52 protein-coding genes (2 of these 52 only partly in view) are annotated in these 57,671 nt (G+C 70.0%); 21 read left to right on the forward strand and 31 right to left on the reverse strand.

The features are described 5' to 3' along the window. Together ACIBQZ_RS26155 and ACIBQZ_RS26160 are read left to right on the forward strand one after the other, a co-directional pair. Window positions 1-364, forward strand: the 3' end of a protein-coding gene (locus ACIBQZ_RS26155; protein ID WP_396091501.1) for a helix-turn-helix domain-containing protein. 434 nt of this gene lie to the left of the window's left edge; the window shows 364 of its 798 coding nt (coding positions 435-798); the start codon falls outside the window, past its left edge; the stop codon is at window positions 362-364. A 16-nt stretch (window positions 365-380) separates the two neighbouring features. Beyond that, window positions 381-1,205 (forward strand): SAM-dependent methyltransferase, encoded by an 825-nt coding sequence (locus ACIBQZ_RS26160; protein WP_396091418.1) that lies wholly within the window; start codon window positions 381-383, stop codon window positions 1,203-1,205. Between the two features lie 22 nt (window positions 1,206-1,227). Here the strand turns inward: ACIBQZ_RS26160 and ACIBQZ_RS26165 are convergent, their stop codons facing one another. Then, window positions 1,228-1,434 (reverse strand): DUF397 domain-containing protein, encoded by a 207-nt coding sequence (locus tag ACIBQZ_RS26165; protein WP_396091419.1) that lies wholly within the window; start codon window positions 1,432-1,434, stop codon window positions 1,228-1,230. A 356-nt stretch (window positions 1,435-1,790) separates the two neighbouring features. On the opposite strand from ACIBQZ_RS26165, the gene ACIBQZ_RS26170 reads away from it, so the two are divergent. Together ACIBQZ_RS26170 and ACIBQZ_RS26175 are read left to right on the forward strand one after the other, a co-directional pair. Continuing rightward, on the forward strand, window positions 1,791-2,711 hold the full coding sequence (locus ACIBQZ_RS26170) for a diguanylate cyclase domain-containing protein (RefSeq protein ID WP_396091420.1): 921 nt from the start codon (window positions 1,791-1,793) through the stop codon (window positions 2,709-2,711). A gap of 63 nt (window positions 2,712-2,774) precedes the next feature. Further along, entirely contained in the window at window positions 2,775-5,798 is a 3,024-nt protein-coding gene (locus tag ACIBQZ_RS26175) for a M14 family zinc carboxypeptidase (protein ID WP_396091421.1), read from the forward strand. A 2-nt stretch (window positions 5,799-5,800) separates the two neighbouring features. Here the strand turns inward: ACIBQZ_RS26175 and ACIBQZ_RS26180 are convergent, their stop codons facing one another. From ACIBQZ_RS26180 to ACIBQZ_RS26195, 4 genes are all read right to left on the reverse strand, one after another. Beyond that, complete coding sequence (locus ACIBQZ_RS26180) at window positions 5,801-6,661, reverse strand: carbohydrate ABC transporter permease (protein ID WP_396091422.1); 861 nt, start codon at window positions 6,659-6,661, stop codon at window positions 5,801-5,803. Further along, window positions 6,658-7,626 (reverse strand): carbohydrate ABC transporter permease, encoded by a 969-nt coding sequence (locus ACIBQZ_RS26185; RefSeq protein WP_396091423.1) that lies wholly within the window; start codon window positions 7,624-7,626, stop codon window positions 6,658-6,660. Before ACIBQZ_RS26185 ends, ACIBQZ_RS26180 begins: the two co-directional genes overlap by 4 nt. Before the next feature lie 6 nt (window positions 7,627-7,632). Continuing rightward, window positions 7,633-8,931 (reverse strand): extracellular solute-binding protein, encoded by a 1,299-nt coding sequence (locus tag ACIBQZ_RS26190; RefSeq protein WP_396091424.1) that lies wholly within the window; start codon window positions 8,929-8,931, stop codon window positions 7,633-7,635. A 489-nt stretch (window positions 8,932-9,420) separates the two neighbouring features. Further along, on the reverse strand, window positions 9,421-10,608 hold the full coding sequence (locus ACIBQZ_RS26195) for a cellulose binding domain-containing protein (protein WP_396091425.1): 1,188 nt from the start codon (window positions 10,606-10,608) through the stop codon (window positions 9,421-9,423). 431 nt (window positions 10,609-11,039) lie between these two features. Between ACIBQZ_RS26195 and ACIBQZ_RS26200 the strand changes: the two genes are divergently transcribed. Then, complete coding sequence (locus ACIBQZ_RS26200; RefSeq protein WP_396091426.1) at window positions 11,040-12,149, forward strand: glycoside hydrolase family 11 protein; 1,110 nt, start codon at window positions 11,040-11,042, stop codon at window positions 12,147-12,149. A gap of 183 nt (window positions 12,150-12,332) precedes the next feature. Here the strand turns inward: ACIBQZ_RS26200 and ACIBQZ_RS26205 are convergent, their stop codons facing one another. The 6 genes from ACIBQZ_RS26205 to ACIBQZ_RS26230 form a co-directional block, all read right to left on the reverse strand. Next, complete coding sequence (locus ACIBQZ_RS26205) at window positions 12,333-12,821, reverse strand: MarR family winged helix-turn-helix transcriptional regulator (RefSeq protein WP_396091427.1); 489 nt, start codon at window positions 12,819-12,821, stop codon at window positions 12,333-12,335. A 7-nt stretch (window positions 12,822-12,828) separates the two neighbouring features. Beyond that, the gene (locus ACIBQZ_RS26210) at window positions 12,829-14,076 is read right to left on the reverse strand and encodes an FAD-dependent oxidoreductase (protein WP_396091428.1); all 1,248 of its coding nucleotides are present in this window, start codon (window positions 14,074-14,076) and stop codon (window positions 12,829-12,831) included. A 99-nt stretch (window positions 14,077-14,175) separates the two neighbouring features. After that, window positions 14,176-14,532: a hypothetical protein gene (locus ACIBQZ_RS26215; protein WP_396091429.1), complete on the reverse strand. Its 357-nt coding sequence runs from the start codon at window positions 14,530-14,532 to the stop codon at window positions 14,176-14,178. 387 nt (window positions 14,533-14,919) lie between these two features. Then, window positions 14,920-15,084: a hypothetical protein gene (locus ACIBQZ_RS26220; protein WP_396091430.1), complete on the reverse strand. Its 165-nt coding sequence runs from the start codon at window positions 15,082-15,084 to the stop codon at window positions 14,920-14,922. Window positions 15,085-15,145: 61 nt separating this feature from the next. Next, entirely contained in the window at window positions 15,146-16,168 is a 1,023-nt protein-coding gene (locus ACIBQZ_RS26225; RefSeq protein ID WP_396091431.1) for a zinc-dependent alcohol dehydrogenase family protein, read from the reverse strand. A 376-nt stretch (window positions 16,169-16,544) separates the two neighbouring features. Then, entirely contained in the window at window positions 16,545-17,780 is a 1,236-nt protein-coding gene (locus tag ACIBQZ_RS26230) for a multidrug effflux MFS transporter (protein WP_396091432.1), read from the reverse strand. A gap of 113 nt (window positions 17,781-17,893) precedes the next feature. On the opposite strand from ACIBQZ_RS26230, the gene ACIBQZ_RS26235 reads away from it, so the two are divergent. The 3 genes from ACIBQZ_RS26235 (at window position 17,894) to ACIBQZ_RS26245 (ending at window position 20,197) form a co-directional block, all read left to right on the forward strand. After that, a complete protein-coding gene (locus ACIBQZ_RS26235; RefSeq protein ID WP_396091433.1) occupies window positions 17,894-18,781 on the forward strand; it encodes a helix-turn-helix transcriptional regulator in 888 nt (295 codons plus the stop codon). A 21-nt stretch (window positions 18,782-18,802) separates the two neighbouring features. Further along, window positions 18,803-19,474, forward strand: coding sequence for an SDR family NAD(P)-dependent oxidoreductase (locus ACIBQZ_RS26240; protein WP_396091434.1), 672 nt, complete (start codon window positions 18,803-18,805; stop codon window positions 19,472-19,474). Window positions 19,475-19,837: 363 nt separating this feature from the next. Then, a complete protein-coding gene (locus ACIBQZ_RS26245) occupies window positions 19,838-20,197 on the forward strand; it encodes a cyclophilin-like fold protein (protein WP_396091435.1) in 360 nt (119 codons plus the stop codon). Window positions 20,198-20,642: 445 nt separating this feature from the next. Here ACIBQZ_RS26245 and ACIBQZ_RS26250 read toward each other — a convergent pair whose 3' ends face one another. Then, the gene (locus ACIBQZ_RS26250; RefSeq protein WP_396091436.1) at window positions 20,643-21,119 is read right to left on the reverse strand and encodes an RICIN domain-containing protein; all 477 of its coding nucleotides are present in this window, start codon (window positions 21,117-21,119) and stop codon (window positions 20,643-20,645) included. 29 nt (window positions 21,120-21,148) lie between these two features. Further along, window positions 21,149-21,499, reverse strand: coding sequence for a hypothetical protein (locus tag ACIBQZ_RS26255; protein ID WP_396091437.1), 351 nt, complete (start codon window positions 21,497-21,499; stop codon window positions 21,149-21,151). 125 nt (window positions 21,500-21,624) lie between these two features. Between ACIBQZ_RS26255 and ACIBQZ_RS26260 the strand changes: the two genes are divergently transcribed. Next, window positions 21,625-22,275, forward strand: coding sequence for a response regulator transcription factor (locus ACIBQZ_RS26260; protein WP_396091438.1), 651 nt, complete (start codon window positions 21,625-21,627; stop codon window positions 22,273-22,275). Here the strand turns inward: ACIBQZ_RS26260 and ACIBQZ_RS26265 are convergent. From ACIBQZ_RS26265 to ACIBQZ_RS26275, 3 genes are all read right to left on the reverse strand, one after another. After that, entirely contained in the window at window positions 22,220-23,008 is a 789-nt protein-coding gene (locus ACIBQZ_RS26265) for a LuxR C-terminal-related transcriptional regulator (protein WP_396091439.1), read from the reverse strand. The genes ACIBQZ_RS26260 and ACIBQZ_RS26265 overlap by 56 nt on opposite strands. Further along, complete coding sequence (locus tag ACIBQZ_RS26270) at window positions 23,009-23,551, reverse strand: transposase (RefSeq protein ID WP_396091502.1); 543 nt, start codon at window positions 23,549-23,551, stop codon at window positions 23,009-23,011. A gap of 615 nt (window positions 23,552-24,166) precedes the next feature. Continuing rightward, complete coding sequence (locus ACIBQZ_RS26275; protein WP_396091440.1) at window positions 24,167-25,777, reverse strand: cellulase family glycosylhydrolase; 1,611 nt, start codon at window positions 25,775-25,777, stop codon at window positions 24,167-24,169. A gap of 404 nt (window positions 25,778-26,181) precedes the next feature. Here ACIBQZ_RS26275 and serA point away from each other — a divergent pair, with 404 nt between their 5' ends. Continuing rightward, window positions 26,182-27,252, forward strand: coding sequence for a phosphoglycerate dehydrogenase (gene serA / locus ACIBQZ_RS26280; protein ID WP_396091441.1), 1,071 nt, complete (start codon window positions 26,182-26,184; stop codon window positions 27,250-27,252). A gap of 205 nt (window positions 27,253-27,457) precedes the next feature. Next, window positions 27,458-28,615 (forward strand): PQQ-dependent sugar dehydrogenase, encoded by a 1,158-nt coding sequence (locus ACIBQZ_RS26285; RefSeq protein ID WP_396091442.1) that lies wholly within the window; start codon window positions 27,458-27,460, stop codon window positions 28,613-28,615. Between the two features lie 75 nt (window positions 28,616-28,690). Here ACIBQZ_RS26285 and ACIBQZ_RS26290 read toward each other — a convergent pair whose 3' ends face one another. Then, window positions 28,691-30,475 (reverse strand): TIGR03767 family metallophosphoesterase, encoded by a 1,785-nt coding sequence (locus ACIBQZ_RS26290; protein WP_396091443.1) that lies wholly within the window; start codon window positions 30,473-30,475, stop codon window positions 28,691-28,693. 195 nt (window positions 30,476-30,670) lie between these two features. Here ACIBQZ_RS26290 and ACIBQZ_RS26295 point away from each other — a divergent pair, with 195 nt between their 5' ends. Beyond that, a complete protein-coding gene (locus ACIBQZ_RS26295) occupies window positions 30,671-31,756 on the forward strand; it encodes a WD40 repeat domain-containing protein (protein ID WP_396091444.1) in 1,086 nt (361 codons plus the stop codon). A gap of 219 nt (window positions 31,757-31,975) precedes the next feature. Here the strand turns inward: ACIBQZ_RS26295 and ACIBQZ_RS26300 are convergent, their stop codons facing one another. The 4 genes from ACIBQZ_RS26300 to ACIBQZ_RS26315 form a co-directional block, all read right to left on the reverse strand. Next, a complete protein-coding gene (locus ACIBQZ_RS26300; RefSeq protein ID WP_396091445.1) occupies window positions 31,976-32,569 on the reverse strand; it encodes a DUF6461 domain-containing protein in 594 nt (197 codons plus the stop codon). 60 nt (window positions 32,570-32,629) lie between these two features. Then, window positions 32,630-34,201, reverse strand: a complete 1,572-nt coding sequence (locus ACIBQZ_RS26305; RefSeq protein ID WP_396091446.1) for a hypothetical protein — start codon at window positions 34,199-34,201, stop codon at window positions 32,630-32,632. Between the two features lie 192 nt (window positions 34,202-34,393). Further along, the gene (locus ACIBQZ_RS26310) at window positions 34,394-34,858 is read right to left on the reverse strand and encodes a hypothetical protein (RefSeq protein WP_396091447.1); all 465 of its coding nucleotides are present in this window, start codon (window positions 34,856-34,858) and stop codon (window positions 34,394-34,396) included. A gap of 73 nt (window positions 34,859-34,931) precedes the next feature. Further along, entirely contained in the window at window positions 34,932-37,592 is a 2,661-nt protein-coding gene (locus ACIBQZ_RS26315; protein ID WP_396091448.1) for a glycosyl hydrolase, read from the reverse strand. 178 nt (window positions 37,593-37,770) lie between these two features. Between ACIBQZ_RS26315 and ACIBQZ_RS26320 the strand changes: the two genes are divergently transcribed. Then, complete coding sequence (locus ACIBQZ_RS26320; RefSeq protein WP_396091449.1) at window positions 37,771-38,412, forward strand: SigE family RNA polymerase sigma factor; 642 nt, start codon at window positions 37,771-37,773, stop codon at window positions 38,410-38,412. Between the two features lie 8 nt (window positions 38,413-38,420). Then, complete coding sequence (locus ACIBQZ_RS26325; RefSeq protein WP_396091450.1) at window positions 38,421-39,551, forward strand: hypothetical protein; 1,131 nt, start codon at window positions 38,421-38,423, stop codon at window positions 39,549-39,551. Between the two features lie 218 nt (window positions 39,552-39,769). Here the strand turns inward: ACIBQZ_RS26325 and ACIBQZ_RS26330 are convergent, their stop codons facing one another. Genes ACIBQZ_RS26330 through ACIBQZ_RS26370 form a run of 9 tightly spaced genes read right to left on the reverse strand, consistent with a single transcriptional unit; the run spans window position 39,770 to window position 48,100 of the window. Continuing rightward, on the reverse strand, window positions 39,770-41,299 hold the full coding sequence (locus tag ACIBQZ_RS26330) for a long-chain fatty acid--CoA ligase (RefSeq protein ID WP_396091451.1): 1,530 nt from the start codon (window positions 41,297-41,299) through the stop codon (window positions 39,770-39,772). A gap of 20 nt (window positions 41,300-41,319) precedes the next feature. Continuing rightward, on the reverse strand, window positions 41,320-41,775 hold the full coding sequence (locus tag ACIBQZ_RS26335) for a MaoC family dehydratase (RefSeq protein ID WP_396091452.1): 456 nt from the start codon (window positions 41,773-41,775) through the stop codon (window positions 41,320-41,322). After that, on the reverse strand, window positions 41,772-42,659 hold the full coding sequence (locus ACIBQZ_RS26340) for an amidohydrolase family protein (protein WP_396091453.1): 888 nt from the start codon (window positions 42,657-42,659) through the stop codon (window positions 41,772-41,774). Before ACIBQZ_RS26340 ends, ACIBQZ_RS26335 begins: the two co-directional genes overlap by 4 nt. Before the next feature lies 1 nt (window position 42,660). Further along, entirely contained in the window at window positions 42,661-43,572 is a 912-nt protein-coding gene (locus ACIBQZ_RS26345; RefSeq protein WP_396091454.1) for an SDR family oxidoreductase, read from the reverse strand. Window positions 43,573-43,605: 33 nt separating this feature from the next. Then, on the reverse strand, window positions 43,606-44,571 hold the full coding sequence (locus ACIBQZ_RS26350; RefSeq protein WP_396091455.1) for a branched-chain amino acid ABC transporter permease: 966 nt from the start codon (window positions 44,569-44,571) through the stop codon (window positions 43,606-43,608). Next, window positions 44,568-45,428 (reverse strand): branched-chain amino acid ABC transporter permease, encoded by an 861-nt coding sequence (locus tag ACIBQZ_RS26355; protein ID WP_396091456.1) that lies wholly within the window; start codon window positions 45,426-45,428, stop codon window positions 44,568-44,570. Before ACIBQZ_RS26355 ends, ACIBQZ_RS26350 begins: the two co-directional genes overlap by 4 nt. After that, window positions 45,425-46,114, reverse strand: a complete 690-nt coding sequence (locus ACIBQZ_RS26360; RefSeq protein WP_396091457.1) for an ABC transporter ATP-binding protein — start codon at window positions 46,112-46,114, stop codon at window positions 45,425-45,427. The genes ACIBQZ_RS26355 and ACIBQZ_RS26360 overlap by 4 nt, the downstream gene beginning before the upstream one ends. 16 nt (window positions 46,115-46,130) lie before the next feature. Continuing rightward, window positions 46,131-46,919 (reverse strand): ABC transporter ATP-binding protein, encoded by a 789-nt coding sequence (locus ACIBQZ_RS26365; protein ID WP_396091458.1) that lies wholly within the window; start codon window positions 46,917-46,919, stop codon window positions 46,131-46,133. Beyond that, window positions 46,916-48,100, reverse strand: coding sequence for an ABC transporter substrate-binding protein (locus ACIBQZ_RS26370; protein WP_396091459.1), 1,185 nt, complete (start codon window positions 48,098-48,100; stop codon window positions 46,916-46,918). Before ACIBQZ_RS26370 ends, ACIBQZ_RS26365 begins: the two co-directional genes overlap by 4 nt. A gap of 143 nt (window positions 48,101-48,243) precedes the next feature. On the opposite strand from ACIBQZ_RS26370, the gene ACIBQZ_RS26375 reads away from it, so the two are divergent. Next, window positions 48,244-49,071, forward strand: coding sequence for a PaaX family transcriptional regulator C-terminal domain-containing protein (locus ACIBQZ_RS26375; RefSeq protein WP_396091460.1), 828 nt, complete (start codon window positions 48,244-48,246; stop codon window positions 49,069-49,071). 99 nt (window positions 49,072-49,170) lie between these two features. On the opposite strand, the gene ACIBQZ_RS26380 is transcribed toward ACIBQZ_RS26375, so the two are convergent. Further along, window positions 49,171-51,057 (reverse strand): hypothetical protein, encoded by a 1,887-nt coding sequence (locus ACIBQZ_RS26380; RefSeq protein ID WP_396091503.1) that lies wholly within the window; start codon window positions 51,055-51,057, stop codon window positions 49,171-49,173. Between the two features lie 469 nt (window positions 51,058-51,526). Here ACIBQZ_RS26380 and ACIBQZ_RS26385 point away from each other — a divergent pair, with 469 nt between their 5' ends. The 6 genes from ACIBQZ_RS26385 to ACIBQZ_RS26410 form a co-directional block, all read left to right on the forward strand. Then, on the forward strand, window positions 51,527-52,525 hold the full coding sequence (locus ACIBQZ_RS26385) for a GGDEF domain-containing protein (protein WP_396091461.1): 999 nt from the start codon (window positions 51,527-51,529) through the stop codon (window positions 52,523-52,525). 220 nt (window positions 52,526-52,745) lie between these two features. Next, on the forward strand, window positions 52,746-53,738 hold the full coding sequence (locus ACIBQZ_RS26390; RefSeq protein WP_396091462.1) for a LacI family DNA-binding transcriptional regulator: 993 nt from the start codon (window positions 52,746-52,748) through the stop codon (window positions 53,736-53,738). A gap of 142 nt (window positions 53,739-53,880) precedes the next feature. After that, window positions 53,881-54,825 carry an alpha/beta hydrolase gene (locus ACIBQZ_RS26395; protein ID WP_396091463.1) on the forward strand — a complete coding sequence of 315 codons (945 nt, stop codon included), beginning with the start codon at window positions 53,881-53,883 and terminating at the stop codon, window positions 54,823-54,825. Between the two features lie 62 nt (window positions 54,826-54,887). Beyond that, window positions 54,888-56,240 (forward strand): ABC transporter substrate-binding protein, encoded by a 1,353-nt coding sequence (locus tag ACIBQZ_RS26400; RefSeq protein WP_396091464.1) that lies wholly within the window; start codon window positions 54,888-54,890, stop codon window positions 56,238-56,240. Between the two features lie 6 nt (window positions 56,241-56,246). Continuing rightward, entirely contained in the window at window positions 56,247-57,170 is a 924-nt protein-coding gene (locus tag ACIBQZ_RS26405) for a carbohydrate ABC transporter permease (RefSeq protein ID WP_396091465.1), read from the forward strand. Continuing rightward, window positions 57,167-57,671, forward strand: the 5' portion of a protein-coding gene (locus ACIBQZ_RS26410; protein ID WP_396091466.1) for a carbohydrate ABC transporter permease. It continues 320 nt past the right edge of the window; 505 of the gene's 825 nt are visible here — the first part of the coding sequence; its start codon is at window positions 57,167-57,169; its stop codon lies off the right edge, out of view. Before ACIBQZ_RS26405 ends, ACIBQZ_RS26410 begins: the two co-directional genes overlap by 4 nt.

Genomic DNA, 57,671 nt, shown 5'->3' on the forward strand with positions numbered 1-57,671 from the left:
GCGGCAGCGGATGCTGTTCGCCCGCAACCCGCCGATCCACCTCGTGACGGTGCTCGGCGAGGGAGCACTGACTCGGCCGGTCGGCGGCGAGCAGGTGCTCAAGGGACAGATCGAGCACCTGCGGCGACTGTCGCGAGACGACGTGATCGATATCCGGGTGCTGCCGTTCTCGGTCGGGGCGCACGCGGCGATGGCCGGCGCCTTCCGGATTCTGGAGTTCGACGACCCGGACGATCCCGACGTGGTCTACCTGGAATCCCACGTCGGTGCGCTCTACCTGGAGGAGCCGGCCGAGGTTGATGAATACCGGCGGATCTTCGACCTCATCAGCAAGCATTCCGTACCGGTAGGGGATTTCCGGTGACGATCTGGAGAAGGACGTGAGCAGCGTGGGCGACGGCGCGCAGGACGCACACCGCAAGCCGGCCACGGCGGCCCGGATGTACGACTACTACCTGGGTGGGATCCACAACTTCCCGGCAGACCGCGAGGTGGCGAACGCCGTCCTGGAGCGCACGCCGCGGCTACGCACGATCGCCCGGGACAACCGGGCGTTCCTCACCCGTGCCGTCCGCTACCTGACCTCGGTCGGCGTGCGGCAGTTCCTCGACATCGGCTCCGGTATCCCCACCGAGGGCAACGTGCACGAGATCGCGCAGGCCGCGGTCCCGGACGCCCGGGTGGTCTATGTGGACATCGATCCCGACGCGGTCTCGGAGAGCCTGGACCTGCTCGACGGCAATGAGCACGCCACGGCCATCAGGGCGAACGTGCGCGAACCGCAGGCGATTCTCGACCACCCACAGGTGCGCAAGCTGCTCGACTTCGATCAGCCGGTCGCGGTCCTGCTGGTGGCGGTGCTGCACTTCGTCGAGGACACCGACGAGGTGGGTGACATCGTGGCCACGTTCCGCTCCGCGCTCGCGACGGGCAGCCATCTCGTCATCGCGCACGCCACGATCGACGAGCTGGTTTTCGACCAGCGGCTGTGGCAGCAGACCCAGCGAGAGTACCGCCAGCAGACCACGACGCCGCTCACCCCCCGCAAGAAGAGCGACGTGGCCCGCTTCTTCGACGGATTCGAGCTGGTCGAGCCGGGTCTCGTCTGGCTCAACCAGTGGCGGCCGGACCCCGACATGGTCGATGAGTTCATGGACAAGCCGGAGCACTCGAGCTTCTACGTCGGGGTGGGCCGCCTGCCCTGAGCCGACCGTCCAGGTAGGGCGGTCAGTCGGTCAGCAGCTGGTCGAACTCGCCGCGCTTGGCTCCGAACAGGAACGAATCCCATTCCTCGATCGTGAACACCACGGTGCCGGCGTCGCGCGCCTTGCTGTTGCGGACCTCGATGAGGCCGTCTCGGCGGCGCGCCTCGACGCAGCTGCCGCCGTTCCCTGTCGACCTGCTGGAAATGATCCAACTGGTTTCGCCATTCATCAGTGCCCCCTACGCTGAATCTGGTCGCTGTAAGTGATCGACTTGACACCGGCCCGGCTGCCTGCGTGTCGTCCGAATCCCTTGTGAAGTGCGGAACCAGCATCCTCGCGCGCGCCGTCGTTCTTTCACCACGAAAGTAGCCGCACCTAGAGTAGCCGAAAACGGCAAGGATGCATCATGTCGCCGTGACAGTTGTCCGCGTGAAATCTTGCACATGCATCGAGTGACTGCCATGATTTCGCTGTGGCGCGAGGCGATTCTTCGTCGTCGACTCGACGGCTCCCGCTGGTCCGCCCGCAGTCTTGAGAGGACGGCCGATGCGGATCCTGGATCCTGCCGCCGCCAACCTAGGCGATGTGCCACCAGCGAACAGGCAGCCGCGGACCGACGCCGAAGGCGCCCACCTTCAGGCTCGCATTGATCAGCTCGCGACGCACGTCCAGCGGCTGGAGCAGGAGCGTGCCTCGCTCCGCTGGCTGGCCGGCCACGACGAGCTCACCGGACTCGCCAACCGGCGGCTCTTCCACGCACTCGCCCCGGCGCTGCTGCGCGCCGACGATCGCTCGTCAGCCGTCCTGATCCTCGATCTCAACTGCTTCAAGCCGATCAATGACACGTACGGGCACGACGCCGGCGATGAAGTCCTGCGCGTCATCGCCGACCGCATGACCGCCGGCCTCGACGACCAGCTGGTGGCCCGGTTCGGCGGTGACGAGTTCGCCGCGCTGCCCCGCGCACCGCGCGCGGACACCCCGGACACGTGGTGGCACGAAATGGCCGCCTCGCTGAGCGCTGCGATCGCGCCCCCGATAGACGTGGCGGGCCACACCCTGTCCGTGACCGCCTCGATCGGCGTAGCCGTCCCGGCCGATCGCTCCGCCGATCTTCCCGACCTGCTGCGCCGCGCGGACCAGGCGATGTACTGCGCCAAACGGCACGCTCGCACCACCGGCAAGGTCGGCCTCACCTGGGTCGTGGCCACCGAGAGCGGCGAGCACATCGAGACCTACGAGCCGGCCGTCACCCCCGCCTCTCCCCCGGACCCGACGTCCCCGGCACCCGCGGCGCCGTGCAGGCCGGGCGACCCGGTATGGGTGCACCGCAACGGCACCCGCCGCGCGGGCGTGGTCGAGAGCGCCTGCGAGTGGGCGGCCCTGGTCCGTTACCGATGCCCGAACGGCGCCGGCACCATGGTCGACACCATGCCCACGAACTGCCTCACCATCCGCGCCGAGGCCGATCCATACCTGGACCGCAGACCGTCCGCCCCTCGGTGACCACCGGTGCACCGCTCGGGCTCGCGTCGGCGGCCCTTGACGCCGCATCGATACTTGTCACTTATGAGGGGACTACTTCGGACAGTCGTGGCGGTTGTTGTCGGCACCGCCACCATCGTCGTGTTGCCGCAGGTCAGCCGGGCAGCTCCGGGCGGCGGCGATCGGCTCGAGGTCTACGCCGGCACGCTCGACAGCAGCCAGTGGGCCGAACTCCGCACCGCCGGGCTTGCCGCCGACGAGCTCGGCCGCCGGCCGGTTCCCGGGCAGCGGGCGCCGATCGAGGTCATCCTCGGCCGGCGGCAGGCGGATCGGCTCATCGCTGCCGGCGTCCCCCTGGCTGTGAAACCGAGAACCGCCGCGATGCGCGCCCGGGCGGCCGCCGCGCCTGCCGTCTTCCGGCCCTACGGCACCCCCGGCGGCATCCGGGCCGAACTGGTCGCCACCGCCGCCCGCTTCCCGCGGCTGGCGAAGCTGGAGACGATCGGCGCGACGGTGCGCGGCGTGCCGATCCAGGCCGTCAAGGTCACCAACGGCGCCCGGGCCGTGCCCGACGGGCGCCGTCCGGCCGTGCTCTACTTCGGCGGCCAGCATGCCCGGGAATGGATCACCCCGGAGATGACGCGGCGGCTGATGCACCACGTTCTCAACGGCTACGGCGCCGACCCCGGCATCACCCGCCTGCTCGACACCACGGAACTGTGGTTCCTGCCGGTGGCCAATCCCGACGGTTACGACCTCACGTTCACCGCCGACGAGTACCGCTACTGGCGCAAGAACATGCGCGACAACAACGGCGACGGACGGTACGGGCCCGAGGACGGCATCGACCTGAACCGTAACTTCGCCGAGAAGTGGGGCTACGACAACGAAGGCTCGTCACCGGAGCCCGACGGCGAGACCTACCGGGGCCCGGCGCCGCAGTCGGAGCCGGAGACCCGGGCGATGGACGCGCTGTTCCGGCGGGTCGGTTTCGAGTTCCTGGTCAATTACCACTCGGCTGCCCAGCTCATCCTCTGGGGCGCCGGTTGGCAGGTCGAGACGCCCAGCCCGGACGACCAGATATCCGTGGCGCTGGCCGGCGACGACGCCCGCCCGGCCGTACCGGGGTATGACCCGGACATCTCCGCCGAGCTCTACGTCACCAACGGCGACACCAATCACCACGCCCACGTGCGGAACGGCACGATCGGTTTCGCCCCCGAGATGTCGACCTGCCAGACCGCCTCGGAAAGCGATCCCGGCGACGCCTGGCGCCCGGAGGACTGCCGCACCGAGTTCGACTTCCCGGACGACGAGAAGCTCATCCAGGCCGAGTTCGCCAAGAACGTCCCGTTCGCGCTGTCCCTCGCGCGGTCGGCCCCCGACCCGGCGAATCCGGTCTCGGTGGTCGACCGGTCGACCGCGGACTTCGTCCCCGACGCCTTCGGCGAATCCTTCGGCACCAGCCAGCAGGTCGCCGTGATCGCCAAACGCTCGCTGCGACACGTACGGCTGCACTCGCGCATCAACGGCAGCACCGGCAGGACGGCCGCGGTGGCCGAATGGCGTGGTGGGGAGAAGTACGGCGGCGAGGCGGACAAGTACTTCGCGGAGCTGCGAGGCACGGTGCGGGGCCAGCGGCCGGGCGATCGGGTGACCGTCTGGTTCACCGCCGCCGGCGGGAAGAAGAGTGCACCGTTCACCTACACGGTCGGCGACCGCATCGGCGGTGACGTGCTGGTGCTGGCCACCGAGGACGTGACCGGCATCGCGCCGGCCGCCACCGACGGCGCCACCTCGGCCCGGTACGCCGAGTCCTATGTCGACGCCCTGGCACGGTCCGGCCGCACCGCCGACGTCTACGACATGGACACCCACGGCCGGCGGGCACCGCACCCGCTCGGCGTGCTGTCGCACTACCGGGCCGTGGTCTGGGAGACCGGCGACGACATCGTCCCGCGCGACCCGGGCCAGTCCGAGTGGGCCACCACCCGGGCGGCCTTCGAGACCGAGCTGGCGGTCCGCGACTACCTGAACGAGGGCGGCAAACTGCTGCACGCCGGGCAGTACGCCGGCTACGCCGCCGGCAACTACTTCTACCAGCCGCAGGGACCCGGCGAATGCGGTACCGGCGGCGACGACCTGACCTGCCAGCCGCTGAGCGACGACTTCCGGCAGTACTGGCTCGGCGCGGGCGCGTACGTCGACAACGGCGGCACCGAGATGATGGCCGGCACCTCCGGCACGCTCGCGGGCTTCTCCGCCCCGTACGGGGCCCAGCAGCACACAGCGGCGTTCCTCAGCACCTCCAGCGAGCTGCCACCGGACCGGTTCCCGCAGTTCACCAGCACGATCCCGATGGTCTGGCGGCACGACGGCCCGGGGCCCTACGATCCGGTCGACGGTGACCGGTACCTGTGGAGCGGCCGCTCGGACTCCTCCTTCAAGCGGCTGACCAGGACCGTGGACCTGACCGCCGCCCGGAACGCGCACCTGCGGTTCAAGACCTCGTTCGACACCGATCCCACGGCCGACTTCCTCATCGTGGAGGTGCACGAGACCGGCACCGACAACTGGACCACGGTGCCCGACGCCGGCGGGCTGACCAGCACCGAGATCGGCTGGGTCTGCGAGTACGAGCGACTGGACCCGCATCCGTTCATGGCGCACTACTGGGCCGAGGATTGCACGTCCCCCGGGTCCACCGGCGACTGGAACGCCGCCACCGGCAACAGCGGCGGGTGGCGGGACTTCGACGCCGATCTGTCCGCGTACGCGGGTAAGTCGATCGAGGTCTCCATCAGCTACCTGACCGACTGGTTCGTCCAGGGTTACGGGGTCTTCCTCGACGATGTCCGCGTCGAGGTGGACGGCGCGACGGTCGCGCGTACCTCGTTCGAGTCGGACCTGGGCGGCTGGACGGTGGCCGGCCCACCGCCCGGCTCGGCGCCCTCCGCCAGTGACTGGACCCGTACCGGCCACGTCTACGACTTCGGTGCCGCGACCGCCACACCGGACACCCTCTACCTCGGCTTCGGCCCGGAGAAACTGACCTCCGCGGACCGCACCGACCTGCTGTCGCGCGCGCTGCGCCAGCTCGGGAGGTGAGCTCAGTCCTTGCCGATGCCGCTGGTGAGGCCGCTGATGAGCTGGCGTTCGGCGAACGCGTAGCAGGCCAGCGACGGCAGCATCGCCAGCGTGACATAGGCGAGGATCCGCGCGGTGTCCGCCGAGTACTGCGACTGGAACTGCTGGACGCCCAGTGGCAGCGTCCACCAGTTCGCATCGTTGAAGACGATCAGCGGCAGCAGGAAGTTGTTCCAGCTGCCGACCACCGCGAGCACGGAGACGGTGCCCAGGGCGGGCCGGGCCATCGGCAACAGGATGCGCCAGAAGAAGCGGAACGGGCCGCAGCCGTCGAGCACCGCGGACTCCTCGACCTCGGCGGGGATGCTGCGGAAGAAGCTGCGCAGGATGACGATGGTGATCGGCAGTCCGAAAGCCGCCTGGGGCAGGATGACGCCGAGCGGATTGTCCAGCAGGTTCAGCTCGCGCAGCAGGACGAACAACGGCAGGATCGCCACGGCGAACGGGAACATCAGCCCGATCGCGAAGAGCATGAACAGCACCTCCCGGCCCGGGAAGGCGTAGCGGGCGAAGATGTACGCGGCCATGGCGCCGACCAGGACCACCAGAACCGTGCTCGCGACGGCGACGACGAGGCTGTTGGTCGCCTGCCGCCAGAAGGCGGTTGAGCCCAGGGCGTCGAGGTAGTTGCCGGGCACCCACGGCTGCGGCAGTCCGAACGGGTTGGCGTACAGCTGGCCGTTGTCCTTGAACCCGCCGAGGACGCCGAAGGCGATGGGGATCAGCACGACGGCCCCCACGATGATGGTGACCGCTTGCAGGACGCCCTCGCGCAGGATCCGGCGCCGGTTGCGCGGCCGTCGCCCGGTGACGGTCGTGGTCATCGTCGGTCTCCGATCGTGGTGATCGCGCCTTCGAGATCACGGCGCAGGACGAAACGCTGGTAGAGCAGTCCGAAGGTGAGGCTGATCAGGAAGATCGCCATGCTGATGGCGCTGGCGTAGCCGACGTGGAAGCGTTTGAAGCCCTCCTGGAACATCGTCACGGCGAGGGTTTCCGACGACCGGATCGGGCCGCCGCCGGTGAGCACCCAGATCATGTCGAACAGCTGGATCGTGCCGAGGATCGACAGGAACACGCTGATCCGGATGGTGGGCCCGAGCAGCGGCAGGGTGATGTGCCGGAAGGCCTGCCAGGGCCCGGCGCCGTCGATGGCGGCGGCGTCGTGCAGCTCCGGGGGGATGCCCTGGCGGCCGGCCAGGTAGAGAATTGTGTGGAAGCCGAAGTACTTCCAGGAGATCACCAGGAACAGCGAGTACATCACGGTGTCGGGGTCGGCCAGCCAGGTGGCGCCCAGGTCGCCGAGGCCGATCAGCCGGGTGACGTGGTTGGCCAGGCCCTGGTTCGGCGAGAAGATCATGGTGAACAGGACCGCGGTGACCACTTCGGACAACACGTACGGGGTGAAGAACAGCATCCGGTACACGCGCCGGCCGCGCATGGGCTGGTTGAGCAGCATGGCGAGAGCGAGCGACACGGGCAGCTGGATGCCCAGCGAGAGCACCACGAGCAGCAGCGCGCGGCGCAGGTCCCCGACGAAGACCTCGTCGGTCAGCAGCCGGTGGAAGTTCTCCAGGCCGACGAAAGTGGTCGGCGCGCCGAAGCCGTTCCAGTCGAAGAAGCTGCTGTAGGCGGCGATCACGATCGGGGTGAGCACGAGCAGGGCGAACAGCACCAGGGCCGGGCTCAGGAACGCCACCACGGTCGGCCACGGCCGCCGGCGACGGGCGGCGGGCGCGGCGGGCGGCTGCGGTGGCGCCGGCACCGGCCGGCGCTCGTCGGTGAGCACCGCCGATCAGCCCTGTTTCGCCGCGGTGGTCACGGCCTGGACCACCTGTTCCGGCGACGCCTTGCCGGCCAGCAGCTCGGCCACGCTGTCGTTGACCTGCTGGCCCACGGCCGGGGCGTAGGCCTGGTCCAGATACAGCTGGAAGCCGGTCGAGCGGGACAGCGTCTCACCGACCAGCTTGAGGTTGGGATCGGTGACGGCATCCCCGGCCGCCTTGACGACAGGCAGCACGCCGGCCGTCTTCGCCTCGATACGCGCGTTCTCCGGTTGGGCGATGAACTTCAGGAACTCCACCGCTTCCGGCGGCGCGTCCTTGCCGACGGCGAACCCGCCGCCCCCGCCGAACACGTCGGTGAGCTTGCCCTTGCCGCCGTCGACCATCGGGAAGGCGAAGAACCCGAGCCGGTCGCCGAGGCCCTTCTTGCCGACCGAGTTGTCGCGCTGGACGACCGGTGCCCACTGTCCCATGAGCTCCATGGCCGCCTTGCCGTTGCCCATGGTCGCGGCCTGGCCGTCGGCCGTGGAGTAGCCCGCGGCCAGGTAGCCGGTCTGGAAGGGTTGCAGCGCCACGAGTTCGGCCAGGCGGGTGCCCGCCGTGACGAAGTCGGGGGTGGCGAAGTTCTTGTCGGCGGCCGCCTGTCGCAGGGCGTCCAGGCCGGCGACCCGCATGGCCAGATACGCCCAGTAGTAGTGGCCGGGCCATTTCTCCTTGCCGGCCAGCGCGATCGGGGTGATGGACGCGGCCTTCAGCTTGCGGACGGCCGCGAGGTAGTCCGCCCAACTGGCCGGTGGCGTGCTCAGCCCGGCCCGGTCGAAGAGCTCTTTGTTGTACCAGAAGCCGACCATGCCGGTGTCCACAGCGGACCCGTACGTCTTCCCGTCGATCGTGTACGCGTCCAGCGCGGTCGGGATCAGCGTGTCCCGCCACTGACCGACGTCCGCGGTGAGGTCCTTGACCAGGCCGGCCTCGGCCTGCTGGGCGAGGACCCCGCCGCCCCAGGTGTGGAAGATGTCCGGCGGATCCCCGGCCTGGATGACCGTCGTCAGCTTCGTCTTGAAGGCCTCGTTCTCCAGCGGCGTGATCTCGAACTTGACCCCGGGATGCGTGGCTTCGAACCGGCGGGCCATCGCCGCCCACTCCCCCATCATCGGGTCGGTGTTGGCGATGTGCCACCAGGTGATCTTCTTCCCCGAGCCGGACTCTGCGCCGTCGTCATCGCCGCATCCGGCCAGCACGGCGCCGGCCGAGGCCGCAGCGGCCAGACCGAGTACCGATCTGCGGCTGAACCGCATCGCATGTGTCACGGTCAATTCCCCTTTCCGCGCCGGCCGCCGCCGGTCCCGAAACTTTCGGACATTGATCTACATCGCTTGCTTGGCAAGCGGGACGTTACGAGCTTGTATCCGGCGGGTCAAGACCACTTCTGACTTGCGAGGACCCGGCTCGCCAGCACTTCTGCCGTGGAGGCGCCGAGGCCGACGATCGGGCGGATTCCGAAACTTTCGGCTCGGCGCTGAGCTGCCCGGAAGCGTCTGCCAGGCCTTGCGGGGAGCCGGGCGCGGAGGCATCGCGCGCATTAGGCGCCGTTGTGAGAATGGCGTCATTCCAGCGACAACGTTTCCGCTGAAAAGCCGTTATGCCGATCGCTGATTCGAAGTCTCGACCTCCGCCACGCTCCCGTGATCGGGGCCGGCGTCGGCATCCGGCCGCCGAAAGATCGGCGGGCCGGCGCATCCGCGCCGGCCCGCCGTCAGGGCTGGGGAGTCTGCCGGGGTCTTCGTCCGCCCCGGATTTCAGCTTCCGGTGCAGGTGACCGTGGTTCCGCTGCCGTTGCCGGTGCCCTGGAAACCGAAGGTGGCGCTCTGGCCTGCGCCGAGCCGCCCGTTGTAGCTCTGATTCGCAGCGGTGACCGTGCCGGTGGTACCACTTCCGACGGCGTTCCACAGGGAGCTGATCGACGCTCCGCCCGGCAGGGTCATGGTGACGCGCCAACCGGTGAGCGCGGCGGACCCGGCGGTGACGGTGACGCTGGCGACGAATCCGCCGTTCCATTGGTCCTGGACCACATAGACCGCCGAGCAGGTCGGGTCTCCCCCGGCAGGAGGGGTGCTCGGCGGGGTGCTCGGCGGAGTGTCGCCGTCGAGCGTCAGGTTCTTCTGCTGGACGGTCCACTGGCTGCGGCACAGCCCGCAGTCGGGGCCGACGAAGTTGGCGCCGGCGCCGGTGTCGCCCTTCAGCCGCCACTTGAGGTAGAGCACCGCCACGCGACCGAATTCACCGCCGTTGACCTGGTCGTACGTGCCGCCGTGCCCGACGTTCAGGTTGCCCATGAAGGCGGGCAGCCCGGCCGGGAGCTTGCCCCAGTCGTCGATGGCGTTGGGGTAGGCGATGTCGCTGGGCCCGCCGACGAAGTAGGCGATCGGCTTGGTCAGCCTGCGGAGCTGGTAGTCGTCAGCATCGTTGAGCAGGCCGCTGCTGAAGATCCCCGTCGTGGTGATGCGCGGGTCATTGGAGACGGCGTAGGCCTCCAGTCCGCCGCAGGAGAAGCCCGCAACGGCGATCTTGCTGGTGTCCAGCTTGCCGAAGTACTTGCTGCCCTGCCGGGCGTTCTCCGCGACTGCCCAGTCGATGGACTGGGTGAGCAGCTGGGAGGTGGTGGAGCCGGATCCGTTCGGCGCTCCGTTGGCGATGGCGAGGAAACCATGGGAGGAGATCTCGCGGAGGAAGTTCTGCTGCGACAGGCCGTTCGCCGAGCAGCCGCCGTTGCCCCACACCAGGATGGGCAGACGCTCCGACGGCAGCGACTGGGGCCGGTAGATGGTGTGATTCGGCAGGCCCGCCGAGGTCTCGTAATCGGCTGAATAGGGGCCGGAGCCGCCGACCGCGGCATCGGCCGACGAGGCGCCGAACACCACGAGCGTGGCGGCGACCGGGACGGCGACGGCCGCCAGGGCCGCGCCGATCTTGAGTCTTCTTCTCATCTCAACCTCCAGGAGTGCCGCGACGGCACCCCCTCGGGCCGGGCGTGAGGATGCCGGCGACGGCGACGACGATCGATGGCTCCAGCCCCGGACGGGTGGTCGGTGGACGGTCCGGGCGGGCGGTGCCTGCCACTATCACCGCCGTCGTCATGGGTGTCAATGACCGGAACTATCGGAGACCGTTCCGGCGTCTCACTGGCATGAGATCGCCGATAATCTTGCGATCTCGGCGCTGGATGGCGAAGCCAGGACGACGGCGGCGCTCCACCGACGATGGCGTCGAGCCGGAACTTCCGGAAGTTGTTGACAACTTCGGCCGACCGCTCCAATACTGCGGTCATCGATGAACTTCGTCATCTCGTGCGTACGCCCGACGGGCGCTCCCCGCGCGTCGAACGACCTGCGACGTCTCCCGTGAAAGGACGATCCGCGTGAACGACCGTCCCGTTCCCCCCACCCGGCGCCGGCGCTGGCGCACCCGGGCCCGGCTGCTCCTCGGCGGTGCCACCGTCGCCGTCCTGGCGGCAGCCTCGATCACCATGGCCGGTGTCGCCCGCGCCGACGCCGACCAGACCCTCACCGCGAACGCGACCGGTTACCACAACGGGTACTTCTTCTCGTACTGGAAGGACAGCGGCAACGTCACCATGACGCTGGGAGCCGGCGGCAGCTACAGCGTCCGGATGAACGGCATCAACAACTTCGTCGGCGGCAAGGGCTGGAAGCCCGGCTCCAGCCACACCGTGAACTACTCGGGCTCGTTCAACCCGAACGGCAACGGCTACCTGGCGCTCTACGGCTGGACCACCAACCCGCTCATCGAGTACTACGTCGTCGAGGACTTCGGCAGCTACAACCCCAGCTCCGGCACGCAGCGGCTGGGCTCGGTCACCACCGACGGCAGCACCTACGACATCTACCGCACCCAGCGCGTCAACCAGCCGTCGATCATCGGCACCGCGACGTTCTACCAGTACTGGAGTGTGCGCCAGCAGCACCGCACCAGTGGCACGATCACGACCGCCAACCACTTCAACGCCTGGTCGCGGCTCGGGCTGACGCTCGGCACCCACGACTACCAGATCATGGCCACCGAGGGCTATCAGAGCAACGCCAGCTCCACCATCACCGTCAGCGAGGGCTCCACGCCGCCGACGACTCCCCCCACGACACCGCCGACGACACCGCCCACGACACCGCCCACGAGCCCGCCGCCGTCCTCGGGTGGCTCCTGCCAGGTGACCAACTCGGTCAACGCGTGGAACACCGGCCTGACGGATTCCATCACCATCACCAATACCGGCACGACACCCGTCAACGGCTGGTCGCTGAAATTCAGCCTGGCCGCCGGGCAGACCATCACCAGCGGCTGGAGCGCGACCTACTCACCCACCAGCGGCCAGGTGACCGCGACCAACGTCAACTACAACGCGGCCATCCCACCGGGCGGCTCGACGAGCATCGGCTTCCAGGCCAACCACAGCGGCGACACCACCGCCCCGAGCGGATTCAGCCTCAACGGCGCCACCTGCACCCGATAGCCCCGCCCGCCGAAGGATCGTTGTCCGGATACAGCGATCCTTCGGCGGACCACGGGCCCGGCCGGCCCTCGCTCGGCCGCGTAGAAGCGGCGGACGCCCGCGGCCGACATCGGCATGCCGAACACGTCGTGATTCTCGCCGCCACGGTCCACCCGGGAGCGCGGCCGGTCACGCGACGACGCCTCAGCCGGACCGCTGCGTGGTGTCGCCGCTGCGGAGGTGGTCCAGCTCGGCGAGGTACATCGCCTGCATGCGGCCATAGTGCCGGACCAGCAGCATGACCTCCTCGACGCTGTAGCCCTCGACGAGCCGCTGCGCCCGCTCGGCGAACCGCTCGTACGGTCGCTCCAACTCGGCGATCCGCTCCGGCCGCAGGGTGACGATCACCCGCCGCCGGTCCGCCGGATCGCGCTCGGCCGTCACGTAGCCCGCCCGCTGGAGCCGGCGGAGCATGCTGGTCACCGCTCCGGTGGTGAGGTTGGTCCGCTCGGCGACCTGCCCCGCGGTGGCGGAGCCGACGTCCGCCAGGTGGTCCAGGCACTCCAGGTCGCTCACGGTGAGACCCAGCCGCTCCGCGATGGCGTACCGGAACACCATGGACAGCCGCGCGGTCTCCCGCCCGGCGCGCATGAGATCGGCGATCGGGGACGCACGGGCCGGCTCGTGGGACATGCCGCCATCATGCCTCCGGTACGGTGACCCGGTGCAGCCGAGGTAACACGCGGGTCAGCACCCAGTGCGGTGCGGCCGCGCCCCCGGTGAGGCGGCGCATCAGCCCGGCCGCGGTGTCGACGGCGCGGAAGGCGTAGGGCACCATCTCGTCCTGGTAGCCGGCGATCGCCTCCTCCACCGGCGCACCGCTCGCCAGGGCCTCGACCAGCCGGTGGCCGAGCAGGGCGGCGTCGCGGAGCGCGGTGTTGCCGCCGTGAGCGCCGAACGGCGGCATGGCGTGCACGGCGTCGCCCATCATCGTCGCCCGGGGCACCGCCCACCGGCGCGGGCGCCGGCCGGTGGCGAACAGGTTGAGCACCGTGGAGTCCAGCTCGGCCGCATCGACCAGCCGCCGGATGAGCGGGTGGAAGTCCACACTCAGCCGGGCGGCCAGTCTCCGCAGCGCCAGCAGGTCCCCGCGGACGTCGACGGGCACCTCCTCCTGCCGGAGCAGCAGCGCCCACATGACGTAGTCGTCGCCGGTGGGCGCATAGCAGCCCGGGGCCAGGCGCGCGAACGCCTCCCGCGGGCTCTCACCGAACCGCATGGAGGTGAAGAAGAACGCGCGGCCCGGCCGGTCGGCGATGGCCAGGACCCCACTGGTGCGCAGCGCGTCCGGGATGACGCTCTCGCCGTTGCGCCGCAGGGGCGACCGGCCATAGATGCCTGCCATCGGAGTGTTCGCCGGATCCGCGTCCGGCATGAGCTGCGCGCGCAGCGCCGAACCGACGCCGTCGGCGCCCACGACGACGGTTGCCGCGGCGGCCCCGCCGTCGGAGAACCGCAGCCGCAGTCCGGCCGGCCCGCCGCTGTCCACCGCGACAGCGGCCTTGCCGTAGTGAATGCGCCCGTCCAGCCCGGACTGCAGGATCGACCGCAGGGTCAGCCGGTCAACCTGACGGGTCGCGTGCGGCTCGTCCTTGAAGGTGACGGTGAACGCGTCCCGCAGCCGCCTGTCGGTGAAACGCAGATGCCCGCCGGGCTCGTCACCGGTGGTCAGCGCGAGGCGGTACAGCGGGCGGGGCAGGCTCTCGCGCAGCGCCTCCAGGCCGTACCGGTCAAGAATGATCCGGTAGCCCTGCCGCCGGACGAACGGGCCCGCGTCCCGCTCGTAGACGTGCACGTCGATGCCGGAGCGCATCAGATACTGGGCGAGGCACAGGCCGGAGAGTCCGGCGCCGGCGATAGCCACTGAGAAGTCAGTCGATCTGCCCATGCAATTATCTTAATGATTAAGATGATGTGGACAAGGCCGCCGGCATGCCACAAGCCGCCGAACCGGCCACTTCAGACGTACCCGTTCATCAAGCGAAGCTCACGTCTTGACGGTGGCAGCTTGCTGTCCACGAAGAACCAGGCGCAGCCGGACGCAGACCCACGCCGATGCCGGCCAGGCCGTACCCGGTAGGTCCATCCCCTTGTCGGCTGCCGCGGGCGCAGTCCTGAGGCCGCCGCAGCCTGGCGCGACGAGGAGAAACGGCTGCTCGCCGCAAAGCGGGACCTGGCCGACATCTGCGCCGCCGCCATCGGCACGGCCGGGCTTGTCGACCAACTCGATCGCCTCTATCGCCAACATCCGCGGCTGGCTCGAAGGCGACGAGGAACACATTGCGCTCGTCAGGCGGCACATCGAAGCCACCATCCATTCCCACCCGGACAGGTCAACGGGCACCGTACGCCTTCTACGGGGCGCGCATCGACGCCGCCTCGCTCGGCTGGTTCGCCGACCAACTCCGCGAATTCGCCGCCCTCGCACCAGACGCTTCGAACCAGCTTCGCGGCACGTTCGCCGCCACCGCGCCTGACCACGCGACGGCCCGATGGCTTGTCCGGGACCGGCAAGTCGTGACCGCACCAGGTGAGTTACCCCCGCTGTGATGGAGCGGTGCCGTGGAAACGCCGGCCCCGCGCCAACGAACTGCTGGCCGCGTTGAAGGACCCCCGGCGCGGTTTCGAAGGCGACGCCCACGAACTGGTCATGGCCCGCCACGGCGGCACGCGACGCCGGCACGTGGCGCTGAGGGTGCGGTTGACCCGTCGCTCGCTGGGGTCGGCCGCGTCACACGAACGGGCAGAGGCCATCCGCTGGAGCCGGTTGCTCGATGACAAGCACGATGGTGGATTCGGTGCGTGGTGGATCGGTCGGCACCGGCGCGATCCACAGCAACGACATCGACGCGATGCCCGCCGCGATCAGGAGCTTGACACCCAGGGTCACACGCACGTCCCGGTTCCTTTCTTGGGGTGTGGACGCCGGCCACATTGGTTCGCCAGCGGCGGAGCGGCTACGGGCGCAGCAGGGTTTTGACGGCGCGGCGCTCGTCCATGGCCTGATAGCCCTCGGCGGCCCGGTCGAGGGGCAGGTCGAGGTCGAAGACGCGGCCCGGGCTGATGGTGCGGTCGCCGATCAGTTCCATCAGGTCGGGCAGGAACCGGCGTACCGGGGCCGGACCGCCGTGCAGGTGCACCAGCGCGCCGAACAGCTCCAGGCCGGGCAGGGCCACGTCGTGGGTGACGCCGACGAAGCCGACGTGTCCGCCGCGGCGGGCCGAGTGGATGGCCTGCATCACCGACTCCTGCGTGCCGACGGCCTCGATCACCGAGTGCGCGCCGAGCCCGCCGGTCAGTTCCTTGATCCGCTCGACGCCCTCGTCGCCGCGCTCGGTGACGATGTCGGTGGCGCCGAACTCGCGGGCCAGCTTCTGTCGCGGTTCGTGCCGACTCATCGCGATGATCCGCTCCGCGCCGAGTTGCTCGGCGGCCAGAACAGCGAGCAAGCCCACGGCGCCGTCGCCGACGACCGCGACGGTCCGGCCCGGGCCGGCCTCGGCGGCGACTGCGGCGAACCAGCCGGTGCCCAGCACATCGGAGGCGACCAGGTACCCGGGGATCAGGTCGGCCGGCGGCACCTCGGGCGCGGCGACCAGGGTGCCGTCGGCGAGCGGGATCCGCGCGTATTGCGCCTGGGTACCGACGGTGCCCATCAGGACCCGGTGGACACAGCCGGACTGGTAGCCGGCCCGGCAGATCTCGCACGTGTTGTCGGAGGCCCAGAACGAGCCGACGACGAACTGGCCCGGCCTGAGGCTGCGGACCTCGCTGCCGATTTCCTGGACGATGCCGACGTACTCGTGGCCCATGGGTGTCGGACCGTCGAGCTTCTCGATGCCCCGGTACGGCCACAGGTCTGATCCGCACACGCAGGCCGCCGACACCTTGATGATCGCGTCGGTGGGCCGCTCGAGCCGCGGGTCGGGACGGTTCTCGACCCGGACGTCACCCGGACCGTGCATGACAACACCACGCATGATGAATCTCCTCGCTGATCGATCTTCTGCACCTCCAGCACATCGCGTCGGTGTCGCGCGGGGAAGTTTCTGCTGATAGGTGTACCGGCAGGGCACGGCAACAAGGTTCAGAACCGCCGGTGCGGCCGTTCCCGGCGGCGACGATCCCGGCCAGGATCGACAACGCGGTCTCGCCCAGCGACGTGCCGCCCGCGCCCCAGCCGGGCCGAGCAGGTGGACGACGGCGTCCAGGCCGTCAAGGCGACGGGCAGGTCCGACGGTGGGTGGCCACGCACGTCGGCGAGGTGCCGAGGATCGCGTGGCTACGGTTCCGAAGCAGGATTCCGATTCGGCAGGGACAAACTGCTCTTTCGCTCGCTATTCGCATTGATGTCCATCAGCGCAGAATGGTCCGCGGTGTCGTTGCGCCGCGGGCCGGCACGAGCAATCCGACCATGGACAGGACGGCACCGCCGACCATGATCAGCGCCATCGGCACCGCGGTGTGCTCACCGCCGAGCCCGGCGATCGGGGCGATGGTCCCGGCGGCCACCCACTGGACGAACCCCAGGACCGCCGAACCGGTGCCGGGGTGCTCCGGCACCTCGGCCGACGCCAGTGCGCCGCCGTTGGCGATCATCAGACCCTGGGCGGTCATCAGCACGAAGAAACACCCGACCGCCAGCAGCAGCGGCGTGCCGAACCACATCGAGCCGGCCAGCATCACGAGACCGGCCGCGAGCGCGGCCACCTGCCCGGCGAGGATGACCTTCCGGGTGGCGACCCGGCCGGCCAGCCGGGCGGCGATCAGCGCGGCCACGGTCATACCCGCCGCGTTGGCCGCGAAGTCGGCCGAGTACGCGATCGGTGACATCCCGTTCATCGACTGCAGCACGAACGCCGACGTGGCGACGTAGGCGAACAACGCCGCCATGGCCGAGCCGGTGACCAGCAGATAACCGACGTAGCGACGGTTGGCCAGCACTTGGCGCCCGGCGACCGCGAAGGCCCGCAGGCCACCGCTGTGCCGCTTGTCCGGCGGCAAGGACTCCGGGACGGCGACCAGCACCGCGACCAGCATCGCCACGCTCAAGACCGCGACGGCCCAGAACGACACCCGCCAGTGCGACAGCTGCAGGATGACCGCACCGAGCAGCGGCCCGGCGATCGGGGCGACACCGCCGACCCCGGCAACCACGTTCAGCACCCGTACGAGGCGGGCGCCGGTGGCCAGATCCACGATGATCGCCCGGCCGATCACCATCGCCCAGCCACCGGTGAAGCCCTGCACCAGCCGCGCCACCATCATCACCCCGATCGACGGGGTGAGCGCGCACACGATCGAGGCGATGGTCATCAGCACCAGAGCGGCCAGCAGAGGTCGCCGCCGGCCTCGCTGATCCGACACCGGCCCGCCGATCAACTGTCCCAGCGCCATGCCGACGAAGAACGTGGTCAGGGTCAGCTGCACCTGCGTCGCCGACGCCGACAGATCACCGGCGACCCGCGGGAACGCCGGCACGTACATGTCGGTCGCCAGCGGGGCGATCGCGGTCAGGAAGATCACCGTGGCGATCAGCCCGGAGGTCAGCGCGGACGGGCGACGGGCGACGGGCGGTGCGGGTACGGACATCAACGAAGCCACCTGGCCAGCACACCCTTGTCCGGCACGAGAAGGAAGTCACCGGCGATGGGTGTACTGGCAGGGCATCCCAGCACGACCGAGCTCGTCGTACCTTCGAAGACATGGACAACCGAGCCGAGGTCCGCGAGTTCCTCACCACGCGCCGCGCGAAGATCAGCCCGGACCAGGCCGGCCTGCCCGCCACCGGGCAACGCCGCGTACCCGGGCTGCGGCGCAGCGAGGTCGCCGCCCTGGCCGGGATGAGCGTCGAGTACTACGCCAAGCTCGAACGCGGCACCCTCGCCGGGGTCTCCCCCGGCGTCCTCGACGCGATCGCCCGCACCCTGCGGCTCGACGACGCCGAACGCGCCCACCTGATGCGCCTGGCTCACGAGGCCGACGGCAGCAACGCCGTCCTGCGGACGCCCCGTCGGCCCAAGCAGTGGCAGATCCGGCCCAGCCTGCAGTGGTCGCTGGACGCCATCACCGCCGGCCCGGCCATCGTCGTCAACAACCGCCAGGACCTGCTCGCCGCCAACCACCTCGGCCGGGCCATGTACAGCGACGTCTACGCCGATCCCACCCGGTCACCGAACTTCGCCCGGTTCACCTTCCTCGACAGCTCCGCCCGCCGCTTCTACCCCCACTACGACCTCGCCGCCGACATGACCGTCGCCAACCTGCGCACCGCAGCCGGCAAAGACCCCCACGACAAGGGCCTGCACGACCTCGTCGGCGAACTGTCCACCCGCAGCGAAGACTTCCGCCGCCGCTGGGGCGCCCACAACGTGCGCACCCACGGCACCGGCGTCAAGACCTTCCACCACCACGCCGTCGGTGACCTCGAACTCGCCTACGAAAGCATGGACCTGCGCGCCGACCCGGACCTCACCATGACCCTGTACGCCGCCGAGCCCGCCTCCCCCACCGAGGACGCCCTGCGCCTGCTCGCCTCCTGGGCCGCCACCCACCAGGCCGATACCGCCGACCAGCGACTCACCAAGCGCTGACCTGCGCAACTGGAGGAACCCATGTCCACCATCGCCATCATCGGCGCCGGCCGCGGCCTGGGCGCCGCCGTCGCCCGCACGTTCGGGGCCCAGGGCTTCACGATCGCCCTCATCTCACGAAATCAGCGAAACGTCGACCAGCTCGCCGCAGACCTGAGCGTCGACGGCCTCACCGCTCGCGGGTACGCGGCGGACGTCCGCGACCCGAAATCGTTGACCGCCGCCCTGGGCGAGGCGGCGCAGGACCTCGGACCGGTCGAGGTGCTCGAGTACAGCCCGCTGCCGCAGAAGGAATTCCTGCGCCCCGTCCTGGAAACCACCACCAACGACCTGGCCGCCGCCATCGAATTCTCCATCTACGGGCCGGTCACCGCTGTCAAGCAGGTGCTGCCAGGCATGCGCAGCCTCGGCCGCGGGACGATCCTGTTCGTCAACGGCGGCTCCGGCGCCCGCCCGAACCCGAAGGTCGCCGGCACCTCCATCGCGTTCGCCGGTGAGGCCGCCTACGCCCGGATGCTGCACGACACCCTCGCGCCAGAGGGCATTCAGGCCGGGCAGCTGATCATTCCCGGCGCGATCCAGCCCGGACATCCGACCCACGACCCGGACATCCTCGCCGGCCGGCTCTGGCATCTGCACACCCACCCCGACGAGTTCCGGGTCTTCGCCGACGACATGCCCCCGGCCGCCTGACCCTGTCATATCGCGGGTGCCACCGCCGGAGGCTTCCCGCGGGCGCTGGCATGACCGTCGGATTGCAGCCGACCAGCCTGAAGCGCCAGTTCTTGCCGTAGCGACAACCCTTCCGAGCGCCGTCCCGGACGGCCGCACCCGACACCTGGAGATGCCATGCCAGCCTCACGTGCGCCCGCATGGGCAGCGCTGCTGATGGTCGTCGGACTGCCCGTTGCCGGCTGCAGTGACGACGCTCAGTCCACATCGACGTCGCCGGGCAGCGCGCAGAACGCACCAGTCTCATCGGCCGCCGGGCAGGCGTCGACCCGGCCGAGCACTACGCCCAGCGGCACTGCCGCGGCACCGAATCAGGGAGAGCAGATGAAGATCCAGATCGCCATCGGCAATCAGCGCTTTACGGCCACGATCTTCGACAGCGCTGCCGGACGCGACCTCAACGCCCAGCTACCCCTGACCATCGCCATGACCGATCACGGCTCGGTGGAGAAGACCGGGCCGCTGCCCGCACCGCTGTCCCTGGCCGGCCAACCCGAGGGCGCGGACCCCGACGTCGGAGACCTCGGGTACTACGCTCCCGGCAACGATCTCGTCTTCTACTACGGCGATCAGGCGTACTACTCGGGCATCGTGATCATCGGTCGCCTGGACGGCGATGCCGCCAGCCGCATCGCCGGCATGCAAGGCTCCATCACCGCGACCGTCGAAGCCCACGCCGGCTGAGCCCATGCTGCGCGCGCCTCACGGAGGCCGCACCGTCGCGGACTCCCTCTTGGGCGTCCGCGATCCGCGAGCTCGCTGCGGTGTGACCTTGTCCCGGCGCGACTTGAGGAATGCACTGACTTCCGCCCGGTTGTCCATGATCCCAGCGTAGGCACTTCGCGCGTGGGCTGAGGTTCCCTGTCGGTACCTCCCACGCGAAACTCGATCAGAGACTGCGGGCGGGCGAAGCCGAGAGGGAAGCGCCCACCTGGTGTTCCCACGGGGAACACCGATGAAGTTTCAACCTTCGGTGCCGGTCACTGACCGGGGTGGGCCGTCTCTACACGACAGCGTTGGGCTTTCGCTCGTCGCGGGCCGGTCGGCGGCGCCGACCGGCCCGCATCTGCGGTGCCGCACTGGGACACGACACCACGGCCGCCCCCTCCTGGCATCTGACGCTTGGCGATCAGCCAAGCTTCCAGCGCTGCCAGTGGACGCCGGTGCAGTTCCACTGCACGACGTTCCAGCCGGCCTTATCGAGGCACTTGTTACTGTGCCTAGCAACGATGGTGTAGTAGCCATTGCGTGCGTCGACGAGCTTCCAATGCTGATTGTTCACGCCGGCACACGTCCACTCCTGGATCTGCGTGCCGTCGTCGAACCTACCTGCCCGGACGTCGAGGCACTTGCCGCTGTGCTGGACTCGGATCTGGTAGTAGCCCTCGCCGACCGGCTCAAGTACCCAGTACTGGTTCATGCCCGCGTACGAACACCAGTCGACCGTGACGTCGGCACCGTTCCCGCCGCGGGCCCTGTCGACCTCGAGGCAGACACCGGTCCGGTTGATGATTTGGCGGTAACCGTCGGCGGCCGAGGCAGGCGTGCCGGGCACGAGGATGCCGAGCATGAGCGCCGCGGACAACCCGAGCGTCTTCCGTCGCATGAGAAACCCTCCTCTCTAGGCTCAGCCGGTCAGATGGTCTTCCGGACCCAGGTGGACCGCGCTCCGTCGCCGGCTGCACTGCCCAGGGCGGCGAGGTCCAGTTGACCGCGGGTGACGTCGGAGGCAGCCATGGTGTTTTCCAACGTGCCCCACGCGGGAGCGCCGACGATGCCCCCGGTTTCCCTGTTGTCCGAGACTGCGCCGCCGCTCGGGTGGCCGTACTTGTCGTCGCACCGCTGACAGTGTTTCGCGCTCGCCGGGCCAGCCACGACGGCGAGCCCGCACACTGACACGGTCACCCCGGCGACGAGGCCCCGCAGAACGCCGGTGCGGGTGTACGGCCCGCCGCGCGCGGGACGATGAGTGGTTCTGGTGATCATGAAATCCCCTTGATGGTGATAATTGCCGCGGGCGCCGGGCACTCGTTCCCATCGCTTTCGGCTCACAAAGCTTGGCAAAATTGGCCTTATACTGGCTATTAGCAGGATTACGTACGGAGCTAGCGATGATGGATAGCTATCGGCGGGCGCTCGACGGCGCCACAGCGTTGCTTGAACGGGTCGGCGCCGGTGCTCCTTGGGCGGCTGTCTGCGCGGTCGTCGCCGAGCGTCTGGGCTGCACCGCGAGCGTGTATGTCGAGGGCGTCGCTGGGTCCGGTCCGAGCGTCTGGATGCCCGAGGGTCACGAGGCGCTCCCCGAGGGCCGCGTCGCCGGTGACTCGCGGGAGTGGCGCGGGAGTTCCTGTGCCCGTGGTACCGGTCACCACTTGGCGCTGCCGGTGTCCGCGACCAGCGTTCTCGTCGTGTGCCGGGCACACCGACGGTTCGATGCAGGCGACCGGGAGGTGGCGCAGTGTCTACTGCCGTTGCTCCACAGCGTCCAGCGCCACGTCGACCATCCGGACCGACCCCGGCTGACTCCCCGAGAACTGGCCGTCCTCCGCGCGACAGCTGACGGCCTGACCGCCTCGGCCGCGGGCCGCCGCCTGCAGATCTCAGCACGCACGTTCGAAAAACACCTGGAGCGACTCTATCGGAAACTGGGCACCCGAGACCGGGTGCACACCGTGCTGCTTGCTCAGGAACTCGGCGTCCTGCCGGTCAGCGCCGCACGGTCGGCGGGAGCACGCCCATCCGGCGGAGGAGCAGCAACGTAGCCAGTCGATCCCGCGTCCCGCACTTGCGGTAGGCGTTCTCCAGGTGCTTGTTGACGGTGTGCCCCGAGATGAGTAACCGGCGGGCGACCGCCGCGGTCGACAGGCCGTCGCCGAGCAGGGCCAGCACGGTCAGCTCGCGCGGCGTCAAACCGAAATCGGTGCCCGGTACCGGCGCGCCTACCGACTCGCGCAACCGCTGAGTCGCGGCGAGCTGGCGGCCTACGCCAATCACCAGCGGTTGGATTGCCGCGGCCAAGTCGCGTTCCCGGTCGGTGAAGTCGCGCCCGGAGCGGCAAATGATGAAGGCGGTCGCGACGCCGATCGGCGTGGGTAGCGGAATGGCCAGGTGCCGGGTGCCCCCGTCCAGGTCCTGATCGCAGGAGTCGTAGGTTTGAGTCGCTCGCCACGCGGAGGGCGCGACGACGTCGCTGACGGTCAGCGGGCTCGGATCCCGCTGCGCGGCGAAAGCATGCGCGAGGGGATGCTCAGCGCCATAGACGCGGGCGCGCTCAGCCCACGGGATCGTGGCTACCTCCCCGGGCGCGCACGCCACCCCGGTGATGGTGCGGGCGGAGGGGTTGAACCCGTTCATGAACAGAGTGGCGGTGCCACGCAAGCACTCATTCAGCTGACCGGCGATCATCGTCTGATAACTGTCGACCCGCAAGCCGTCCACAAGCGCAACGGCGAGATCTAGTACCTGGCGATAGTCGCGTGACCCGATACGTGCCATTCAACCATTATCGGTTGGCTGCCGAGCTGGAGCCACGCATTCAAACGACCACGGCCACTGCGGGCTCGACGTCACCCTTCCGCGACAGGCAACGTCAACGTCGACTTGCAGAAACGATGCGACGCATACCAGCTGCGAGGCTTGGCGGATGCTCTTCCGGGCCGGCCTGACTCCTAAACCAACCGGCCCGAGGGTGCCTTGTTGCCGAATTGTGGGCCGGCCCGGAAGAGCACGCTCCCGGCATCGCTGGTGAGCGTGTGACCTGATAGCGCCTGTGTGTCGAGTTGTCATGGTCGGGCGTTGCTGATCTTTGCTGAGTTGGCGGTCGCCGGTGTTGAGCCGGTGCCCATTGCGGTTGCCGCTGGAGGCGTCCAGGGGTGAGGTTCCGGTGTAGCTGGCGAAGTGGTCAGCGTTCGGGAATCGGCTCACGTCACCGAGGTGGCCTCGGATGCCCTGACGGCCAATGCATCCTCGTGGCCTACGGCAACGGCACCCAACCGCCGGAGCGTGGCACGTTCGCAGTCTTGATGCCCCTGACCGTATCTATCGGCGAACAGCACCTCGATGTCGGTAGGTCAGAAGCATGGCTCACCGACCCCACCCTGGTCGAACGTCGCACGCATGAGGGTCGCACTTTCCACGCCTTCACGACGCCGGACACTCCGTCACACCACCGTCAGCCCCCGCCGGATCGGCGATATCGTCGCCGCCGCGTTGCACCTGACCCACTTCGAATACAAATACCTACCGCAAAGTCGCTGAGATCAGCTCAATCATCACTCGAATGGATGACTGTGGTGGAGGTTGACGTGTACGGGAAACACCGATGATCTTGATTGGCTCGTCGGCCGAGGCCGGAATGGTGACCTCCGCTGTACCGAGGCATCCCGGAGAATGCGGCGATGGCGGTTCCGTGCCTCGCTGCCTGGCGCGGCAGAGATGCCGACCGACTGAGCCGATCGACGCGTGTCAGATCGGACGTCCTCTCCGGAGGCTGCCTGATCATGACCGGATAGCGCCCGGAGCCGGCGAGAATTTCGCTGGCTCCGGGCCTCGTTGTCTCGGACACTGCTTTGTCTCTCTCGATTACATGATGCAGCTCCGCGAAGTACGCGACGGGCCGGGCCGGGGAGACCGGCGCCGGCCCGTCGTGGTGGGTCAGCTGCAGGTGGTGCCGTTGAGGCGGAAGCCGGTGGGGACGGCGGCGTTGCCGGTGTGGCTGGCCTGGTAGCCGATGCTGGCCGAGCCACCCGGTGCGAGGGTGCCGTTGTAGCTGGCGTTCGTCGCGGTGACCGTGCCGCTGGTCGGTGAGTAGCCCGCGCTCCAGCCGGACACGATGGTCTGTCCTGCTGCCAGGGTGAAGGTCAGGGTCCAGCCGTTGATCGTGGTGGTGCCGGTGTTGGTGATGGTGATGTTGGTGGTCAGGCCGGTGTTCCACGCGTTGACCGTGCTGCTGACCCGGCACGTGCTGGTGCCGCCGGGGCTGGTCGGCGGCGGCGTGGTGACCGGGGGCGTGGTGGGCGTGGTGGGTGGCGTGGTGGGCGTGGTGGGCTGGGTGGTGGGCTGGCTGCCGCCGGCGGCGCTCATGATGGCGTCGATGATGCCCTGTTGGGTCACCGTGGCGGAGCTGCGGTTGAACAGGCCGAAGCCGTGCTGCCCGTTCCAGCCGTTGTCCCAGTAGGCGGTGGCCGCGCCGTACTTCTTGGCGGTCGCCACTACGGCGCGGGCGTAGTCCGTGCGGTAGCGGTTGTTCGTGGAGTCGTACGTCGTCTTGTCGATCGAGCCGTACTCACCGACGAACACCGGGTAGCCGCGCGTGACGAACTTGTCGTACATCTTCTTCAGTTGCCCGTCCAGGTAGTCTTCCTGTCCCCAGACCGACTTCTTCGCGGGGTTCGTCGCGCCCGCGCCCCACTGCGTGATGGTGCCGTCTTCCTGGCCCGCGAAGTCCCACGGGTCGTAGTAGTGCACGGAGATCATGATGCGCTGTTCGTTGGCGGGGATGGACGACGACCGGTTCTGGTCGGTGGGGAGCACGAATCCGGTGCCCACGGTGTGGTCGATGTTGGTGTTCCAGCCGGGCACCAGCAGCCACCGGGAGGCGTTGGTCCCGCCGGTGCGGCGCACGGTGTCCACGAAGATCTGGTTGTAGGCGTTGATGTTGGAGTAGCACGGCTGGGTCGGGTTGCCGTACTGCCCGTCGAAGTTCTCGTTCATGGACTCGAAGATCAGGTGCTCGTTGTAGCTCTGGAACCTGGTCGCTATCTGCTGCCAGACCTTCTGATATTTGTCCTTGATCGTTGTCTGGTCGGCCGCGTCGCAGATCAGCCAGGAACCGGAGACGGTTTTGTACCCGTCGCCATGCATGTTGATCAGCACGTACAGGCCCCGGCTGTAGGCGTAGTCGACGACCTCCTGGATTCGGGTCAGCCATGCCGCATTGACCGGGTAGTTCGGGCCGGAACCGATGTGCCCCAGATAGGAGACCGGGATCCGGATCGTCTTGAACCCCGAGGCCCGCACCCGGTCGATGAAGGCCTGCGTCACGGTCGGGTTTCCCCAGGCCGTCTCGCTGGGGATGCCGTTGTTGCTGGCCTCGAGCGTATTGCCCAGGTTCCAGCCGGCACCCATGTCGGCGACCAGCTGAGGACCGTTCAGCTGGGCGACGACGTCCGCCGATGCCGGCCTCGTCACGCCGTACACGGCGCCGCCGAAGGCCAGAACAGCGGCGAGGAGCGTAAGTCCGGCTTTCCTTGATTGCGATCTCATGGCTGATCCCCTTCAGGCGCCGTACGGACGGCATCGGCCATCCGTGAGCCGTTGAAGTGCGGCTTCTTAGTTGGCATACCAGCCAAAGTACAGGTTGCATCGACGGTCGTCCATCGGTGTGGGCCCCCTTGCCTCCGGCCTGGGCGGAGACCGGCCACCGCGGTACTCGGTGCCGCGCTGAGCGCGGTCGACAAGGTGCGTCGCGACCGGGACAAGAGGCTCGTGCGGCCGGCGCGCGACCCGGGCCATCCGAAGGACAGCTTCGATCGATCGATCCGGTGCCGGTCCCGATCCGTACTGGTGGCTAGCAGTCATCCACCGCAAGGAAGGACGCCGCCGAACCGCTGCCGCCCCGTGGCCTCGGCCACCGCCGGGTGAAGACCGTCCACGACACAGAACGGAACATGATGATCGACCAGATCAAGGTGCGAGTCCTGCTGCTGGAGAGCGTCCACAGCGACGCGGTGTCCCGGCTCGAGGCCGAGGGCTACCACGTCGAGTCCGTCAGCGGCGCCCTCGACGAGGCTGACCTGATCAAGCGGATCCCCGGCGTCCACCTGCTCGGCATCCGGTCCCGGACCCGGGTCACCGCCAAGGTCCTCGAGGCCGCCGACAGCCTGGTCGCCGTCGGCGCGTTCTGTATCGGCACCGATCAGATCGACCTGCGGGCGACCTCCCGGGCCGGGGTCACGGTCTTCAACGCGCCGTTCTGCAACACCCGCTCGGTGGCCGAGCTGGCGATCGCGGAAATCATCATGATGACCCGCCGGCTCGCCGAGAAGAACGCCCTCATGCACGCCGGCGTCTGGGACAAATGCGCCGAGGGCGCCCATGAGATCCGCGGTCGCCGGCTCGGCATCGTCGGCTACGGCAACATCGGCACCCAGCTGTCGGTCATCGCCGAGAACCTCGGGATGCACGTCTCCTACTACGACACCGCCGACAAGCTGGCGCTCAGCAACGCACGCCGCTGCGCCACGTTGGAGGAACTCCTGGAGACCAGCGACTTCGTGACCCTGCACGTCGACGGACGGGCGAGCAACGCGGCCTTCTTCGGCGCCGAACAGTTCAAGCGCATGCGGCCGGGCTCGTTGTTCCTCAACCTCTCCCGCGGCATCTGCGTCGACCACCTCGCCCTGCGTGACGCCCTGACAAGCGGTCACCTCGCCGGCGCCGCCGTTGACGTCTTCCCGCAGGAGCCCAATGGCCGCGGTGACGAGTTCCGCTCCGAACTCCGCGGACTGCCGAACGTCATCCTCACCCCACACATCGGCGGCTCCACCGAGGAAGCGCAGTCCACCATCGGCACCTTCGTCGCCACCAAGTTCGTCAACCTCATCAACGAAGGCGACACCAGCCTCTGCGTCACCCCGCCCGAACTCGCCGCCGCCTCCTTGCCGAACCGTGGGCGCCCCGGCACCCTCGGCCCGCAATGGCGGCAGATCCTCCGGCGCCGCGAACACCTCACCCGATGATCGAGCTCGTGACGTGGCGCTCCGGCCAGGGCCGCGAGCAGCGGAAGACGCGATTGAACATAGTTGAGGATCGATGTATTGTGGGAGCGCTCCCAGACGGTGCCCCTCCACTTTGCTCGAGGAGCTGAACATGTCGCGACGGAATTCTCGCCCGGCCGGCCTACTCGTTCTGGCCCTGTCTGCGCTTCTGCTGACCTCGGCGCCGATGGCCGGAACCGCCGCGGCCGGCGCCTCCCGCGCCAGCGCGGTGCCACTCGCTGAGCTGACCGTGGTGACCGAACAGGTGGCTTCCGGTCTGCGGCGTCCGATCGCGATCACCGGGCTACCGGACGGCCGGATGCTGATCGCGGAAAAGAACGGCACCGTCCGCGCCTACCACCCCGACACCGGCCTGGCGGCCGAGCCGGTGCTCGACCTGACCGCCCGGATCGACACGTCGGACAACGAGCGCGGCCTGCTCGGCATCACGCCCGCGCCGAACTTCGCGCGTACCGGAATCCTCTACGTGGCCTACACGAGCCTGCCGGCCGGCGCGCTGACCCTGGCCCGAGTGCCCCTCGACGCTCCTGAACGGCTGCAAGTGCTGCTCACCCAGGAACACGCCGAGTACGGCAACCACAACGGCGGACAGGTGGCATTCGGCCGCGACGGCTACCTCTACTGGTCCCTCGGCGACGGCGGCCACGCGAACGACCCGTTCAAGGCCGGCCAGGACCTCGGCACCCTGCTCGGCAAGATCGTGCGGATCGACGTCAACCGCACCTGCGGGGCGCAGCTCTACTGCGTACCGTCCGGCAACCCGTTCGTCCGCGTGCCGGGCGCGCGGCCGGAGATCTGGGTCTACGGGCTGCGCAACCCGTGGCGGTTCTCCATCGACCCGGTCGACGGCTCACTGTGGATCGGTGACGTCGGCCAGGGCCTGGTCGAGGAGATCAACCACATCCGCCCGTGGCAGGCCGGTGCGAACCTCGGCTGGTCCTGCCGGGAGGGCACGCCGGTGTTCGACCCGCAGCAATGCCGGGCAGGCGGGCGGTACACCGACCCGGTCTTCGAGTACGAACATTTCCTCACGGAGAGCTGCTCGGTGATCGGCGGCGTGGTGTACCGAGGGTCACAGACCCCCGAGGCCTGGGGGACCTACATCGCGAGCGACTACTGCTCGACCCGGGTGTTCGCCGTGCGCCCCAGGCCCACGGGCGGCTACGATTCCGCCACGATCGGCGGCTTCCCCACCCAGCCGACCGCGATCGGCACCGACGTGCACGGCGAGCTGTACGTGCTCAGCGACCTCCCGGGATGGCTGCACCGGGTGCGGTTCGAGCGGGTCCAGCCTGCCTCTGGCGGCGGGGTGGCGAGCCGCTGAACCCCCGGGGCAGCCCCCGCGCACCCGCAGAAGCCCGTTCCGCCCGGTCCACCTGTTGATCGGCATGCGCCGGGATCAGCTCCCGCTCATCGCGGCGACGGGGACGCGCTGCCGGCTGCGCGCAGCGAGTGGATCCGGCAGCAGCAGCTCCACGTTGCGATCCGACACGTCACCGCGGCGGGCGTCCGTCCTGTTCAACACGTCGTTGGCAGCCAGCTCCCGGGAGAGCGAGGCCAGCGTGGCGGTCTCGGTCAACCGGCCGCCCGGGGCGATCGGGCCGCTGTGATCGATGATCGTGCAGAACACCGACAGGGTGTCGTCCAGGTTGTCGGTGACTTCGACGATCCTCGACTGTTGCGGCCAGTCGATGTGCGCGGCCGTGTTGATCTCCCAGAAGCCGCCGCCGACGGCCGCCCCGGACGCACGGGCATGCGCCGACACCTGGTTGCGGTGGGTGTGCCCGTTGACCCAGGCGATCACGTTCGGATAGCGCAGCAGCAGCTCCCGCACCTGCGCGCCGCCGAGCCGGCCGCTGCCGTCGGCCACGTTCGTCATCGACCCGATGGTGTGATGGCTGAAGATCATCACGTACTTGTCCGCGCCACCGCGGCGGCGCACCACCTCACCCGAGGGGGCCAGCCACTGGCCGCTCGCCGCCTGTAACTGCGCCTCCAACCAGGCGAACTGCGCGGGGTCAAGCGATCCCTCGGGGCCACCGCTGCTGGTGACCGTGTCCAGCACGATGCCGCGTACCGCTCCCCGGTCGAAGGTGTAGTAGGCGGTGCCGGCGGCCAGGTTCGCGGCCGTGAACCCGTGCCCGACGGGTCCTCCCGTGGTCCTGAAGTGCTCCTTGATGGTGGTGGCGCGGTCCACGATCCGGCGTCGGGCATCCGGAGTGACGAGTCGCCGGCCGCCTTCGGCCAGCTGCTTCGCCACCGCCGCCGGGTCCAGCCGCAGCAGCCCGACGATGAACTGCACCTGCGCGGACAACGGCTGAGCCAGGATCGACGGCGGCAGGCTGGTCAGCTTGAGCGGGCCGGTCGCGATCTGGCGGAACAGGTCGCTGCTGGGCAGGTTGCCCTGCACCAGACCATCGTGGTTGCCGTAGACGGCAAACCACGGCAGATCCAGACCCACCGCCCGGAACGGCGCGCGGGCGGCATCGAGCAGGCCGGGCACCCTGTGGAAGCCGTACGCCGCGGTGGGCAGGCCGAACCCGCTCTCCGGATGCCAGAAGTAGGGATTCTGCGCCACGTCGTCCATGACGCCCTCGTACCGGCCGGGGTCCCCGGAGTCGGGCTGCACCGCGCCGCCGTCGAGCAGGTCGATATACCAGCGCAGCTCGTTGAACTGGCAGTTGTCGGTATTGTCCCCGGTGACCACAGCGAACTTCACCGGCACCCCGGTCGCCGGGCCGCGGCGCACCCGGCGCAGCTGCGCGACCATCGCGTTGCCCACCTGGGCACTCAGCAGCTCCTGCGGGCGGTAGGCGCTGCCCAGATCCGACAGGCCGGGAATGCCGCTGTACTGATCCAGATACTCGAACCGGGCCGGCGACTGCACATCCATCACGTGTACGTCGGTGAGCTGCGCGAAGCAGGTCAGCACCCGCCGGCGGCGGCAGACATGACGCGAAACGCGGCCCAGCTCCCCACGGAACAGGAAGGGCTCGCCCGCCGCGGCGGTCAGGGGTGCGTAGCCGCCGGCGCCGGCCGGGCCCCGGACGATGGTCCGTGCCAGCGTCGTGCCGGCACCGGGCCGGGCGTCGGCGGACGCGGCTCGCGGAGAAAGTGGATCCAGTGCTCCCGCAACGGTGACGCCGGCCGCGCCACGGAGGATCGTGCGCCTGGTCAGTCCCACACCCATGCCCCCTTCAAGCCCGCCCTCCACGATTTCGATCGCAATTGGTGAATGCAATCAGCCGAACGGGCGGCCCTACGGCGGCCCCGGAGAATCGCCGGGAACAGCGCAAGGAGCGCCGTCAGCGGACGGTCGGGTACACCTGTTCGGCTGTCTCGGCACGACCAGGCGTTCCGGATGCAACCACCCACTAAAGTGCCGCAGATGATCGATTCGAACCAGGTCAATGAGCCAGATCCGCGGCACACCGGCTGGATTCGGGCCGTGGCGGCGGGCCGGTGGGCGAGCCGGCCTATCTTCGCTTCGGCCGGCGACGATCGGCGCGTGCTGTTGTGGGATGCAGCCACCGGACGCCCTTTCGGGCCGGCGCTCACCGAGCTCGCGGCGGCGGTTTCGCATGTCGTCTTCGCCGGGCCGGACCGCGACGTCCTCGTCACCGGTGACACCGGTGGTGTGGTGCTGCGCTGGGAGATCCGTGACGGTGTTCCGCACGGCGAGCCGTTCCAGCAGGTGGGGAGCGGGCTGACGGGTCTCGGCGCGGCGGTGGTGGACGGTCGCGCGGTGGTCGGCGTCGGAACCGGCCACGGGCTGAGAATCTTCGACCTCGGCACCGGGGCGCTTCACGCCGAGGTGCGGGTGGGCGAAGGGAAGCAGGTTCACGTCACCGGTATCGGCGTGCTGGACGGGCGTCTGGTGGCGCTGACCATCGCGCACAACGTCGCCGATTCCCGTCCCTATCTGGCGGAACTGACCCTGTGGGACGTGGCCGCCGGCACGCCGCTGCGGGAGCCGTGGCTGGTGCCGGAGGAGGCCGAGGACTTCGGGAGCTTGGCGTTGCTGGACGGCCAGCTCGTGGCCATCCGCGGACATGACTGCTCCGACTACTTCGAGGACGACGGATACTACGACTCGCCGTACCAGAGCGAGTACTTCCTGGAGCAGGTCCATGACGTCGAGCTGGGCATCGTCGCGGACGGCGGCCGGTGGCACGTGATGGAGCAACTGCCCGACCAACCCCAGGCCGGCACCATCGCCCCGGCACCCCACGGTGACGTCGTTCTCTTCGCGATCAACGACAAGGTCGCCGTGGTGAACATGCGCAGCACGCCGAAGCCCGGCGACATCGAGACCTTCTTCTACACCGGGCACGACGCGCACGTGTTCGATGTGGCCGCGACCGACGTGGACGGGCGGACGGTCATCGCCTCCGGCGACGGCAAGGGCAACGTCCGCTTCTGGGGGCTGGACACCCCGGACCGGCGCAGCAAGCTCGGATATTGATCAACCGCCGGGCCGGTCAATGGAGTCAGAGCTTGCGGGCCGCCGGTGTCATTGTCGCGGGCAGAGCCACCGGTTCCGGACCGAGATCACCGTCATGCCGGTTCGGCCGGCGTGCGCCGATGGCAGGCGAGCTGGACAACGGAGTCCGGCCAGATCATCAGCCAGGTGTGGAACGGCACGGTGCCCTGAGCGCCGCGGCTTCGACGTCGTTCGGGTTCCTTACGCCGGCGCGCCGGCGGACAGGCCGCCGAGCCAGGGGCCGTCGAGCAGGCCGGCGTCGAGAGTGACGCCGGTGACCGCCGCCAGCGCGAGCGCCGCGCATTGGCTCGGCGTCCACCGGCTGATCTCGTCGCCGGGCTCCTCGTCGCCCGCGGGGAAGCCGGCGTCCGCCAGCGCCGCGTTCCAGCCGTCGGTGAAGTCACCCCACCGCCGCAGCGTCACCGCACTCAGGCCCGCGACCACGTCACCGTCCTCGGCGATGAGGACGTCCACCCGGTTGGGGTCACGGTTGATCGTGCACGCGGTGCCCGCCTCGGACAGCTCGCCGAGCATGTCCGGGTCGGCGCCGATCCACCCGAGGGTGCCCTCGACCTCCAGCACGACCGAGCCGCCGCCGGTCGCCGCCGGCCTGGCGAGCAGCAGCACCTCGGGCAGCCGTTCGGGAATGCGCCGGCTGGCGACGGCCAGCCCGTCGGGCACCTCGGCCGGCTGCCGGACGCCCATCATGTCCAGCGTCAGCGCCGGGTCCAGCGGCGTCACAGTGACACACCAGCCTTCCCCGAGACGCCGGGTCAGGTCGATCGGCGCGGTCATCTGGTCCTCCCGCCGTGCGGGGCGCCGGCCGGAGAGACTCCCGGCCGGCGCCCGTACGGCCTATTCGATGTTGACGTAGAACTCGTCGTTGGTGATGTCGGGGGCCGGCAGGCTCGCGTCCCAGGCCAGGATGCGGTCGTCGGTGTACCAGCTCCGCAGGATGCCGCCCGCGACGCTGTTGTCCCGCTGCGGCACCGCCAGGACCGAGAAGTCCCAGTCCGGGTGGTTCGCGCCCTCCAGAGTAGAACCGAACGGGTATTCGTCACACTGCTCGGCCGGCGTATTCGGCCGCGTCGGCAGCCCGGTGTCGAGGTAGACGGCTGCGAACGGGCCCTCCTTGTAGCAGGCGCCGTTCTTGTGCTCCTCGTTCGCCCGGGTGTCGCCCGGATGCAGCTCGCCGGTGATGCGGTGCAGGCCCGGCGCGTCGGCGTTGCCCGGGTCGTACTTGCCGGGGATGCGCTTGTCGCGCGGCGGCGGCACGCCCTCCGGCACCAGCCTGGGCCAGGTGTCGTTGGGCCGGTCCTGCGCGGTCGCGATGTGCAGCGCCACCGAGCCGTGGTCCGAGCCCACCTGGTAGTTGAGATGCGGGATCACCTCGGCGAACACGCAGGCCTCGGGATATTGGGTGGTGCCGTGCGCCATGTAGGTGGCCGAGTCGCAGCGCACCTGTCGCGTCGCGGTCTTGCCGGGGTCGGAGACGCCGTACCCCATCGCCTCGTACTGCAGGTAGAAGCCGTTGTACGAGAGGAGGTCGCGGCCGACGCCGGACCGGTCGAAGTTGTAGACGTCCCAGTAGAACCAGCGGGTGTTGTTGTCCCAGGTCACGAACGGCATGATGACCGGGCCGCGGGTGGCGTTGCAGACGTTGAAGTCCTCGGCGCAGTTGGCGATGATCGAGAGCGGCAGGTACGGCGCAACGAACACCTCCTCCCAGCCGATCCGCCAGTCGTAGTCCATCGAGTCCTCCTGGACCCGCGCAAACGTGCGGATCCGCCGCTCGTGGTCGTCGCCCTGGGCGAGCAGCTCGTAGTTGAACTCGGTGTCGCCCATCTTGATGCGGATGCCGCGGAACACGCGGTAGAAGTTGACCTGCATCTCGAACCGGTTGCAGTAGACGAACCGGTTGAGCACCCGGCCGAACTCGTCCTCGGCGTCCTCGGTCATGCACTGGTCGAGGGCGGCCTGGTTCGGCTGATCGCCGATCGCCGGCGCGACCTTGGTGCTCGGTCCGGTCGCGGTAGCCGGCCCGGACTTGCCGTTGTCGGTGTTCGCAGCGCCCACCCGCCGTGCCTGCCGGCTCACGGCCTCCAGGCTTTGCGGCGCCTTGTGCTCGGTCTCCGCGATGACGGCGGCAGGCCGTACGGCCGCCTGCGTGGGCACGCCGGGCGTCTTGAGCTGGCCCGCCTCGCGCTTCTTCCCCTCGGCGACGAGGCGCTGGTACTCCTCGTCGGTGATGGTGACGTCGATCTGTGTGGGCGCGTCGTCGAGCTGTCTGACGGCAGTCGGCTGCGCCGCGGGCGCCGGGTCGGGCGCTGCGGACGCCGGGCTGCCGGTGCCGAACGCTCCGCTCGCGACCAGCGCGCCGGCCATGAGGCCGCCGATCCAGCCGCGGGCTCTCCATCGTCTTGCCACTGTGGTTCCCCCGTTTCACCGTGCCGGGCACAGGGGGAGCCGTCGAACGAGTGGCGCAGTCTCCCCCGGGACCGGGCAACATCGATACGTGGCGATAGGCAACCACCATCTAGCATTCATGTCAATGGATGTGTAGCCATTCGGCTTCCCGGCTCCCCCGAAGGGTCACGGACAGAGCCCTCGGCCAAGCACCTAGCGGACGACCTGGAGCGCCCGGTCGACGGGACAACCCGGCGGTGGTGCGGCGACGGTGCCGCGGACCTCGACCGTGGAGCCGCCGGCCAGGGCGCGGGCTCGGGCGCCGAGCAGAGCCCACCGCTCGGCGTCGACGCGAAGCAGCACCCAGTCACCGTCGCGTTCGACAACGCCCCGCAGCGTCCGTACGCCGCGGACAAGATCGCCGGTGCGATCGCCGTCGAAGGGTGGGCTGGTCACCTCGGGTCTCCGGCTCGGCGGCGCCGGGTCCGGCGTTGCCGGTCGGGTCGCGCGCTCTGGTCGGGTGGCCGGCGGATCGGGCGAGGCGGGCGAGCGCGGCGGTGCCGCGCTGGGCGAGGCGGGCGTCGGCCCGGCCGCGGCCGGGCCGGGCTCGCGGTCGGGGGCGCAGGCGACCACCCCGGCGGCGAGGGCCGCGGCGGCGAGGAGTCGTACGGCTCGCATGACACCTTCGACGGTACGAGGTGCGGGCGGTCTCCGGGGAGCCCGCAGCGGCGGGCTCCCCGGAAACGGATGATCACAGCAGGGCCAGCGGTGTCTTCCAGATGCCTCGGCCGTGGGTGGCCGCGTAGAGGAAGCCGTCGGCGCTGACGTGCAGGTCGAACGCGGTTGTCAGCGGCAGCGAGAGGGGCGTCTCACCCGGTCTCGGTCCGACCCGCCGCCACTTGATCGTGCCGGGGGTGGCCCGCCGGTCAGCGACGAGCACACCCAGGTCGGTGCCGACGACGAGCTTGTTGCCGGCGACCACGACGTCGGTGGCCGGCACGTCCGGGAACCCGACCGAGAGGTCGGTCCAGGCCACCGACACGCCGGTCGCGGTCCGGCTGAGCTTGCCCCGGTAGACGTGCTTGACCCCGGCACCCGGGCCATCGATGAACCGCCGGTTGAACCCGTTGAAGATCAGGTAGATCGTCGAGTTGGTCCGGTCGTACGGGTCGAAGACGACGTTGTTGGGAAAGCGGTTCGGCAGCCCGGTCAGGTCGAGCTCGGTCCACGCGCCGCCCCAGTTGGTGGCCACGCCGCGGGTGAACCCCGCGCTGTTGCAGTTCGACTGCCCACACCAGGACGCGATGTAGGTGTCCTTCGCCGGGTCGGCCGGTGCGGCCGGGTCGGCCACGCCGTCCATCCCGACGATCAGCCGCTGCCCGGTCGTGTCGAGCGTGTACTGCGGCTTCCATCCGTTGTCGTCCTCGGCTGCCGCCTGGGCCGCGGTGTAGCTGAAGCCGTAGTCGTGGCGCCAGAACGTGTTGCCTCCGGCGACCCAGCGCTCGCTCGACCCGTCACCGACGTTCTTCGACCCGCGCACCACCCGGAACGGCGCCGTGAACCGGGCGTTGACGTCCGGCACGGTCACATCGAAGATCGATCCCGGCTGCCCCTGGCTGACCCCGCAGTTCTTGGTCAACCACAGCACCAGGAACGTGTACTCGTTGAGGATCTGGCAGCCGTTGCGCGGGTTGACGATGATGTCCCCGCCGTCGCCGCCGAACGGGCTGACCTGCTTACGCGCTCCGGGCCGCAGCAGCGAGCCGCCGTTGTCCTGCAGACCGCCGGCGACCAGGACGCCCCGGCGGTCGGGATCACGACCGGTGCCGGCCGAGTAGTACTGCAAGGTGCGCAGGCCGGCGTTGTGGTTGGCCCAGTCCGTGGCGTGTCCGGCCGTGTTCTCGCTGCTGCGGGCGGGGTCGACCGGACGCGTGTAGACGCCGCCGTCGTTACCGATGAACACCGTGCTGCCGTCGACGGCGATCGAGTGCTGGTCCGGATGTGTGGTCGGCGGGCAGCCGCCGTCAGGCTGGGCGGGGTCGAAGCAGTCGAAGCCGAAGTTCCAGTACGGCCCGATGGTCTTCCAGGTGGCGCCGCCGTCCTCGGTCTCGTACACCTCTTCCAGGCCGACGTAGATGTGGTCCGGCCGGGCGGGGTCGACCTCGATGAAGTTGTTGTACCAGGCCTGGATCCCGACCGGGTAGCTCTGGTCGACGCCGATCGCCGACCCGGAGTTCTCCAGCTCGGTCGAGTCGGCGATCTTCGTCCACGGACCCAGCACCGCGCCGGCGACGAACACGCCCTGCAGGTTGCTGGCCACACCGACCGTCGACGGCTGTTCGAGCACCATCGTGAACCGGCGCCCGTCGCCCGAGACGGCGAACTCGGCGTTGCCGACATCGGCGTTGTTGACCTCACCGGTCAGTGGCTGCTTGGTGAAGCTGCCGGGCGCCCCACCGGTCGTGGACAGGTAGAAGCCGTTGTACGCGGCACCCGAGCGCCAGGCCGCGTTGGCCAGCACCGTCGCACCCCGCTCCGCCGGCGGGATGAGCACGTCGTTGACGATGTTGTCGTACGGCTTGGTGACGTCACCGTCCGACGCCGGGTTCGGCATCAGCACCAGCTGCCACGGCTCGCGGTGCCGCTTCGGGTCGGTCGAGTGCCGCCACAGACCGCGGGTGGTGGCCGCGTACACCAGGCCACGACCGTCGAACTTCAGCTGATTGATACTGCGCGACTCCAACTCGTCGCCACCGACCCGGTCGGCGTCGGTGAAGCCGGCCGATCGCGGGTTGCGCAGCCGGTAGACGCCCGCTCCGGTGTAGGTCGTACCGCCGGTGTTCGCCTCACCCGTCGCGTACCACAGCGTGTCGGCCCGGTCGTCGTAGACCAGATCACCGGTCGACAACGCCAGGATTCGCTCCGAGATCGGCTTCCACTGCGCGTTCCGCGAGGTCAGGCTCTTGCGGAAGATGCCACCGTTCGCGCCCCCGGCCCACATGTACCCACGACCCGCGTCCAACCCGGTCACCCGCCCGGCCACGTTGCCCCAGCCACCGCCGGAGTTGGAGAAGAACGGATCACGGTAGTTGGGGTCGTCCGCGTCGTACGGCTGGTCGGTCACCTCGAACCACGGGCTCACCGTGCCACGCAGCCCTCGCAGATCCGCCAACGCCTCCGAGTACTCCCCCGGCGCCACCGAGCCGTACGGCGCCATCCGCGCCTGAGCCACCTGAGTGGCGAACGTTTTCAGACCGGCCGTCCCGGCGTGCTGACCAGCCACCGGACGCGGCGGCTTGATCGGCCGGTCCGCGGCGTACGCGGCGCCGCCGGCGGCCACCGTGCCGAGCACCACCAGGCCGGCGAGAACGGCACGCCTGCCCGCGTGCCGTCGAACGGAGAAAAACGTCATTGCGCTCCTCCCACCCGCGGGCGCCCTCCGTCCGGCTCCACCGTTGGATCCGTCGCCCGATGTGGACGATAGTGAGCAGCTCGGACAGCCGTGAAGAGCTGAACCCGGGGTTCGATGGGATCGACGCCATGTCCGGCCCCTCAGGGGATGAGCGCAGGGCCGTTCGGCCCATCTCGATGTGATTCTCGTCTATGCCGACGGCTCCACGCCCGAGGTGCAGGTCGCCGGAATTTTTCGATTGTCGTCTCAACCTTTCCGGGTGCCGGTCGCGACAGTATGCCGACAGCATCGCATTCGAGAGAGGACCGGGATGCGGCCCGAGCACCTGCGGGAGTACGTCGAATTCGTCTCCGTCCGGCTGCCACGACTGCACCGCACCGCGTTCCTGCTGTGCGGGGACAAGCACCTGGCGGAGGACATCGTCCAGTCCGCCCTGACGACGCTGTTCGTGCAGTGGCGGCGCATCGCGGCGGTGGAGAACGTCGACGGGTACGTGCACCGGATTCTGGTGCGGCGCTACCTGGACGAACGGCGCCGCAAGGGTTTCGGTGTGCTGCTCGGTGATCGCCTGCCCGACACACCGGCCGCGCCGGCGCAGGCCGTCGAGGATCGCGATGTCCTGGTGACGGCGCTACGCGGGCTGCCGAGCAAGCAGCGTGCGGCGGTGGTTCTGCGCTACTACGACGACTTGTCGGTGGAGCAGACCGCGGCGGTCCTCGGTTGCTCGCCGGGCACCGTCAAGAGCCAGTGCTCGCGAGGCCTGGCCGCGTTGCGTGGGGTGCTGAGGGCGGAACAACCGACTAGCGGGAACGGAAAGTGAGTCCAGTGGTGAATGACGAACAATTGCTGCGCGAGCGCCTCGGCGAGATCGACGTACCGCCTTCGGGGCTCGGCATGGACCAGGTCCTCGCCGCCGGTTTCCGGCGGGTGCGCCGGCGGAGGATCGCCACGGTGGCCGGTACGGCCGCGCTGACCGTGGCGGTGCTTGCCGTGACGCCGGCGCTGCTGCCCGCGGATCGAGAGCCCGACGGCAAGGTGCAGGTGGGTCCGGTGCTCGCCACGAAGGCACCGTCCACCGAGGCCGCGCCGTCCTGCAGGCCGGCGCTCACGCTGCCGGTGCCGAAGGGCGCCGGCCCCATCGACCTGGCCGCCGTCGACCCGACCGGCCGGCACATCGTCGGGAACGGCAGCAAAGGCCAGGATTTCGTACCGTTCGCCTGGAACGACGGCAAGGTCGACCGGATCCAGCCGTTCGCCGCGTCGGTGGAGATGTTCGACGTGAACTCTTCCGGCACCGCGCTCGGCCGGGCCGACGACGGCAAGGGCGGGCTGGAAACGTTCTTCCGGTATCGCAAGGGCAAGGTGACTCCGCTGAGCATGCCCGCCGGCCGCTGGCAGACGAACGGGTGGCCGCAGATCAACACCGCGGGTGACATCATCGCCACCGCCCAGCCCGCCGACAGTTCCGCAGGCAGGGGCGCGGTCATCCTGCTGTGGCCGGCGGGCAGGACGACACCGGAGAAGCTGCCGTTGCCGAAGGACGCCGCCGCCCACGACGTGGCCGACAACGGCACCATCGCCGGCATCCTGCGCGACAGGCCAAACGACACCAGCGTCGCCTACGTCTGGGACCGTGCCGGCAAGGGCCGCGCGCTGGAGACGCCGCCGGGTGTGTCCAGTGGGGCGTACGCCATCAGCAGCAACGGCGCCTGGGCGACCGGTGGCCTGTGGCCGGAAGACCAGGATCCGTCGGCGGCTCTCTGGAACGTGGCCACCGGCAAGCTCGTCGCCCAATTCGGGCAGGCGCCCGGCCATCGCATCAACTCCGGCGGCCTGGTCATCACCATGGACGGCACACTCTTCCGCGACGGCAAACCCGTGACCCTGGTCAACGGCGCCACCGCCGTCGCGGACACCGGCCTGGTAACTGGCACCACTTCTCACAACTACCAGTGCTGACACCCCGATGACCTTGGTGGTCCACGCACCGGTGCGGCCCGACGGCCCATATCCGGCAGGTGCGTTCCCCGCCGATCAGTACTGAACGCCGCCGCCGGCTCCCGGCGGCCGGTCGAACCGCGGACCATCAGGACGGCCATCAACCCGTGGGCCGCCGGGAACCATTCCGGCGGCCCACCTGCCGGCTATGCCGTTCGAGCCAGGGTGGGCCGGTGACGTCACCGTTGCCGGGTGGGTAACGGCAGTGCTCGCAGCGGCGCCTTGCGGACCTTGTTCGATCCGGTACGCGGCAGGTCGGCCACGACATCAACGTACGTGGGGATCTTGTACCGGGCGAGCCGGCCGGCCAGGAACGCGCGCACCTCGCCGGGGTCCACCCGCCGGCCCGCGGTGGGCACCACGAACGCCCGGCCGGTCTCGCCCCATCGCTCGTCCGGCACGCCGACCACCGCCACCTCGGCCACCGCCGGATGCTCGAAGATCGCCGCCTCGACCTCGGCCGGGTAGACGTTCTCGCCGCCGGAGATGTACATGTCCTTGATCCGGTCGACGATGCGGAAGTGCCCGTGCTCGTCGACGACGGCGACGTCGCCGGAGCGGAACCAGCCGTCGGTGAACGCCTCCCGGGTGGCCTGCGGGTCGTTCCAGTAGCCGGGGGTGACGTTGGGGCCCCGGACCAGCACCTCGCCGGGTTCGCCCGGTGCGGTGTCGCTCAGGTCCGGCCGCACGCAGCGCACCTCGGTGAAGAACACCGGGACGCCGGCCGAGCCGGGGTGCGCGGTGCTCTCGCGGGCCTCCAGGAAGGTGGCGCCGGGTGCCGCCTCGGTCATCCCGTAGCCCTGGCAGAACGTCAGGCCGCGCTGCTGGTAGGTGCGGATCAACGCCTCGGGCACGGCGGAGCCGCCGACGATCAGGCTGCGGATCGAGGACAGGTCGGCGGCCGGCCAGCGCGGGGAGGCGGCGAGCCCGGCGAACATCGGCGCGACGCCGAACATCCAGGTGACCCGGTGCCGGGCGATCAGGTCGAGGCAGCCGTCGACGGACCACGAGGGCATCAGCACCGAGCAGCCGCCCTTGAGGAAGGTCGGCAGCAGGCACTGGTGGAGCGCCGCCACGTGGAACAGCGGCGCGCCGGTCAGGGTCACCTCGTCGCCGTGGACGTCCATGCCGACCAGCACGTTGTAGCAGTTCCAGATCACGTTGGCGTGGGTCAGCACGGCGCCCTTGGGCCGGCCGGTGGTGCCGGAGGTGTAGAGCACGCAGGCCACGTCGTCGCCGGCGACCGGCACGTCGATCGGGATGTCGTCGCCGGCGGCGAGCCAGGTCTCGTACGGCAGCTCGCCGGCGGCCGGGTCGCCCACGGCCACCACGGTGCCCAGGGTCGCGACCCGCTCGCAGGCCCGGACCACCGGCGCGCACTCGGGCGCGTAGACGAGCACCTCCGCGCCGCTGTGGGCGAGCAGGTAGTCGATCTCCGGCGCGGCGAGCCGGAAGTTGAGCGGCACGAAGACGCCCCCCAGCAGGTACGTGGCGAACATGGTGGTGACGAACTCGGGATGGTTGGGCCCCAGGTAGCAGACCCGGTCGCCGTGGCGCACCCCGGCGTCGCGGAGCCGGCCGGCCAGCCGGTTCACCCGGGCGGCGAGCTCCGCGTACGTGGTCGCCCGGTCGCCGAAGATCAGCGCGACGCGCTGCGGCGAGATCGCGGCCCGGCGGGCCGGCCAGGAACCCAGTCCGGTGTTCTGCACGGTGGCCTCCCCGCGACGGCTCAGGCGTACTGGCGATAGACGGCCCGGGCCACGCACGCGGGCTTGTCGCCGCCGTCGATCTCGACGGTGAAGTCCAGCACCATCTGCACGCCGTCGCCCGCCACGTCCGCCACGCTCACCACCCGGGCGGCCAGCCGGATCTTGGCGCCGACCCGGACCGGGCTGGGGAAGCGGACCTTGTCCAGCCCGTAGTTGACGCCCATGGAGATGCCGGTGATCCGCAACAGCTGGCCGAAGAGCGGGATGACCAGGGCCAGGGTGAGGTAGCCGTGGGCGATGGTGCCGTGGAACGGCCCGGTCCGGGCCCGCTCGACGTCGACGTGGATCCACTGGTGGTCGCCGGTCGCGGCGGCGAAGGTGTCGACCCGGTCCTGGGCTATCTCCAGCCAGGAGCTGTGGCCGAGATCCCGGCCGGCCAATGCCCGCAGCTCGTCGAGCCCGTCGACGGTGATCATGAGCGCGTCTCCTTGTCGTCGGTGAGCCCGAGCAGCCGGGCGGCGTTGTCCTTGAGGATCCCGGGGCGGACCTCGGGCTTGATGTCGAGGGTGGCGAAGTCGGCCAGCCAGCGGTCGGGGGTGAGCACCGGATAGTCGGAGCCGAACAGCACCTTGTCGCGCAGCAGGGTGTTGGCGTACCGCACGAGCTGGGGCGGGAAGTACCGGGGGGACCAGCCGGAGAGGTCGATGTGGACGTGCTGCTTGTGGGTGGCCACCGCCAGGGCCTCGTCCTGCCAGGGGAAGGACGGATGGGCCAGGATGATACGCAGCTCCGGGAAGCTCGCCGCCACCTCGTCGACCAGCATCGGGTTGGAGTACCGCAGCCGGATCCCGCCACCGCCGCGCACGCCGGCGCCGATCCCGGTCTGTCCGGTGTGGAACACCGCCGGGACGCCGAGCTCCTCGATCGCCTCGTACAGCGGGAACGCCATCGGGTCGTCCGGGGCGAAGCCCTGCAGGCTGGGGTGGAACTTGAACCCGCGGACGCCGTGCCGCTCGACCAGCCGCCGCGCCTCCCGGACGCCGGCCCGGCCCTTGTACGGGTCGACGCTGGCGAACGGGATCAGCACGTCCGGGTGGCCGGCGCAGTCCTCGGCGATCTCCTCGTTGGGGATCCGCGGGTGCCCGGTCGCGTGCTCGGCGTCCACAGTGAACACAACTGCGGCCATCCGGCGCTCACGATAGTAGGCGGCGATCTCGGGGATGGCCGGTTGCCGCCGTTCCCCGCTCCGGAAGTACGCCGCCGACGCGGCGAGCAGCTCGGGGCTCAGCGAGCCGTACCCGTCGCGCCCGATCTCGGCGTGGGTGTGCACGTCGATCGCGGTCAGCCCGGCGACGTCCACGTCAGGACCCCGGCGCGCTCGGTGCGGGGATGCCGTACGTCTCCGGTTCGGCGCCGACGCCGGCCGGCCAGTGCGCGGCCACGGCCTCGGCGCTCCAGCCGCCGTCGGCGAAGGCCACCGCCTTCTCCTGCGGGTGTGACCACAACGCCAGCCGGTCGCCGCCGACGCCGATGGCCTGGCCGGTGATGCCCGCCGCGGCGTCCGAGGCGAGAAAGGTGACCAGGCCGGTGACGTCCTCGACCGTGCCGAGCCCCGCGTCGCGGCGCAGCCAGCCCGGCAGCGGGGCCCCGGTACGCGCGGACTCCTCGAGCACCGGCGCGAACGCCGGGATGGTCCGGGTCATCTCGGTGGCCGCCACCGGCACCACGGCGTTGACGGTGATCTTCGACTTGGCCAGCTCCAGCGCCCAGGTGCGGGCCATCGCGGCGATGCCGGCCTTGGCCGCCGCGTAGTTGGTCTGCCCGAAGTTCCCGCGCTGGCCGGCCGGCGACCCGATGAGGATCAGCCGCCCGCCGCTGCCCTGCTCCCGCATCCGGATCGCGGCCGCCCGGGCGCAGGTGAACGTGCCGCGCAGGTGCACCCGCACCACCGCGTCGAAGTCGTCGTCGGTCATCTTCCACAGCACCCGGTCGCGCAGGATGCCGGCGTTGGTGATCAGCACGTCCAGCCGGCCGAACTCGCGCACCGCCGTGGCAACCAGCAGCTCGGCCGTCTCGGTGCTGCCGACCGCGGCGCGCACCCCGGCCGCCGCACCACCGGCCGTGACGATCCCGGCGACCGCGCCGCCGACCGCCGCCTCGTCGACGTCGTTGACCACCACCGCCGCCCCGGCCGCGGCCAGCGCGCGGGCGTACGCCAGCCCCAGGCCGCGACCGCTGCCGGTGACGACGGCCACCTTGCCTTTGAGATCCATGTCATCCCATCTGTCGAAGGAACCGGCGCGGCCTCACCGGCGGGCTCCCCGGGCTCCCCGGGCGAGGACGCCTGTCAGCGCGGGCACCAGCCCGCGTGGCAGGTACAGGACGGTGGCCACCAGCAGCAGCGCGTAGACGGCGTAGGAGAGCACGCTCGGCGCGTACCCGGGCATGCCGGGTTGGGTGCCCAGCGCGGTCAGCGCCTGCACGAGCAGCACGATGACCGTGGCGCCGACGACCGGTCCGGCGATCGTGCCGAGCCCGCCGACGACCGCCATCACCACGAACTCGATGGACAGCAGCACCGGGAACGAGCCCGGCGCCAGATAGCCGAGATAGAACGCGTAGACCCCGCCCGCCAGCCCGGCGAACACCGCGGAGAGGGCGAAGACCGCGAGCCGGTAGCCGCCGATCGCGACGCCGCTGGCCGCCGCGGCCGGCTCGCTCGTCGCGGCGGCGCGCAGCCCCCGCCCGGCCCGCGACGCGACCACGTTGTGCGAGATCAGCACGACCACGGCGAGCACGGCCCAGACCAGGTACGCGTACCCGAGGTCCGCGCGCAGCTCGAAGCCGGCCACCGACAGCCGCGGGATCGCCTGCAGGCCGATCGCACCGCCGGCCCAGTCACCCTGTCCGAGCAGGGACAGCAGGATCAGCTGCAGGGCCAGGGTGGCGAAGGCCAGGTGGTGCCCGCGCAGGCGCAGCAGCGGCGCCCCGAGCAGCACCGCCGCGAGCCCCGCGACCACCGGCGCGGCGAGCAGACCCACCACTGTGGGCACGCCGTGCACCGCGAGCAGCCCGGCGGTGTACGCGCCGATGGCGTAGAAGGCGCCCTGGCCCAGCGACACCTGACCCGCGTACCCCATCAGCATGGACACCCCGGCCGTGACCGTCGCGGCGAGGCCGAGCAGCACGTAGATCGCGAGGTGTTTCTCCGGCAGCAGCGGCGGCAGCGCCAGCGTGGCCACGGCCGCGGCGATCAGCACCCACCGGTTCATCGGGTCGCCTCCTGGACCGCGCCGCCGCGGGCGGCCTGCCCGACCAGCACGGCGAGCATCAGCAGCAGGGCGACCTCGAGCTGGTACGCCCCGCCGCCGTAGCCGGCGATCATCGTCTGCGCGACGCCGAGCAGCAGCCCGCCGGCGAGCGCCACCACCGGCCGGGTGAGCCCGCCGAGGATGGCCGCCGCGAACCCGTTGACGATCAGGGTCACGTCGCTGTCGAAGGTCACCTGCTGCACCGGGGTGGTCAGCACGCCGGCCAGCCCGCCGAGCGCCCCGCCCAGCGTGAACGCCAGCAGGCCCATCCGGCGCACGTCGATGCCGACGACGCGGGCCGCGTACCGGTTCGAGGCGCAGGCCGACAGCGCTTTGCCCAGGTCGGTGCGGGCGAAGAACGCGGCCAGGGCCAGGAAGACCGGCACGGCCACGCCCAGGATGAGCAGGTAGTGCGCCTGCAGGCGGGCGCCGGCGACGGTGGCCACGCCGGGCAGCCCGGCGAACGACCGCGGCTGGTCACCCCAGACGAGGATCTCCACGGCGTACGCGAACACGCCCAGCCCCAGTGTGACGATCAGCGAGGTGCCCGGGGTGGTGCCGGGCCGGCCGACGGCCACCACCCCGACCAGCAGGCCGGTCACCGCGGCGAGCAGCACCCCCGACAGCTCCGCGACGCCGTGCGGCAGCCCGGTGGCCAGCAACGAGGAGGTCAGCATGGCCGCGAGCACGGCGAAGGCACCCTGGGCGAAGTTGACCACCCGGGTGACCCGGTAGATGACGACCAGGCCGCCGGCCACCAGCGCGTACCCGGCGCCGATGCCCAGCCCGGTCAGCAGGTACCCGGCGAAGTCGCTCACCGCGCCGGCCCCTCGGTGCTCACGTGCCCGCCCAGGTAGGCGGCGGTCACCCGGGTGTCGCCGGCGAGCCGGCCGGCGTCGCCGTGCAGCACGATGCGTCCGGCCTCGAGCACGTACGCGCGATGGCACAGCTCGAGCGCGAGGCGGGCGTTCTGCTCGATCAGCAGCACGGCCAGCCCGCGGTCGGCGTGCAGCGCGCGGAGATGACCGACCAGGTTCGCGACCGCCAGCGGGGCCAGCCCGAGGCTGAGCTCGTCGATGACCAGCACGTCGGGCCGGGCCATCAGGGCCCGTCCGATCGCGACCATCTGCTGCTCGCCGCCCGACAGCGTGCCGGCCCGCCGGCGCCGCAGCCCGGCGAGTTCCGGCAGCACCCGGTAGATCCCGGCGGTGTCCCGGCCGTGGCGGCCGTTGCGCCACCCGCCCAGGCGCAGGTTGTCGTCGACGCTCAGGTCGCCGAACATCTCCCGGCCCTCGGGCACCTGCGCCAGCCGGCCGTGCACCGTGACCCGCCCGGCGGCCGGGCGGACCAGCCCGGACAGCGCCTTGACCAGCGTCGACTTGCCGGCGCCGTTGGCGCCGATGAGCGCCACCAGCTCCGCCTCGCCGACGTGCAGGTCCACACCCTCCAGCGCGGTCGCGCCCGCGTAGCGCACCGTCAGGCCGGTCACCTCGACGACGTTCACGCCGGCACCGCCCCGCTCATGCGGCCGCGCCGGTGGCGGCCCCGGTGCCGAGGTAGGCGGCGATCACGCACGGATCGGCGCGGACCTCGGCGGCCGTGCCGTCGGCGATCACCCGGCCCAGGTCGAGCACGGTGACCCGGTCGGCGAGCCGCATCACGAACCCCACGTCGTGCTCGACGAGCAGCATGGTCAGCCCGGATCCGCGCAGGTCCTCGATGAGCGCGGCGAGGTTCTCCCGCTCCGCGGCGCGCAGCCCCGACGCGGGCTCGTCGAGCAGCAGCAGCCGCGGCTGCCCGCACAGGGCGCGGGCCAGCTGCAGGGCGCGCTGCTGGCCGAGCGGCAGGTGTTCGGCGGGCCGGTGCGCCCACTGCTCGATGCCGGTGCGGCGCAGGCACTCGCCCGCCCGGTCGCGGATCAGGCGTTCCTCGCGGCGGTGGGCGGGCAGCCGGAGCGCGCCGGTGACGAACCCGGCCCGGGTGGTGGCGTGCGCGCCCACCATGACGTTCTCCAGCGCGCTCAGGCCCGGGAAGATCCGGGCGGACTGGAAGACCACGCCGACGCCGATCCGGGCCCGGCGGTGCGGCGGCGACCGGTCGATGCGCACGCCGTCGAGCCGTACGGTGCCGGCGTCCGCTGCCAGCTGACCGCCGATCAGGGCGAACAGCGTGGTCTTGCCGGCACCGTTGGGGCCGATCACCGCGCGCAGCTCGCCCGGGGCGACCGTGAGATCCACGTCGCGCACGGCGTAGACGCCGCCGAACGCCCGGGTGGCTCCGGCGACGGTCAGCGCCGCCCCGCTGGTCACTTGCCACCGATCCCGGCGAGCTTGGCCTTCGAGAAATCGGTGGGCACCAGGGTGCCGCCGCGCACCGTGTTGATCGAGATGTAGTCGGTGGTCAGTCCGCTGTGGTCGGTCGCGGAGTAGGCATAGGTGCCGTTCGGCGTGGTCAGCCGCAGCCCTTCGAGGGCGTCGCGGACCTTCTTGCGATCGCTGCTGCCGGCCTTCTCGATGGCGGCCGCCAGCAGTTTCACTCCGCTGTAGCCGTCCTGGGCGAACTGCGGCGGCGAATAGCCGTACTTGGCGGTGAAGGCGGTGGTCAGTTCGTCGACGGCGGCCTTCTGGGGGCCGTCCGGCAGGGCCGTGCCGACCACCCCGATGGAGCTGGCGATGATGATCCCGTCGGCCGCGGCGCCGGCCGGTTCGAGGAACAGCTTGCTGGCCTGCGCGCCGGTGAGCACCAGCGGGACGGACCGGCCGGTGGCGGCGTACTGCTTGGTCAGGGCCACCGCCGGCGCGCCGGTGGCCCACACCATGAGCGCCTGCGCGTCCGAGGACCGCACGTGCGTGAAGACGGCCCCGAACTCGGTGGCGGTGGTCTGGAACTCCTCGACCGGCGCCGGGGTCACCCCGTACTGGGCGGCCTTGGCCCGCAGGCCCTTCGCGCCGGCGACCGCGTAGCTGCTCTTGGTGTCGTAGGCGAGCGCGACCCGCTTCAGCCCGGTGGCCTGGAAGTACTGCAGGGCGGCCTCGGCGTAGGTGGACGACAGGGCGGGCACGACGAACACGTACGGGTGCACCGGCTGGACCTGCTCGTCGGCCGGGGTGAGCGACAGGTACGGGATCTCCTCCCGGTCGACCAGCGGGATCGTCGCCAGCGCGGAGTTGGAGAACGGCGAACCGATGATCGCGTCGGAGTCGCCCTTCAGCTCGTTGAAGGCCAGCACGGCCTGATCCGGCAGGCTCTTGTCGTCGCGGACGGTCAGCTCGAGCCGGCGGCCGGCGATCCCGCCGGCGGTGTTGATCCGGTCCACGGCCAGCGCGACGGACTTCTGGTTCTCGCTGCCCAGCGGCGAGTAGTTGCCGGTCAGCGAGACGATCTGGCCGATCCGGATCGGCTCCGGGCCGTCGCCGGAGCTGTCGTCGCCACAGCCGGCGGCGGCGCTCACGAGGGTGAGGGTGAGGAGAAGCGGCACGATCCTGCGCACGAGTACCTCCCAGTACTACGAGTGCGACGTGGTGCGAGGGGATGGACGCCCGGCCGTTCCGTTCTGAAGTTAGGCTCTTCTCGAACGGCCGTCAACAATCTGCCTAACATTGCGTTCCCGTCGCACACGGAAGGGCCGATCCCGTGACCGAACCCGCCGGTTCCCCGCCCCGACCGCAGACCCTGCTGCTGATGCTGCTCGGCGACTTCGTCCTCGACCGGGGCGTCGGTGTCTTCTCCGGCAGCGTGATCGACATCCTCGCGCGGCTCGGGGTCTCCTCCCACGCCACCCGGTCGACCCTGACCCGGATGGTCGGCCGGGACCTGCTCGCCCGCCGGCGCGACGGCCGCAAGATGTACTTCGGCCTCACCGCGCGGTCGACGGCGATCCTGCGCGACGGCCGGACCCGCATCTGGGACACCGGTGCGGTCAACGACCGGTGGGACGGCACCTGGACGCTGCTGTGCTTCTCGCTGCCCGAGTCCTGGCAGCGGCAGCGCCACGACCTGCGGTCCCAGCTCACCTGGGCGGGGTTCGGGCCGCTGCAGGGCGGCCTCTGGATCGCACCCGGCCGGGTCCGCGCCCAGGAGATCGTCACTGGCCTGGGCCTGGCCGCCCACGCCCGGGTGTTCCGGGCCCGCGCCGACGAGCTCACCGACATCGCCGTGATGGTCGGCGACGCCTACGACCTGGCCGGTGTGGCCGCCCGCTACCGGGGATTCCTGGACCGGTGGGACGGCGCGCCGCCGGTGGCCGACCCGCTCGCGGCCCGGCTGCGCCTGATCGCCGAGTGGCTCGACGCGATCCGGCGCGACCCGCGCCTGCCGGTCGAGCACCTGCCGGCCGACTGGCCCGCGGTCCGCGCCCAGAAGCTGTTCCGGGAGCTCGAGGCGTCCAGTCTGGAGCCGGCCCGGGCGCTCGCCGCCACCCTGCTGGACCTGCTGCCGGACGCGAGCACCCGGTCGGCCTGACCCGGTCGCTCAGCCGCCGGCCCGGCGCCGGGCCGGCTCCCGAAGGGCCCTGTCTGCTGCCTCACAGAGCTCGGATGCCGTTTCAAGGGTGCTTCCGTGTCACGATGCGCGAGGCTTGAGTACGACTTTTCCGACGCTGATGTATCGGGTGCACAAGGTCACCCCCGGGTCGGCGATGCTGAGCTGCACCGCGTCGCCCTTGGCCTGCAACTGGAAGTAGATCTGGTTGAGCCCAGCTCGCACGCCGAACGTGTGGGTTGCCTCGCCCAGCCGGAACGTCACGGTCGAGTCGCCGGAACTGACGTATGCGATGTGGACCCACCATCGCCAGTCCGGGACAGGCGCCTCCAGCGGGATCCGGCGGGCCGGACCGTAGGTGACCCGGTGGCCGCACTCGTCGGCGGGCCCGGGGACGATGTCCGGGCCCTCGACGGTGGCCGGCCGGATGTGCCCGGTGTCGTCGAACATCGACGGCTGCGCGGTCTCGGTCACGAATTCCGGCCGCCGCGGCGCCGCACGGAAGAAATGCGACTGCAGGTTGTCCGGATAGAAATAGCCGGCGATCACCCGGTCGGGCACGATGGTGTCCACCAGTTCCGTACCGGGCGGCGCCGCGGCCAGCTCGGCCTGGGCCGTCGCCAAGTAGTCCCGCCCGTGCTTGATCTGCCAGTTGTCATTGAACGCCTTGATGCTCCACAGGTTGCCCACGACGATGGTCCCCGCGACGACCACCGCGGCCACCATCCCCACCGCGAAGGCCCCTGGTGCCCGCAGCACTGACGGCACCGGCCAGTGGCCCGTGCTCGGTTCCTCCCGGTCACGAAGTCCCAGCAGGGCGACGCCGACGCACACGGCCGCGACCACCACGACATCCGCCAGGTAGCGCGGAACCAGGCCGGCGAGAGAGCCGAGAACGCTGCCCAGACGGGTCACGACGAACAGCGCGGTGACCATGGCGGCGTACGCGAGCAGCACCAGCCACGCCCGCCGCGCCGAAGCGCGACGCCGCACGGTCACCACCACCAGCGCCAGCAGAACCGCCCAGGCCAGCCACACGCCCAGCACGGGTGGGTCGGCCAGGGGCGGACCGTCGCCGGCGTAGGTCCAGCGCCAGGGACCGCCGAACAGTCCGGGCACCAGGGTCCTGCCGACCAGATCCACCACGAACGCGACCGCGCCGCCGGGTGATCCGGGCTGCTCCAGGCGCGGCGCCGGCCGGGACAGGTAGAACGGCACGTAGGCGGCGCCCAGCACGGCCAGTGCCACCCAGCCGACCCAGAACCGGCGGATCGCCTCCCGGATGCCGGCGACCATGCCCCCGGTGCAGAACAAGGCTGCGGCCAGCAGGAACACCAGCGGGGCGATCAGCAGCGCCTTGGTGTCGAAGGCCAGCCCGAACACCACCGCCGACAGCACAGCCACCGCATACCGATGCCGGCCGGTGCGCGCGTACCGCAGCTGCGCACCGATGGCGAGAACCATGGCGAGCTGGACCGGCAGCAGCAGCAGCCCGACCATCCACAGCGAACTGACCTCCAGGGTCAGCGGGCTGAACAAGAACATGCCCAGCGGCACCAGCAGAGCCCACCCCGGCCGCAGCAGGGCGCGCAGCAGCCGGTAGAGGGCCACACTCACCGCCAGCTGCCCGACGATGACCAGCAGCATCCAGGGCCAGCTCGCGAGCCCGTCCACCCGCACCACCAGCCAGGCCAGCAGCAGACCGCCGGGCATCAGGTGACCGTTGAAGACCTCGAACAGAAAGTCGACGGTCAGCCCGGTGTCGATCGCCCGGGCCGCGATCACGAACTCGTCCTGGGAGAAGTAACCCCGGGTGGCGATGGCGGCCCGCCAGACCACGGTCACCACGATCAGGGTGATCGCCACGGCCCGGACCCGGTCCGCCTGGATCCACCGCTCGAGAAATCCCGGCTCCGCCAGAGCCGGATCCGCAGCGGCGTCATAGTCAGCCAGGTCAGGCTCGGGCATCGACATGGCCAGTAGAGTGCCACAGGATTCCGAGCCGTGTGAGCCGTGCACTTGCTGGCTGCTCCACGCAAAACCCTGCTGATCGAGCGGATCGGTCCGAACTGCGCACCAGCATCGCTGCTGCTCAGCGCGGGCGCCCGGTCTGCCTGCTTCGAACCGCGGTCCGCCGGCCAGACTCGTCGCCGTGCGCATCAAGCAGACCCGCCGGTAACGCCCGGCCCACGCGTAACAGGTCCCAGGTTCTGCCACTGAAACGGCTGACGGCGGCATGCCTACCTGACTCACGGGCGTCCTCGCCGATATCGTCGGTCGAGCAGTACGCGAACGATCCGATCGCGGTCACCAGCGTTCGGATCAGCGTGGCCGGCAGATGGCGCGCGATCTTTGTCGAGCCCGTCGGCCGGGGCGTAGCCGGCTCTCCAGCGGCGAAAAAGCTGTCCCGGCGCGCTGAGCTGCCGATCATGCTGGGGTGGACCTGGTAGTGAAGCGCTGGAGCAACGGTCGCGCCTGGCGGATCATGCTCAGTGGCGCGATGGGCGTCGCCGCGAACGCCATCGCGCTGGCGTACGCCGCGATGACCTGGGGCGGACCGCATCGCGATGCCATGGTGACGCTGTACGCGGCCGGCGCGCTGATCGGCGTCGCGGTCATCGCCGCCGCGCGAAATCTCACCGCCGCCCGAGGTAATCGGCTGGTCATGCTGGCGGTGGGCGTGGTGTCCACGGTCATCGTCGGGGTCGCCGCCGTGCTCGACGGCGGGGCCGGCTCCCCGGCGGCGCTCGGCTTCTTCGCCCCGAGTCTGCTCTTCGCGGTGACCTGCCCACCCCGGGTGATGCTGGGGATGGAGGCGATGCTGATCGCCGTCTACGCCGCCGCCGCCTGGGCCGGTACCCCGCCGCCGCCCGGCTACATCTTCGTCAACCTGGGCGGCATGCTGGTCATCGTGGCGGTCTGCTCCCTGCAGGCGGCCATGGTCGCCGCCCAGCGGCGGCAGCTCCACGAACTGGCCCAGCTGGATCCGCTGACCGGGGCGCTCAACCGGCGCGGCATGGAGCAGAAGGCGGTTCCGCTGCTGGACCGTGCCACGACGGACCACCCGGTGTCGGTGCTGTGCCTCGATTTCGACGACTTCAAGGCGATCAACGACACTCAGGGGCACGCGGCCGGCGACCAGCTGCTGCGCTGGGCAGTGCAGACCGCCCTGCTCACGATGCCGATGGACGCCCTCGTCGCGCGGACCGGCGGTGACGAGTTCATCATCGTCCTGCCGGGGCATCCGGCCGCCGCGGCCGCCGCCGCCGGCGATCACCTGCGGAGCGCGCTTGCCGCGCGGGTCGGCGTCTCCTGGGGCGCGGTCACCGCCCCCGACGACGGCGCGGACCTGGACGCGCTGATCGCGGTCGCCGACGAGCGACTGTACGCGGACAAGACCCGCCGTCGGGCGGGCCGCGGCATCCTGACCGGCTGAAGCACGTAGGCAGAAGTTCGGTGATCCCATCGCTGACCGCGAGCGACGGCGTAGTGCGGGGACGACGGCGATCTGGCGCCTACCGCGTGGAGGTGCGGTGTACTGGTTCCTGACACTGCGCTGCGCCGGCCGGTTGCCAGGCGCGTTGTAGAGTGCTTGCAGCAAAGCGCTTTTCGGTACGGCCGAAGGCGATGGGCACATTCGGAACGGGCGGCGGGCGTTGGCAACGGGTCATCGAGTCACGATCTACGAGGTCGCCGACCGAGCCCAGGTCAGCATCTCGACCGTTTCCAACGTACTGAACAAGCCCGACCGCGTCAGCGCCGCGACCCGGGAACGGGTGCTCGCCGTCGTCGATGAACTGGGCTTCGTGCCCAAGATACAAGCAGTGAGCCTGGCCCGGCAGGGCACCGGCCGGATCGGCGTGATGGCCCCGTTCACCTCCTACGGCTCATACCTGCGCCGGCTGTCCGGCCTGTTGACGGCGGCGACCGAGCTCGAGATGGACGTACTGGTCTTCGACCACGAGTCGGCCGCGCTCGCCTCCTCGCCCGTGCTGGCCAGCATGCCTGTGCACGGACGGCTGGACGGCCTGATCGTGATGGGCCTGCCCATCGAGGATGCCATCGCCGATCGACTGCGTGAGCGGCGCCTGCCCACGGTGGCGGTCGACGCCGACAGTGCCCTTTTCAGCCGGGTGGTCATTGACGACCGCAGCGGTGGACAGGTCGCGGGCAAGCACCTGCGGGACCGGGGGCACCACAACGTGGGTTATCTGCTCGAGCGCCAGGTCTCCGACTACGACTCGCAGGCGGTCAAGCGGCTGGCCGGATTCCGCGAGGTCATCACCGCGGCCGGCGGCACGGTCGCCGTGACGAGCAGCGACAACTCCGTCGATGCCGCCCGCCGCGCCGCCGCGGATCTGCTGGACGCCGCCGACCGACCCAGCGCGATCATGGCGCATCATGACACCCTCGCCGTGGGCGTGCTGCTCGCCGCCCGCGATCGTGGGCTGCGGGTTCCGCAGGACGTGGCGGTGATGGGTTTCGACGACGGTGACATGGCCATGGCCGCCGATCTGACCACGGTGCGCCAGCCGTTCGAGGAGTCCGGCAGTGCTGCCCTGAACGTGCTGCTGGGTCATCTCGGCGGATCCGACCTGCGATCGACGACCGTGCTCGACGTGCGCCTGGTCGAGCGATCAACCACCTGAGCTCCCTCGCGACACCCTGATCAATCGCCGCCGCCGCCACTAAAAGTGCTTCTATAGAATCACTTGACAGGCTCTTCGCCATGAGGTTTCGTGCTTGTAACACAGAGGCGCCGCCACCGGCGGAGTCGGCGAGGAGGGCGACGTGGGACTGGATCCGGCGGTACGTGAATTCCTCGACACGAAGCCCGACTCCGGCGACCCGGACGATTCCGTCGCCGTGCGCCGCGCGGCCATCCGCAAGGGTTCCGACGCGCTGTTCGCCGCCTTCGGGGCCCCCGTTGACGCGGTCAGCGTGGAGCAGGACATCCTCCTGCCCCGGCCCGATGGCGACCTCCGGGTCCGGGTCTACCGGCCCGGCCCCGCTCCGGGGCTGCCGATCCATGTCTTCGTACACGGCGGCGGCTTCTGGCTGGGGTCGATCGACGAACGGGTCAACGAGGCGATGTGCCGGGATCGCTGCCGCCGAGCGGAATGCGTGGTCGTCGCGATCGACTACCGCCTCGCCCCGGAGCACCGGTTCCCGGCCCCGGTCGAGGACTGCTACGCCGGGCTGCTCTGGGCCGTCGAGAACGCGCCGGAGATCGGCGGCGATGCGGGCAACGTGTCTATCGGCGGTATCTCGGCCGGCGCGACCTTGGCCGCAGCCACGGCGCTGCTCGCCCGGGACCGCGGCGGGCCGCGACTGCGGCTGCAGCTGCTCGAGGTTCCGGCACTGGACCTGACCCTGGAGCAGATGCGCAGCTCCGGCGTCGGGAACGACTACGGCGTCACCGTCGCCGAGATGGAGCTGTGCCGCGACCTCTACCTGCCATCGGCCGAGCAGGGGCGTGACCCGCTGGCATCACCCCTGCACGCCCACGACCTCGGCGGGCTGCCCGACGCACACATCATGACGGCCGAGTTCGACCCGCTGCGCAACGACGGTGAACGCTTCGCCGCCCGCCTGGACGAAGCCGGCGTCGCGGTCTCCCACCACCGATATCCAGGAGCCGTGCACGGTTCCCTCGCTCTCACCGATTCGTGGCCGCCCGCGCAGCTGTGGCATGACGATGTGGTGAGAGCCCTCCGCGAGACTCACGCGCGCTGAGCGCGCAAGCCGAGAACCCCCCCAGCCCCCGCCTGGATACCTCTTTCACAGGAGAATGCGAAATGTCATCTAAAAACATAAGATCGAGGATTCTGACGACGCTTGCTTGCACCGGCCTGCTCGCCACTTCCGCCTGCAGCGCTCCCGGCAGCAACTCCGACACCCCCGACACAGCGAGCAGCACAGCAGCCGTCACGACCTCCTGCGGCAGTGACCCGATCACTGTCAAGGGCTACTTCGAGACCGGCTTCCCGCTGCCCAAGCAACTCACCGACGAGTTCACCAAACAGTTCCCGAACGTCACCTGGGACATCCGCGAGGACCAGTTCGCGGTCATCACCCAGAACGCGCCACGGGTACTGGCCGACGACCCGCCGGACCTCATGCGCCTGCCGCAGGTCTCCGAGCTGGTCAAGGACGGCCTGCTGAAGAACCTCGACGGCTACGCGCAGGCGTACGGATGGGACAAGTGGCCCGCCTCGCAGCTGGAGCAGATGCGAGTGAACTCGAGCGGTCAGCGCGGCGACGGCCCGCTCTACGCCCAGGGCCTGAACTTCAGCATGACCGGCGTCTTCTACAACAAGAAGCTGGCCGCTCAGATCGGCCTCACCCAGCCGCCGGCCACGCTGGCCGATCTGGACGCCGCTCTGCAGAAGGCCAAGGACGCCGGGATCACGCCGATCAACCAGTTCAACGGCGGAGCGACCGGCGGGCTCGCCTTCCCCCTGCAGAACCTGATGGCCACCTACGGCGATGCCCAGTCCATCAACGACTGGACCTTCCAGACGCCCGGCGCCACGATCGACACGCCCGGCAACCTCCAGGCCACCCAGCACCTGGAGAAGTGGATCAAGGCCGGCTACTTCGCATCCGACATCAACTCGCAGGACTACGCGACGATGATGAGCCGCTTCATCGGCGGCAAGTCGCTGTTCATGTTCAACGGCGACTGGGAGTCGGGCAACCTCGACAAGCAGATGGCGGGCAACGCCGGCTTCTTCCTGATGCCCCCGCAGGCCCCGGGCGGCAAGCAGGCCGCGATGTCGGCGCCGCTCACGTACGGCATCGGCACGAAGGCAGCGCACGCCGACTGCGCCGCGTTCTTCCTCAACTGGGTGGCGACCAACCAGACGGCCCGGGACATCGACGTGACGGTGGGCGGCTCGCACCCGATGGGCCCGTCCGACGCGTACATGCCGACCGTCAAGCAGGACACCGTCACCGCCGCGACGCTCGCCGCCGGCGCGACCATCGGCAAGGACAACGGTGCCATGGAGTTCATCGCGAACGCGACCGGCGCCATCTACGCCAAGAGCTGGACCCCGCAGCTGCAGAAGCTGGCAGCGGGCCAGCAGACACCGGCGGGGCTGCTGAAGTCGGTGCAAAAGGACTACGAGGCACAGGTCAAGGGCTGATCCTCGATGACACGACCACGCTCCGCGCTGCGGACGCCGACGGTTCCGGGGCGGCGTACGCGCCGCCCCGGCGCCTGGCTGGGATGGCTGTTCGCGGCCCCCGCTGCCGTCATGTACGCCGTCTTCGTCCTGCGACCGCTGCTGCTCACCGTCCAGTACTCCTTCTACGACTGGAACGGCATCGGCGCGTCCACCTGGGTCGGCGTGGACAACTACACCCGGCTGTTCACCGAGCCCGAGCAGTTCGCCACGATCCTGCACGCGTTCGAACTGATCCTGTTCTTCAGCCTGATCCCGGTGCTGCTCGGCCTGTTCGTCGCGGCCACCATCCGGGGCATCGCGCAGAGCCGTCTGGCGATGGTCGCCCGCACGGTGCTGTTCCTCCCGCAGATCATCCCGCTGGTCGCCGCCGGCATCATGTGGAGCTGGCTGCTGTCCACGCCCGGCCTGGTCAACGAGCTGCTGTCGGCCGTCGGTCTGGGCGGACTGACCCGCGCCTGGCTGGGTGACTTCAGCACCGCCCTGCCGGCGGTCGGGGTGATCGGAGCCTGGGTGCTCGTCGGGCTCTGCACGCTGCTTCTGCTGGCCGGGATGAGCAAGATCGACCCTGCCCTGTACGAGTCGGCGCGACTCGACGGCGCCGGGCCGGTCCGTGAGTTCTTCGCCATCACGCTGCCCAGCCTGCGTCAGGAGGTCGGCGTCTGCGTCACCGTGACCGTCATCGCCGCGCTGGCCAGCTTCGACATCGTCTACATCTCCACTCAGGGCGGACCCGGCAACTCCACCATGGTGCCCGGGCTGGAGATCTTCTACCTGGCCTTCTCGGAGCGGGAGATCGGCCAGGCCTCCGCGCTCGCGGTCGTCCTGGTGATTCTCGTCCTGGCGTGCGTCCTGCCCATCCAACGGTTCACCAGAGATGGAACCCGATGATCGTCGATCGCCGCGAGAACCTCGTCGGGCGCCTGCTGCTCGTCCTGCTGATGACGGTCACCGTCGTGCCGTTCCTCAGCCTCTTCGTGACTGCCTTGCACCCCTCGGGCAGCTTTCCCGCCGGGCTGTCCTGGCCGGATCAACCGCACTGGGAGAACTTCGCCGACGCGTTCCGGGCCGCACACATGGGCGAGCTTCTGCTCTCCAGCGTCCTGATCGTGGCCGGTGTCGTACCGATCTCGCTGTTGTTCGGCACGATGGCCGGTTTCGCCTTCGGTCACCTGCGCATGCCCGGGCACCGCATCGGCTTCCTGATCTTCGTGCTGGGGCTGACGCTCCCGTTCGAGGGCATCATCACCCCGCTGTACTACCAGGTCCGCGACATGGGGCTGCTGAACACCCGGTGGGCGATCATCCTGCCGCTCATCGGACTGTTCATGCCGTTCTCCGTGCTCTGGATGCGGGCGCACTTCGTCACCATGCCCGGCGACCTGTCCGAGG

The sequence above is a fragment of the Actinoplanes sp. NPDC049599 genome (assembly GCF_044465625.1).
In the GTDB taxonomy this organism is placed as follows: domain Bacteria; phylum Actinomycetota; class Actinomycetes; order Mycobacteriales; family Micromonosporaceae; genus Actinoplanes.

Bases quoted from the DNA above. Each gene is read 5' to 3' on its own strand.
- ACIBQZ_RS26165 (WP_396091419.1), bottom strand. From the start codon at position 1,434: ATGAATGGCGAAACCAGTTGGATCATTTCCAGCAGGTCGACAGGGAAC.
- ACIBQZ_RS26175 (WP_396091421.1), top strand. From the start codon at position 2,775: ATGAGGGGACTACTTCGGACAGTCGTGGCGGTTGTTGTCGGCACCGCC.
- ACIBQZ_RS26180 (WP_396091422.1), bottom strand. From the start codon at position 6,661: ATGACCACGACCGTCACCGGGCGACGGCCGCGCAACCGGCGCCGGATC.
- ACIBQZ_RS26195 (WP_396091425.1), bottom strand. From the start codon at position 10,608: ATGAGAAGAAGACTCAAGATCGGCGCGGCCCTGGCGGCCGTCGCCGTC.
- ACIBQZ_RS26205 (WP_396091427.1), bottom strand. From the start codon at position 12,821: ATGTCCCACGAGCCGGCCCGTGCGTCCCCGATCGCCGATCTCATGCGC.
- ACIBQZ_RS26210 (WP_396091428.1), bottom strand. From the start codon at position 14,076: ATGGGCAGATCGACTGACTTCTCAGTGGCTATCGCCGGCGCCGGACTC.
- ACIBQZ_RS26225 (WP_396091431.1), bottom strand. From the start codon at position 16,168: ATGCGTGGTGTTGTCATGCACGGTCCGGGTGACGTCCGGGTCGAGAAC.
- ACIBQZ_RS26230 (WP_396091432.1), bottom strand. From the start codon at position 17,780: ATGTCCGTACCCGCACCGCCCGTCGCCCGTCGCCCGTCCGCGCTGACC.
- ACIBQZ_RS26235 (WP_396091433.1), top strand. From the start codon at position 17,894: ATGGACAACCGAGCCGAGGTCCGCGAGTTCCTCACCACGCGCCGCGCG.
- ACIBQZ_RS26240 (WP_396091434.1), top strand. From the start codon at position 18,803: ATGTCCACCATCGCCATCATCGGCGCCGGCCGCGGCCTGGGCGCCGCC.
- ACIBQZ_RS26245 (WP_396091435.1), top strand. From the start codon at position 19,838: ATGAAGATCCAGATCGCCATCGGCAATCAGCGCTTTACGGCCACGATC.
- ACIBQZ_RS26250 (WP_396091436.1), bottom strand. From the start codon at position 21,119: ATGCGACGGAAGACGCTCGGGTTGTCCGCGGCGCTCATGCTCGGCATC.
- ACIBQZ_RS26255 (WP_396091437.1), bottom strand. From the start codon at position 21,499: ATGATCACCAGAACCACTCATCGTCCCGCGCGCGGCGGGCCGTACACC.
- ACIBQZ_RS26260 (WP_396091438.1), top strand. From the start codon at position 21,625: ATGATGGATAGCTATCGGCGGGCGCTCGACGGCGCCACAGCGTTGCTT.
- ACIBQZ_RS26265 (WP_396091439.1), bottom strand. From the start codon at position 23,008: ATGGCACGTATCGGGTCACGCGACTATCGCCAGGTACTAGATCTCGCC.
- ACIBQZ_RS26275 (WP_396091440.1), bottom strand. From the start codon at position 25,777: ATGAGATCGCAATCAAGGAAAGCCGGACTTACGCTCCTCGCCGCTGTT.
- serA (WP_396091441.1), top strand. From the start codon at position 26,182: ATGATGATCGACCAGATCAAGGTGCGAGTCCTGCTGCTGGAGAGCGTC.
- ACIBQZ_RS26285 (WP_396091442.1), top strand. From the start codon at position 27,458: ATGGCCGGAACCGCCGCGGCCGGCGCCTCCCGCGCCAGCGCGGTGCCA.
- ACIBQZ_RS26300 (WP_396091445.1), bottom strand. From the start codon at position 32,569: ATGACCGCGCCGATCGACCTGACCCGGCGTCTCGGGGAAGGCTGGTGT.
- ACIBQZ_RS26310 (WP_396091447.1), bottom strand. From the start codon at position 34,858: ATGCGAGCCGTACGACTCCTCGCCGCCGCGGCCCTCGCCGCCGGGGTG.
- ACIBQZ_RS26315 (WP_396091448.1), bottom strand. From the start codon at position 37,592: ATGACGTTTTTCTCCGTTCGACGGCACGCGGGCAGGCGTGCCGTTCTC.
- ACIBQZ_RS26335 (WP_396091452.1), bottom strand. From the start codon at position 41,775: ATGATCACCGTCGACGGGCTCGACGAGCTGCGGGCATTGGCCGGCCGG.
- ACIBQZ_RS26345 (WP_396091454.1), bottom strand. From the start codon at position 43,572: ATGGATCTCAAAGGCAAGGTGGCCGTCGTCACCGGCAGCGGTCGCGGC.
- ACIBQZ_RS26350 (WP_396091455.1), bottom strand. From the start codon at position 44,571: ATGAACCGGTGGGTGCTGATCGCCGCGGCCGTGGCCACGCTGGCGCTG.
- ACIBQZ_RS26380 (WP_396091503.1), bottom strand. From the start codon at position 51,057: ATGCCCGAGCCTGACCTGGCTGACTATGACGCCGCTGCGGATCCGGCT.
- ACIBQZ_RS26400 (WP_396091464.1), top strand. From the start codon at position 54,888: ATGTCATCTAAAAACATAAGATCGAGGATTCTGACGACGCTTGCTTGC.
- ACIBQZ_RS26405 (WP_396091465.1), top strand. From the start codon at position 56,247: ATGACACGACCACGCTCCGCGCTGCGGACGCCGACGGTTCCGGGGCGG.